This is a genomic window from Amycolatopsis dendrobii (assembly GCF_014145675.1).
GTDB classification, from domain to species: Bacteria; Actinomycetota; Actinomycetes; order Mycobacteriales; family Pseudonocardiaceae; genus Amycolatopsis; species Amycolatopsis dendrobii.
In genome coordinates, this window is sequence record NZ_JACGZW010000011.1 from 282,787 (window position 1) to 340,457 (window position 57,671).

55 protein-coding genes (2 of these 55 only partly in view) are annotated in these 57,671 nt (G+C 69.7%); 24 read left to right on the plus strand and 31 right to left on the minus strand.

The window, feature by feature from the left end; translation table 11 throughout:
• Together H4281_RS31825 and imuA' are read right to left on the minus strand one after the other, a co-directional pair.
• Positions 1-1,233, minus strand: partial view of a DNA polymerase Y family protein gene (locus H4281_RS31825; RefSeq protein ID WP_182894682.1) — the 5' portion only. Its footprint begins 354 nt before the window's first position; 1,233 of the gene's 1,587 nt are visible here — the first part of the coding sequence; its start codon is at positions 1,231-1,233; the stop codon falls past the left edge of the window.
• A 35-nt stretch (positions 1,234-1,268) separates the two neighbouring features.
• Positions 1,269-2,000 (minus strand): DnaE2-dependent mutagenesis accessory factor ImuA', encoded by a 732-nt coding sequence (gene imuA', locus H4281_RS31830; protein ID WP_512699002.1) that lies wholly within the window; start codon positions 1,998-2,000, stop codon positions 1,269-1,271.
• Positions 2,001-3,612: 1,612 nt separating this feature from the next.
• Between imuA' and H4281_RS31835 the strand changes: the two genes are divergently transcribed.
• Positions 3,613-4,125 carry a GNAT family N-acetyltransferase gene (locus tag H4281_RS31835; protein WP_182894571.1) on the plus strand — a complete coding sequence of 171 codons (513 nt, stop codon included), beginning with the start codon at positions 3,613-3,615 and terminating at the stop codon, positions 4,123-4,125.
• 43 nt (positions 4,126-4,168) lie between these two features.
• On the opposite strand, the gene purH is transcribed toward H4281_RS31835, so the two are convergent.
• The 8 genes from purH to H4281_RS31875 all read right to left on the minus strand — a co-directional run bounded on the left by purH (position 4,169) and on the right by H4281_RS31875 (position 13,152).
• Entirely contained in the window at positions 4,169-5,731 is a 1,563-nt protein-coding gene (purH, locus tag H4281_RS31840; RefSeq protein WP_182894572.1) for a bifunctional phosphoribosylaminoimidazolecarboxamide formyltransferase/IMP cyclohydrolase, read from the minus strand.
• Positions 5,728-6,345 (minus strand): phosphoribosylglycinamide formyltransferase, encoded by a 618-nt coding sequence (purN, locus tag H4281_RS31845; protein ID WP_182894573.1) that lies wholly within the window; start codon positions 6,343-6,345, stop codon positions 5,728-5,730. The genes purH and purN overlap by 4 nt, the downstream gene beginning before the upstream one ends.
• 74 nt (positions 6,346-6,419) lie before the next feature.
• On the minus strand, positions 6,420-7,973 hold the full coding sequence (locus H4281_RS31850) for a cell division protein PerM (protein WP_182894574.1): 1,554 nt from the start codon (positions 7,971-7,973) through the stop codon (positions 6,420-6,422).
• A gap of 143 nt (positions 7,974-8,116) precedes the next feature.
• Complete coding sequence (locus H4281_RS31855; RefSeq protein ID WP_182894575.1) at positions 8,117-8,833, minus strand: DUF5336 domain-containing protein; 717 nt, start codon at positions 8,831-8,833, stop codon at positions 8,117-8,119.
• A 217-nt stretch (positions 8,834-9,050) separates the two neighbouring features.
• Positions 9,051-9,941: a succinate--CoA ligase subunit alpha gene (gene sucD / locus H4281_RS31860; RefSeq protein ID WP_009072477.1), complete on the minus strand. Its 891-nt coding sequence runs from the start codon at positions 9,939-9,941 to the stop codon at positions 9,051-9,053.
• A gap of 1 nt (position 9,942) precedes the next feature.
• The gene (sucC, locus tag H4281_RS31865) at positions 9,943-11,112 is read right to left on the minus strand and encodes an ADP-forming succinate--CoA ligase subunit beta (protein WP_182894576.1); all 1,170 of its coding nucleotides are present in this window, start codon (positions 11,110-11,112) and stop codon (positions 9,943-9,945) included.
• Between the two features lie 118 nt (positions 11,113-11,230).
• Positions 11,231-11,527, minus strand: a complete 297-nt coding sequence (locus H4281_RS31870; RefSeq protein ID WP_376771973.1) for a hypothetical protein — start codon at positions 11,525-11,527, stop codon at positions 11,231-11,233.
• 20 nt (positions 11,528-11,547) lie between these two features.
• Positions 11,548-13,152 (minus strand): hypothetical protein, encoded by a 1,605-nt coding sequence (locus H4281_RS31875; protein WP_237597989.1) that lies wholly within the window; start codon positions 13,150-13,152, stop codon positions 11,548-11,550.
• Positions 13,153-13,209: 57 nt separating this feature from the next.
• On the opposite strand from H4281_RS31875, the gene H4281_RS31880 reads away from it, so the two are divergent.
• Positions 13,210-13,548, plus strand: coding sequence for a hypothetical protein (locus tag H4281_RS31880; RefSeq protein WP_182894695.1), 339 nt, complete (start codon positions 13,210-13,212; stop codon positions 13,546-13,548).
• Between the two features lie 1,859 nt (positions 13,549-15,407).
• Positions 15,408-16,094, plus strand: coding sequence for a M23 family metallopeptidase (locus H4281_RS31885; RefSeq protein WP_182894684.1), 687 nt, complete (start codon positions 15,408-15,410; stop codon positions 16,092-16,094).
• A gap of 1,400 nt (positions 16,095-17,494) precedes the next feature.
• Here H4281_RS31885 and pcrA read toward each other — a convergent pair.
• Positions 17,495-19,909, minus strand: coding sequence for a DNA helicase PcrA (pcrA, locus tag H4281_RS31890; RefSeq protein ID WP_182894578.1), 2,415 nt, complete (start codon positions 19,907-19,909; stop codon positions 17,495-17,497).
• Positions 19,910-20,043: 134 nt separating this feature from the next.
• Between pcrA and H4281_RS31895 the strand changes: the two genes are divergently transcribed.
• The 7 genes from H4281_RS31895 (at position 20,044) to H4281_RS31925 (ending at position 27,451) form a co-directional block, all read left to right on the plus strand.
• Positions 20,044-20,478, plus strand: a complete 435-nt coding sequence (locus H4281_RS31895) for a DUF1707 SHOCT-like domain-containing protein (protein ID WP_182894579.1) — start codon at positions 20,044-20,046, stop codon at positions 20,476-20,478.
• 164 nt (positions 20,479-20,642) lie between these two features.
• The gene (locus tag H4281_RS31900; RefSeq protein ID WP_009072470.1) at positions 20,643-20,939 is read left to right on the plus strand and encodes a chorismate mutase; all 297 of its coding nucleotides are present in this window, start codon (positions 20,643-20,645) and stop codon (positions 20,937-20,939) included.
• A gap of 57 nt (positions 20,940-20,996) precedes the next feature.
• Complete coding sequence (locus H4281_RS31905) at positions 20,997-21,302, plus strand: hypothetical protein (RefSeq protein WP_182894580.1); 306 nt, start codon at positions 20,997-20,999, stop codon at positions 21,300-21,302.
• A gap of 347 nt (positions 21,303-21,649) precedes the next feature.
• Positions 21,650-23,266, plus strand: coding sequence for a hypothetical protein (locus H4281_RS31910; RefSeq protein ID WP_246412439.1), 1,617 nt, complete (start codon positions 21,650-21,652; stop codon positions 23,264-23,266).
• Between the two features lie 252 nt (positions 23,267-23,518).
• Positions 23,519-24,418, plus strand: a complete 900-nt coding sequence (locus H4281_RS31915) for a hypothetical protein (RefSeq protein WP_182894582.1) — start codon at positions 23,519-23,521, stop codon at positions 24,416-24,418.
• 212 nt (positions 24,419-24,630) lie between these two features.
• Entirely contained in the window at positions 24,631-26,277 is a 1,647-nt protein-coding gene (locus H4281_RS31920) for a serine/threonine-protein kinase (RefSeq protein WP_182894583.1), read from the plus strand.
• Positions 26,278-26,293: 16 nt separating this feature from the next.
• A complete protein-coding gene (locus tag H4281_RS31925) occupies positions 26,294-27,451 on the plus strand; it encodes a serine/threonine-protein kinase (protein ID WP_182894584.1) in 1,158 nt (385 codons plus the stop codon).
• Between the two features lie 7 nt (positions 27,452-27,458).
• On the opposite strand, the gene H4281_RS31930 is transcribed toward H4281_RS31925, so the two are convergent.
• On the minus strand, positions 27,459-28,361 hold the full coding sequence (locus H4281_RS31930; RefSeq protein WP_182894585.1) for a LysR family transcriptional regulator: 903 nt from the start codon (positions 28,359-28,361) through the stop codon (positions 27,459-27,461).
• 105 nt (positions 28,362-28,466) lie between these two features.
• Between H4281_RS31930 and H4281_RS31935 the strand changes: the two genes are divergently transcribed.
• Positions 28,467-29,375, plus strand: coding sequence for a DMT family transporter (locus tag H4281_RS31935; protein ID WP_182894586.1), 909 nt, complete (start codon positions 28,467-28,469; stop codon positions 29,373-29,375).
• On the opposite strand, the gene H4281_RS31940 is transcribed toward H4281_RS31935, so the two are convergent.
• Together H4281_RS31940 and H4281_RS31945 are read right to left on the minus strand one after the other, a co-directional pair.
• Positions 29,372-30,040, minus strand: coding sequence for a response regulator (locus H4281_RS31940; RefSeq protein WP_009072456.1), 669 nt, complete (start codon positions 30,038-30,040; stop codon positions 29,372-29,374). The two genes, H4281_RS31935 and H4281_RS31940, sit on opposite strands and share 4 nt — an antisense overlap.
• A gap of 44 nt (positions 30,041-30,084) precedes the next feature.
• On the minus strand, positions 30,085-31,359 hold the full coding sequence (locus H4281_RS31945) for an ATP-binding protein (RefSeq protein WP_182894587.1): 1,275 nt from the start codon (positions 31,357-31,359) through the stop codon (positions 30,085-30,087).
• 239 nt (positions 31,360-31,598) lie between these two features.
• Between H4281_RS31945 and H4281_RS31950 the strand changes: the two genes are divergently transcribed.
• From H4281_RS31950 to H4281_RS31970, 5 genes are all read left to right on the plus strand, one after another.
• Positions 31,599-33,059 carry a hypothetical protein gene (locus tag H4281_RS31950; protein ID WP_182894588.1) on the plus strand — a complete coding sequence of 487 codons (1,461 nt, stop codon included), beginning with the start codon at positions 31,599-31,601 and terminating at the stop codon, positions 33,057-33,059.
• A 32-nt stretch (positions 33,060-33,091) separates the two neighbouring features.
• Positions 33,092-33,589 carry a hypothetical protein gene (locus tag H4281_RS31955; protein ID WP_182894589.1) on the plus strand — a complete coding sequence of 166 codons (498 nt, stop codon included), beginning with the start codon at positions 33,092-33,094 and terminating at the stop codon, positions 33,587-33,589.
• Positions 33,586-34,134, plus strand: a complete 549-nt coding sequence (locus H4281_RS31960) for a DUF3558 family protein (RefSeq protein WP_182894590.1) — start codon at positions 33,586-33,588, stop codon at positions 34,132-34,134. The genes H4281_RS31955 and H4281_RS31960 overlap by 4 nt, the downstream gene beginning before the upstream one ends.
• Positions 34,135-34,292: 158 nt before the next feature.
• Positions 34,293-35,582 carry a PspC domain-containing protein gene (locus H4281_RS31965; RefSeq protein ID WP_182894591.1) on the plus strand — a complete coding sequence of 430 codons (1,290 nt, stop codon included), beginning with the start codon at positions 34,293-34,295 and terminating at the stop codon, positions 35,580-35,582.
• Positions 35,575-35,805, plus strand: a complete 231-nt coding sequence (locus H4281_RS31970) for a hypothetical protein (RefSeq protein WP_182894592.1) — start codon at positions 35,575-35,577, stop codon at positions 35,803-35,805. The genes H4281_RS31965 and H4281_RS31970 overlap by 8 nt, the downstream gene beginning before the upstream one ends.
• 49 nt (positions 35,806-35,854) lie before the next feature.
• Here the strand turns inward: H4281_RS31970 and guaA are convergent, their stop codons facing one another.
• Positions 35,855-37,411, minus strand: coding sequence for a glutamine-hydrolyzing GMP synthase (guaA, locus tag H4281_RS31975; RefSeq protein ID WP_182894593.1), 1,557 nt, complete (start codon positions 37,409-37,411; stop codon positions 35,855-35,857).
• A gap of 117 nt (positions 37,412-37,528) precedes the next feature.
• Here guaA and H4281_RS31980 point away from each other — a divergent pair, with 117 nt between their 5' ends.
• The gene (locus H4281_RS31980) at positions 37,529-38,074 is read left to right on the plus strand and encodes a DinB family protein (RefSeq protein ID WP_182894594.1); all 546 of its coding nucleotides are present in this window, start codon (positions 37,529-37,531) and stop codon (positions 38,072-38,074) included.
• Here H4281_RS31980 and H4281_RS31985 read toward each other — a convergent pair.
• Positions 38,007-38,654 (minus strand): rhomboid family intramembrane serine protease, encoded by a 648-nt coding sequence (locus H4281_RS31985; protein WP_182894595.1) that lies wholly within the window; start codon positions 38,652-38,654, stop codon positions 38,007-38,009. The two genes, H4281_RS31980 and H4281_RS31985, sit on opposite strands and share 68 nt — an antisense overlap.
• Before the next feature lie 128 nt (positions 38,655-38,782).
• On the opposite strand from H4281_RS31985, the gene H4281_RS31990 reads away from it, so the two are divergent.
• Together H4281_RS31990 and H4281_RS31995 are read left to right on the plus strand one after the other, a co-directional pair.
• A complete protein-coding gene (locus H4281_RS31990) occupies positions 38,783-40,228 on the plus strand; it encodes an aldehyde dehydrogenase family protein (protein WP_182894596.1) in 1,446 nt (481 codons plus the stop codon).
• A 5-nt stretch (positions 40,229-40,233) separates the two neighbouring features.
• Positions 40,234-40,695: a GNAT family N-acetyltransferase gene (locus tag H4281_RS31995; RefSeq protein WP_237597979.1), complete on the plus strand. Its 462-nt coding sequence runs from the start codon at positions 40,234-40,236 to the stop codon at positions 40,693-40,695.
• Here the strand turns inward: H4281_RS31995 and H4281_RS32000 are convergent.
• Positions 40,683-42,146 (minus strand): FAD-binding oxidoreductase, encoded by a 1,464-nt coding sequence (locus tag H4281_RS32000; protein WP_182894597.1) that lies wholly within the window; start codon positions 42,144-42,146, stop codon positions 40,683-40,685. The genes H4281_RS31995 and H4281_RS32000 overlap by 13 nt on opposite strands.
• Positions 42,143-42,787 (minus strand): TetR/AcrR family transcriptional regulator C-terminal domain-containing protein, encoded by a 645-nt coding sequence (locus H4281_RS32005; RefSeq protein ID WP_182894598.1) that lies wholly within the window; start codon positions 42,785-42,787, stop codon positions 42,143-42,145. Before H4281_RS32005 ends, H4281_RS32000 begins: the two co-directional genes overlap by 4 nt.
• 74 nt (positions 42,788-42,861) lie before the next feature.
• Between H4281_RS32005 and H4281_RS32010 the strand changes: the two genes are divergently transcribed.
• Positions 42,862-43,308, plus strand: coding sequence for an ester cyclase (locus tag H4281_RS32010; RefSeq protein ID WP_182894599.1), 447 nt, complete (start codon positions 42,862-42,864; stop codon positions 43,306-43,308).
• Position 43,309: 1 nt separating this feature from the next.
• On the opposite strand, the gene H4281_RS32015 is transcribed toward H4281_RS32010, so the two are convergent.
• The 4 genes from H4281_RS32015 to H4281_RS32030 all read right to left on the minus strand — a co-directional run bounded on the left by H4281_RS32015 (position 43,310) and on the right by H4281_RS32030 (position 47,227).
• Positions 43,310-43,999, minus strand: a complete 690-nt coding sequence (locus tag H4281_RS32015; RefSeq protein ID WP_182894600.1) for a maleylpyruvate isomerase N-terminal domain-containing protein — start codon at positions 43,997-43,999, stop codon at positions 43,310-43,312.
• Between the two features lie 14 nt (positions 44,000-44,013).
• Positions 44,014-45,720 (minus strand): GMC family oxidoreductase, encoded by a 1,707-nt coding sequence (locus tag H4281_RS32020; RefSeq protein WP_182894601.1) that lies wholly within the window; start codon positions 45,718-45,720, stop codon positions 44,014-44,016.
• Between the two features lie 60 nt (positions 45,721-45,780).
• Positions 45,781-45,963 carry a hypothetical protein gene (locus H4281_RS32025; protein ID WP_182894602.1) on the minus strand — a complete coding sequence of 61 codons (183 nt, stop codon included), beginning with the start codon at positions 45,961-45,963 and terminating at the stop codon, positions 45,781-45,783.
• A gap of 124 nt (positions 45,964-46,087) precedes the next feature.
• On the minus strand, positions 46,088-47,227 hold the full coding sequence (locus H4281_RS32030) for a GuaB3 family IMP dehydrogenase-related protein (RefSeq protein ID WP_037368701.1): 1,140 nt from the start codon (positions 47,225-47,227) through the stop codon (positions 46,088-46,090).
• A gap of 171 nt (positions 47,228-47,398) precedes the next feature.
• On the opposite strand from H4281_RS32030, the gene H4281_RS32035 reads away from it, so the two are divergent.
• Positions 47,399-48,634: an MFS transporter gene (locus H4281_RS32035; RefSeq protein WP_182894603.1), complete on the plus strand. Its 1,236-nt coding sequence runs from the start codon at positions 47,399-47,401 to the stop codon at positions 48,632-48,634.
• On the opposite strand, the gene H4281_RS32040 is transcribed toward H4281_RS32035, so the two are convergent.
• Positions 48,586-49,011 (minus strand): DUF3574 domain-containing protein, encoded by a 426-nt coding sequence (locus H4281_RS32040; RefSeq protein ID WP_182894604.1) that lies wholly within the window; start codon positions 49,009-49,011, stop codon positions 48,586-48,588. The genes H4281_RS32035 and H4281_RS32040 overlap by 49 nt on opposite strands.
• A gap of 70 nt (positions 49,012-49,081) precedes the next feature.
• Positions 49,082-50,593 (minus strand): IMP dehydrogenase, encoded by a 1,512-nt coding sequence (guaB, locus tag H4281_RS32045; RefSeq protein ID WP_182894605.1) that lies wholly within the window; start codon positions 50,591-50,593, stop codon positions 49,082-49,084.
• A 139-nt stretch (positions 50,594-50,732) separates the two neighbouring features.
• Between guaB and H4281_RS32050 the strand changes: the two genes are divergently transcribed.
• Entirely contained in the window at positions 50,733-51,128 is a 396-nt protein-coding gene (locus H4281_RS32050) for a DUF5319 domain-containing protein (RefSeq protein WP_009072430.1), read from the plus strand.
• A 123-nt stretch (positions 51,129-51,251) separates the two neighbouring features.
• Here H4281_RS32050 and H4281_RS32055 read toward each other — a convergent pair whose 3' ends face one another.
• From H4281_RS32055 to H4281_RS32085, 6 genes are all read right to left on the minus strand, one after another.
• Positions 51,252-51,545 (minus strand): hypothetical protein, encoded by a 294-nt coding sequence (locus H4281_RS32055; protein WP_182894606.1) that lies wholly within the window; start codon positions 51,543-51,545, stop codon positions 51,252-51,254.
• Positions 51,546-51,607: 62 nt separating this feature from the next.
• A complete protein-coding gene (locus H4281_RS32060) occupies positions 51,608-52,546 on the minus strand; it encodes an anti-sigma-D factor RsdA (protein ID WP_182894607.1) in 939 nt (312 codons plus the stop codon).
• Complete coding sequence (locus H4281_RS32065) at positions 52,547-53,119, minus strand: sigma-70 family RNA polymerase sigma factor (RefSeq protein WP_037816212.1); 573 nt, start codon at positions 53,117-53,119, stop codon at positions 52,547-52,549. It abuts the gene before it with no gap.
• A gap of 322 nt (positions 53,120-53,441) precedes the next feature.
• Positions 53,442-54,038, minus strand: a complete 597-nt coding sequence (locus tag H4281_RS32070) for a response regulator transcription factor (protein WP_020662719.1) — start codon at positions 54,036-54,038, stop codon at positions 53,442-53,444.
• Positions 54,039-54,169: 131 nt separating this feature from the next.
• The gene (locus H4281_RS46830; protein WP_376771977.1) at positions 54,170-55,384 is read right to left on the minus strand and encodes a hypothetical protein; all 1,215 of its coding nucleotides are present in this window, start codon (positions 55,382-55,384) and stop codon (positions 54,170-54,172) included.
• Positions 55,385-55,393: 9 nt separating this feature from the next.
• Positions 55,394-56,299 (minus strand): MerR family transcriptional regulator, encoded by a 906-nt coding sequence (locus H4281_RS32085; protein WP_182894608.1) that lies wholly within the window; start codon positions 56,297-56,299, stop codon positions 55,394-55,396.
• A gap of 247 nt (positions 56,300-56,546) precedes the next feature.
• Here H4281_RS32085 and H4281_RS32090 point away from each other — a divergent pair, with 247 nt between their 5' ends.
• Positions 56,547-56,849: a WhiB family transcriptional regulator gene (locus H4281_RS32090; protein ID WP_037816439.1), complete on the plus strand. Its 303-nt coding sequence runs from the start codon at positions 56,547-56,549 to the stop codon at positions 56,847-56,849.
• A 6-nt stretch (positions 56,850-56,855) separates the two neighbouring features.
• On the opposite strand, the gene H4281_RS32095 is transcribed toward H4281_RS32090, so the two are convergent.
• The gene (locus H4281_RS32095) at positions 56,856-57,497 is read right to left on the minus strand and encodes a TetR/AcrR family transcriptional regulator (protein ID WP_182894609.1); all 642 of its coding nucleotides are present in this window, start codon (positions 57,495-57,497) and stop codon (positions 56,856-56,858) included.
• 93 nt (positions 57,498-57,590) lie between these two features.
• On the opposite strand from H4281_RS32095, the gene H4281_RS32100 reads away from it, so the two are divergent.
• A protein-coding gene (locus H4281_RS32100; RefSeq protein WP_182894610.1) for an SDR family NAD(P)-dependent oxidoreductase crosses the window boundary here: on the plus strand, positions 57,591-57,671 show its 5' portion. 660 nt of this gene lie beyond the right edge of the window; 81 of the gene's 741 nt are visible here — the first part of the coding sequence; its start codon is at positions 57,591-57,593; its stop codon lies beyond the right edge, outside the window.

Here is a 57,671-nt window from a genome sequence, read left to right on the forward strand (position 1 = left end):
TCCGGTCGGTTCCCGCGGATCGCCCCACGGGATGAGCCGGACCCGGCTGGCCGGATCACGTCCGCCGTCGAGCAGCGGCGTGACCACGCCCTCCGGGCCGAGTAAACCTTGCACCCGCACGAACGCACGGCCGGCCCGTTCGGCAGCCAATTCCTCGTCCTCGCCCGGACCGGCGCCGGGATCGCTCCCCCGCCACAGCCCCAGCTGCAATGACCTCCCTTCGACAGTCTCTTCCGGTTCGAGCCGCAACCGCGCGACCCCGGCCGTGGGCCGTTCGCCGGGCGCGGCCTTGAGCCAGCCCTCGAACTGCCACCGGACCCGGTCCGCAACCCCTTGCGGCGTAAGTGGTTCCGCACAACGCCAGACGCGACCGAGCTGCTCACCGTTCTCAGTTGTCGCGTATATACCCAATCGAGTGCATGCGAGCCCGCGATCGGCGAGCGCGGCGTGGAACCGCGCGCCGAGTTTTTTGGCCATGAACGCGGCGACGTCCACTCGGGCGAGCACCGGATCGAACGATTCGGCAAGCGACAGTTCCGGCGGCGGACTGCGACGCAACGGCGGCCGGTCGGACAATCCCCGGGCCAGCCTATGCGCGAGCACGCCGGCGCGTCCGAACCGAGCGGCCACGTCCCGCTCGCCGAGTTCGGCGAAGGCGCCGAGCGTGCGCAACCCGAGCCGGACGAGCAGGCCGACCAGATCCGCTCGCTCGGCATCCGGCTGGTCCAGCTCAGTCACCGGCAACGGGGCGAGAAATTCGGCGCTCCGCCCAGGTTCGACCAGCGCTCCCTGCCGCGCGGCGAGGGTCGCCGCGAACAGTCCTTCCGCCACCCCGACCTGGCATTCGACTCCCGCCGCCGCGGCCACCTGGTCCACCAGTTTTTCCGCAAGCCGCGGTTCGCCGCCGAAATACCCGGCCGCACCCGCGACGGGAACCGCGAGCAGCCCGGGCCGCACCACTTCCAGCCCGACGACCAGTTCCTCCACCGCCGAAGCGACGGCCTCGAAAAACCGTGCGTCCCGCGCCTCGTCTACGCCGAACACCGACAGGTCGGGGCACTGGGATTCCGCTTCGCGCCGCCGCATGCCGCGCCGGATGTTCCGCGCCCGCGCGACCGCGGTGCACGCCACGACCCGGTTGGCATGGAACACCGCCGCCGGCTGGGTAAGCACGCTCCCCGCCGCGGCGACGGCAGCGACCGCGGGCCAGTCTGGGCACCACAGGACCAGCATTCGCACGGGATGGCGACGCGGGTCTTTGCTTTGGTTCACCCGACCGCCTCTTCCCGCGCCGCGACGCGCTTCTCGCCCTGGGAAACCCGGCCGTCCTGGCCAGGCAGAAGCATTGATGCCGACCGAGGCCGGGCTGCTGCACCGCGTCCGCGGGCGTGCACCTCGACCGGACGGGAACGGAGGTGCCCGGCACCGTGTTCGAGCACCCCGGTCCAGGCGCCTGGGGTGCAGTGCAACTCGACGTCGGCGGAAGGCCAGTGCCCCAGCGAAAGCAGCACTGCTCCGCGATGCCGGGCCCGCGCCGCGAGCCGTCGCGCGACGTCCGGCCGGACTGACCTGGGTTCGGTGACGACGAGGTCGACGCCGTCGAGCAAAGCGGCCATCACCGCCTGGTATTCGGCCCCCGGCTGCGGAACCAACGCGAGCCGCGAAACGGCGACGCCGTGCTCGGCCGCCGCGACAATCCCGAGCGACGGGGCCCCGACGACCGCAGCCCACGCCCCGGCGACGGTCGCCTCCGCGAGCAACGCGAACAGCAGCGAGGTGGAGTGGTGAACCGCGACGACGCTTCCGCGGCGCAACCCGGCCCCGGGGAGAAGGTCGGCCAGGGCGGGGGCCACCGGAAGCATCCGCCCGGCAGCCTGATCCCAGTCGGTCCGGGAAGCCCGCTCGGCGGCGACGGTGCTGGCCGTGCTGACGCCGGGGAGGGCGGTCAGTTTGGCCAGCGGGTGCGCCGGGTCCGCTGGTGCGGATGGGTCGGGGTGGATCCTGGTCGGGGGCCGGAGTTTCGAGGGGTTTGCTGGGTGCAGTTGTGCTGGAGGAGCGGATGGAGACCCGGGTTGAGTTTCCTGGTCGGGCTCGGTCAGGGAGACTGGAGGAGTTTCCGGGCGCAGCTGAGACGGCGGCGTGAGCGGAGACTCCGGACTAGGGGCCGGAGGAGTTTCTGGGCGGAGACGAGTCGGTGGCCCGGGCGAAGGTTCCGGACGCGAGTCGGCTGGAGCAAGCGAGCGAAGATGAGTCGATGGCTCCGATTCAGGCTGAGGAGGCGAATCGCGCTCAGCAGACGAGCGAACCTGACCCGAATGCCGCGGGGCAGGTGAACCAGGCCGGCTCGCCGGGGTGAGCGGAGTCGGTGAATCAGGTCCGCTGGACACGCGCGAGTCAGCAGACGACGCAGTACCCGCGGGGCGAAGCTCACGGCCGGATTCGGCCGGCCGGGCCTGCGAACGAAGCGCAGCAGGCGAACGGGCTTCTGCTGCCCCGCCGGAGCTGGCCGGTGTCCATGGCTCGAACGCTGCGTCCAGGGAGTTCGGGCGGGTACGGGATTCGTTCTCCCCCAACGAGAACATCGACCTCGGGGAACCCGCGGACATCGCGGCGACTGGCGTCCGTTCCTTCGCCAATGCTTCGAGCGCCGACCACGGCACCAGTACTTCCCACGAGCGTGCCGGCCGCGCCTCCGGCACGCTCGTGGGCGCGGAAGCCTGGGTTTCCGCGGCGGGGAAGATCTCCTGAGACGACCGCTTCAGCAGGGCGGAAATCCCCGCAGTGCCAAGGAGATCGGTCGTGGCGGAGTCAGCGGGAAGAACCGGAGGGCGCAGTTTCCCGGCCGCCACCGAAGAGTCGCTCGGCGCGGCATCGGCCTCGGCCAGAGCCACCGCGCCGCCCGATCCCGACGCCGCCCCCACCAGAGACCGAGTGTCGCTCGCCCTCAACGCCTTCCCGGCTGCGGGCGAGGAACCACCCGTCGCCGAAGTTCCCACGGCCATCTCAGCCAGGGCCGCAGCGCCTCCCGATCCCGACGCCGCCCCAGCCGCTTCCGGAACTCCCCTGGCCCCGGAAGCACCCAAAGCCATCCCGGCCACGACCGAAGAAGCGTTCGCCGCCGAGGCCCCCGAAACCACCCCGGCCAAAGCCGAAGCCTCACCCGCTCCCCAAAAACCAGCCGTGACCGCACCGTCCGCGGAAGTCCCCCCAGCCTCTCCAGCCGCCCCCGCGGCCGAAGAAACCCTTGATCCTTCCGCGATCTCCGAAGCAAACCCCGAAGAAGCAGCCCCCGAAGCCGCTCCGGTCGTCACCGGTTTCTCCTTCCGCCGGGATCGGCCGACGAGTCCGTCCCGGGACAGGTCGGCACACCTGGCCCGGGACGGACGTCGACACACCGCGGGGAAGGCGGTTCCGCATCCTCATCCGTGCGGAAACCGCACGGTCACCCAACAATCGCACCCAAAAACACACCACTGCGCCGAACAGGATCGAACACCCGTTCGACACCACTCAGTCTCGCTCCACCCCGCCCCGGCTGTCAAGCGCGCACGGAGAAACAACCCGGAAGATCACCGGACACCAGGAAAACGGCTCTTTACACTGGGAACCCTGATGAAGACAGGACACATCGCCCTGCGGGGTTTCGCCGAAGCCGACCTTCCGGTGCTCGACCGGTTCTCCACGGACCCGGACGGCACCGGCACCTTTCAGTGGACGAGGTTCACCGGGCCGCAGGCACGGCGCCGGTTCGCCGAGGACGGGTTCCTCAGCCCGGCGTCAAGCGCGGTCGCGGTGACGGTCGACTCGGTGGTCGCCGGGATGGCTACCTGGGAGGCGGCCGACCGGGGCGGGCCCGCCGGCGGATGCTTCCGGGTCGGCGTCGCGTTGCTACCCGACTATCGCGGGCACGGCACCGACGCGAAGGCGTACCAACTGCTCGTCGACCAGCTCTTCCGGCACACCCGCGCGCACCGGCTCGAAGCCTTCGTCGACAGCGAGGACGTCGCCGGGCAGCACACGCTGGAGAAGACCGGCTTCCATCGCGAAGGTCTGCTCTGCCAGGTCACCTGGCGCGACGGCGGCTACCGCGACGAGGTCGTCTACGCGATCCTGCGCGAGGGATGAAAAACCGGCCGGGACCCGAAAGTCCCGGCCGGCCAGCAGAAAATCAGTGCGCGAAGTGGCGCGTTCCGGTGAGGTACAGCGTGATCCCGGCGGCCTCGGCGGCGGCGATCACCTCGGCGTCGCGGATGGACCCGCCGGGCTGGACGACGGCTCGCACGCCCGCCTCGATCAGCACCTCGAGCCCGTCCGGGAACGGGAAGAACGCGTCCGACGCGCCGACCGAGCCCTTCGCCCGGTCGCCCGCCCGCGCGACCGCCAGCCGCGACGAGTCGACGCGGTTGACCTGGCCCATGCCGACCCCGACGGTCGCCTGCTCGTGCGCCAGCAGGATCGCGTTGGACTTCACCGCGCGCAGCGCCCGCCACGCGAACTCCAGGTCCGCCAGGGTCTGCTCGTCGGCGGGCGAGCCGGTGGCCAGCTCCCAGTTCGCCGGGTCGTCGCCGGGGGCGTCGATCGCGTCGGCGGTCTGCACGAGCACACCGCCGGAGATCGGCCGGAACTCGACCGGGGCCGCGTTCTCGATCGCGGGCAGCTTCAGCAGCCGCACGTTCTTCTTGCGCTGCAAGATCTCCAGCGCTTCCGGCTCGAAGTCGGGGGCGAGCACGACCTCGGTGAACACCTCGGCGATCTGCTCCGCCGCCGCGACGCTCACCGGCCGGTTCGTGGCGATCACGCCGCCGTACGCGGACACCGGGTCGCAGGCGTGCGCCTTGCGGTGCGCTTCGGCGACGTCCGCGCCGACAGCGATCCCGCACGGGTTGGCGTGCTTGATGATCGCGACAGCCGGCTCGGAGAAGTCGAAGGCGGCCCGACGCGCGGCGTCAGTGTCGACGTAGTTGTTGTACGACATCGCCTTGCCGTGAAGCTGCTCCGCGTGCGCGAGGCCTGGCTGCGCGCCGCGGTACAGCGCCGCCTTCTGGTGCGGGTTCTCGCCGTAGCGCAGTACGTCCGCACGGTCCCACGTCGCGCCGAGGAAGTCTGGGAAGCCACTGTCGTCCGAAGGCGCGTACGCGTTGGCGAACCACGAAGCGACAGCGGTGTCGTACGCAGCCGTGTGCGCGTACGCCTGCGCAGCGAGCCGCTTGCGGTCCGAGAGTTCGAAGCCACCCGCGGAGACCTGCTCAAGCACCCACGCGTACCGCGCCGGGTCCACGACGACAGCGACGCTGCCGTGGTTCTTCGCTGCTGCGCGCACCATCGCAGGACCGCCGATGTCGATGTTCTCGACGCAGTCCTCGAAGCTCGCTCCGGACGCGACGGTCGCCTGGAACGGGTACAGGTTCACCACGAGCAGGTCGAAAGCCGCGATGTCGAGTTGCTTGAGCTGGGCGACGTGGTCGTCGTTGCCCTGGTCGGCGAGCAGCCCGGCGTGCACGCGCGGGTGCAGCGTCTTGACCCGGCCGTCGAACGACTCGGGGAACCCGGTGACCTGCTCGACCGGCGTGACCGGAACCCCGGCGTTCGCGATGACCTTCGCCGTGCCGCCGGTCGACACGATCTCCACGCCGGCCGCGTGCAGGCCGGTCGCGAGCTCGAGCAGGCCGGCCTTGTCCGAGACGCCGATCAGCGCGCGCCGGACCGGGCGCCGTCCCTGTGCTGTGCTCACGAAAACCTCACCTTTCGTCCGTCCACGGTGCACCCACCACGGCCGAGTCGCTCGATCGTTTCAACCAGCAGCCTGCGTTCCACGGCTTTGATCCGCTCGTGCAGGACGTCTTCGGTGTCGTCGGTCTCCACCGGCACCGCCTCCTGGGCGATGACCGGGCCAGTGTCCACCCCGGCGTCGACGAAATGCACCGTCGATCCGGTGACGCGCACGCCCGCGGCCAGCGCGTCGGCGACCGCGTGCATCCCGGGGAACGACGGCAGCAGCGCGGGGTGGGTGTTGATCACGCGGCCAGCGAACCGCGACAGGAACTCCGGCCCGAGGATCTTCATGAAGCCCGCGGACACCACGAGGTCGGGCTGATAGGCCGCGACCGCCTCGGCGAGCGCGCGGTCCCACGCGGCCCGGTCCGGATGGTCGGCGACGCGCACGGTGAACGACGGCACATCAGCCCGTTCCGCCCGCGCGAGCGCCTCGATTCCCTTCCGATCGGCGCCGACCGCGACGACGGAGGCCGGGAACCCGGGCTGCCCGACCGCGTCGAGCACAGCCTGCAGCAGCGTGCCGGAACCGGACGCGAGCACGACGATCTTCACCGGAGTGGGCAGTTCCAAGCGGCTGGCCAGAACGGGCTCCTTGCACGGCGGTACGCCTCGGGCGCACGGCGCTTCACCAGGTCGCCCCAACCCTAACGGTCGTCCTCGGCGGGCTTCGCGTCGCCGGAGTCCTCGGTGGACTCGGTCACAGCGTCCGGCTCTTCGGCGGGGGTTTCCGGCTTGTCCTCGGACTTGTCCTCGGTCTCGGCTGCTTCGGTTTCCGGCTCGTCCTCCGGCTGGTCGAGGCCCAGTTCCGCGTCGGCCTCGGCGTCGAAGTCCTCGTCGTCCTCAGAGTCTCCGGAATCTTCAGCGTCCTCAGCGTCTTCGGTTTCCTCGGCCTCGGCCGGGTCCGCGACGTCCTCATCGGGCTCGGGCTCCTCCGGCTCGGCATCCCCGGACTCAGCCGACTCGGCCTCGGCCTCGGCTTCGGGCTCGTCCTCCACCTCAAGCGACCCGACCGGCCGCATCGGAGCGTGCGCCCCCGCGAAGAAGGCCACGAACCCGGCCGGAATGACGATCCAGCAGAACGCGACGATCGACGCCACCCCGACCGGCACGCTGACCGGGTCGAACGGACCGTCGCCGAGCCGCCCGCCCGCGAGCGTGCCCAGCAGCACGCAGCCGAACCCGACGACCGCGCCCGCGACGACCACGACCCGCAACCGCGCCGCCGGGTCCTCGTCCACCGCGCGGACCGACCAGCCGACCAGCACGCCGACCGCCAGCGGCAGCACCAGCAGCACCGGCCACCACGACGCGGCGTGCTCGGGGATGCCGCCCAGCAGCGGCACCCCGGGGACGGAACCGCCGCGGTAGCCGATGAGGTGCACGTCCAGACTGCCGATGCTGAATCCGGGTCCGCTCACGAACGACATCGCGGCCACCACAGCGTTCGGCAGGTACAGCACGGAAAGCAGGAACAGGCCGAAGCTGCTCCCGAACGACGGCTCGAACAGACTGGACACCGTGCGCGCGGACAGCGCCGTGGCTGCGGTGAGCGTCAGCGCGCCAGCGGCCAGCAGCGCGAACAGTCCGAGCAGGCCCGCGCGCAGACCGCGAAAAGCCAGCGGGTCAAGCCGGTCGACGAGCACCTGCGGCGTCCCGAACCGGCGAAGCACCCCGCCGGTGGCCGCGAGCCCGGAGATCGCGGCAGGCACGACCGCGGCGAGCCAGAAGTTCGCCCGCACCGGTTCGCCGATCGAAAACAGCGAGATCAGCACGCCGAACAGCAGATGTGCGCCGGAAATCGTGGCGATCAACGGGACCGCGTGCCGCAGCCTGGCGCAGCGAAGCCGTCGCACGGCCTTGGCCGCGGCCCGCGCGACCAGCAGCACCACGCCGATCGTCGGCAGCAGCGGCAGCATCCCGAGCGGATGCCCGCCGATCCCGAGTTCGACCTGGTAGGCGGCCAGCCAGCCAGGCCCCGCCGACAGCAGCACGCCGCCCGCGGAAAAGATCGCGTGCTGGGCGGTCAGGGCGACGAGCGCGAGCAGCGTGGCGACCACCGCGTAGCCGGTGACGAGCGGGCCGAGCGCCGCGGCGAGCAACACCCGGAACCGGGGAACATCCTGGTCAAGGGAGTCGCCCACCGGCTCGTCGCCCGCGGGGCGTCCGGGACTGGTGAGCACCTGCATGTCCTCGACCATGACATCCGCGCTCGGCCGTCCGGGTGAGGCACGCCGCCCGGCGGACGTGGCGAATCCAACGCCCACCCGGTCGTGGCACCGGGCCAAGAAAAACACCCGCTGTGACACGGAGAGTCACAGCGGGTGGGTGATGCGAAGGGGTTTCAGCCTTGCTGTCCGAAACCGCCGGGCGGGGTGCCCGGTTTGTTCTGCTCAGCGGGCGGCTGGAAGAACTGGCCCTGCTGCGGCGCGTACGTCGTCGCCTGCCCGCCGGGCGGCGGAGTGGCGGGCGGCTGCTGCCCCGGAGCAGGCGGCTGCGGGGACTGCTGGCCGGGAGCCGGCTGGTACTGCGTCGGCTGGTACTGGCCCTGCTGACCGTAGGGCTGCTGATACGCCGGAGCGGACGGCTGCGCCGTCGGCGGCTTGAGCACGCCGTACTCGAACAGCAGCAGGGCGACCGACGCGGCCATCTGCAGGAGACCGAGGATCAGCACCACGATCACGATGGCGGACGTGCGCCCGGAGATGACGGAGTCGAGCGCGCCCAGCCCGCCGAGCACGCTGAACAGCGCGGCGAACGGCAGCGTCTTCGGTCCCTTGGGCAACAGGTTCAGCGCCGACAGCAAACCGCCGACAAGCAGGAACAGAATGGGCTGCCCGGCCGTGCCCGCCTCGGCGGCGAAGCCGAGGAAGTACTGCACCAGTCCAAGCCCGGCCACGCCGAGGGACAGCAGCAGCGGAAGGTTCGGCGGCGCTCCGGAGCCCGCGGCAGGCGGGCCCTGCTGCGGCTGGGGCTGCTGCGGGAACCCGCCCGACGGGGGCGGTCCCTGGGACGGCTGGCCCTGCTGAGGGTAGCCGGGCCCGCCACTGGGGAAGGTCATCGGAAGCTCTCCTGTCTCATCGACCGGCGGTTCGGGATCCTGTGGCGCCCGGGGTGCGCCGGCGGCGTCCCCCGCTCACGAGTGACTGCACGCTAGCGCATCCGCCGTGGGCGTCCGCGACGTTGGACGCACTGAACGCCGGATCGGTTGCGGGCGGAAACGACGAAGGCCGGGCACCGTGTCGGTGCCCGGCCTCCGCCAGTGGAGTCGTCGCTGGTCAGCCGAGGCTGTTGTACAGCTCACGGGCGAGAACAGCGGTCTCGCTCGGGGTCTTGCCGACCTTGACGCCGGCGGCCTCGAGGGCCTCCTTCTTCGCCGCGGCGGTGCCCGACGAACCGGAGACGATCGCGCCCGCGTGGCCCATCGTCTTGCCCTCGGGGGCGGTGAAGCCCGCGACGTAGCCGACGACCGGCTTGGTCACGTTCTCCTTGATGTAGGCCGCGGCGCGCTCCTCGGCGTCGCCGCCGATCTCGCCGATCATCACGATGACCTTGGTGTCGGCGTCCTTCTCGAACGCCTCGAGGGCGTCGATGTGGGTGGTGCCGATGACCGGGTCGCCGCCGATGCCGACCGCGGTCGAGAAACCGATGTCGCGCAGCTCGTACATCATCTGGTAGGTCAGCGTGCCCGACTTCGACACGAGGCCGATCGGGCCCGCGCCGGTGATGTCGGCCGGGATGATGCCCGCGTTCGACTTGCCGGGGCTGATCACGCCGGGGCAGTTCGGCCCGATGATCCGGGTCTTGTTGCCGGTCGCGACCGCGTGCGCCCAGAAGTAGGCCGAGTCGTGCACCGGGATGCCCTCGGTGATGACGACGGCCAGCGGGATCTCGGCGTCAATGGCCTCGATGACCGCGTCCTTGGCGAACTTCGGCGGCACGAAGATGACCGACACGTCGGCGCCGGTCTCCTTGATGGCCTCCTCGACCGTGCCGAACACGGTGAGGTCCTTGCCCTCGATGGTGACCGTCTGGCCGGCCTTGCGGGCGTTGACGCCGCCCACGATGTTGGTGCCGGACTTCAGCATCTTGGTCGCGTGCTTCATGCCCTCGGAGCCGGTGAGCCCCTGGACGATGACCTTGCTGTTCTCGTTGAGGAAGATCGACATCTCACGCACCTGCCGCGGCGAGCTCGGCAGCCTTGTCGGCCGCGTTGTCCATTGTGTCCACCACGGTGACCAGCGGGTGGTTCGCGTCGGCCAGGATCTGGCGACCCTCGACGACGTTGTTGCCGTCCAGGCGGACGACCAGCGGCTTGGTGGCCTCGTCGCCCAGGATCTTCAGCGCCTCGACGATGCCGTTCGCGACCGCGTCGCACGCGGTGATGCCGCCGAAGACGTTCACGAACACGCTCTTCACGTCGGTGTCGTTGAGGATGACGTCCAGACCGGCCGCCATGACCTCGGCCGACGCGCCGCCGCCGATGTCGAGGAAGTTGGCGGGCTTGACGCCGCCGTGCTTCTCGCCCGCGTACGCCACGACGTCCAAAGTGGACATCACGAGGCCCGCGCCGTTGCCGATGATCCCGACTTCGCCCTCGAGCTTGACGTAGTTGAGGTTCTTGGCCTTGGCCTTCGCCTCGAGCGGGTTCTCGGCCTGCTTGTCGACGAGCTCCTCGTGCGCCGGGTGGCGGAAGGAGGCGTTCTCGTCGAGGGTGACCTTGCCGTCGAGGGCGATGATCTTGTCCTGCGGGTCGCGGACCAGCGGGTTGACCTCGACCAGGGTGGCGTCCTCGGAGACGAAGGTCTCCCACAGCTTCACCACGACGTCGGCGGCCTCGTCGATGATCTCGGCCGGGAAGTTGCCCGCCTTGAGGATCTCGAGCGCGGTGGCCTTGTCGACGCCCTTGATCGCGTCGACCGGGATCTTGGCGAGCGCGTCCGGGCGCTCGACCGCGAGCTGCTCGATCTCCATGCCGCCCTCGGACGACGCCATCGCGAGGAAGGTGCGGTTGGCGCGGTCGAGCAGGAAGGAGAAGTAGTACTCGGACGCGATGTCCGAGGCTTCCGCCACCAGCACGCGGTGCGTGATGTGGCCCTTGATGTCGAGGCCGAGGATGGCTTCCGCCTTCTCCTTCGCCTCGTCGGGCGTCTGGGCCAGCTTGACGCCGCCCGCCTTGCCCCGGCCGCCGACCTTCACCTGCGCCTTGACGACGACCTGGGTGCCGATCTGCTCCGCGGCGGCCTTGGCTTCTTCCGGGGTGCTTGCCACGGCGCCCGGCAGAACCGGTACTCCGTGGGCGGCGAAGAGATCCCTCGCCTGGTACTCGTAGAGGTCCACTACTCCAGTCTCCTGACGACACGCCACTGTGGTGGTCCGTTTTCCGGACCGCGCTGTCGGACCAGTCGAGGTTAGCGACCAGCGCAGACGCAGGGGACGCCGCACCTGGTGAAGTCGGTCACCGTACGCGGTCAGAGGGTGTGCCGAGGGTGTGAGACCGCCCACCGACAAGCATTTCGGCGGCCTTTTCGGGGCTTTCCCCGCCTAATTCGATCACCGTGGTGCCGGAGAGCGCTTCCGCGAGACCTTCGGGGACAGGACCGCCGAGGAGGCCCAGAATGTCTGGATCCTCCTGTTCGGCGGTGCACGCGATCTTTTCCGCCGTGTCGAGGTGTCCTACGTGGACGACTTCGAGACCGGCGTCGCGCAGCATTCGCGCCAACGGAATCGCCGCGGTTTCTTCGGCGAGCTCCACGAGGACGACGCGGCGCGGACTCACTTCTTCGCACCCGCAGCCGCGATGACCGCGGTGATGACTGCCGCCACGACCGCAGCCAGTCCGAGCCAGAATCCCGCACCTGGCTTCGCGGCATAGAACAGCCAACTGACCAGCGGAATCTCGGCGACGTGCAAGGCAAGGAGCACCGCCGCTCCGGCCAGTCCAGCCGCCGCGGCGCCGGGCCGCGAACGAACGCTCAACCCGAGCGTCCCGAGAACGACGAGCAGCGCGGCGAGCAATCCCCACGACGGAGTGTCGAAATCGGACCAGAGACCGGGCGGCGCGTAATCCTGCGCGGTGAACACGGGTGTGCCGAACGTCGCGATCGCCAGCACCGCGGTGATTACGGCCGGAATCGCTGAGGCGGATCGCGGCCCTTCGGTACCGGTGTCGTCGCGTTCCACGACACCGGTGAGCACCGCGGCCAATCCGGTAAGCCCGGCGAGACCGAGCGCGATCGCGGTGAAAACGGCTCCCGCGCCGAGGTGGTAACTGATCGCGCCGCCCAGCCCGCCGAGCCCAGTCGCTTCGGAAGCGGTGATGGCCGTGCTGAGGACCGCAGTTCCCGCGAGCACGACGCCAGCCCACAACACCGCGAGAATTCCGCGCGCGCCCGGCGCGGTGCGTCGGGCGAGAAGGAAAGGCGTTGGCAGCACGACAAGAATGGCCGCGATCAGCAGTTGCAGACGAGCCGGACTGTCCGTGCTGTTGCCGAGTTGAGGAGCGTACGCGCCGATCGCCGCCGCGATTCCGGTCAGCACCGCGAGCAGCCCGGTGAGCGCGCGCCAGATGGTGAGCCCCGGCACGCGGGCCTCGCCGGCCAGGTCGGTGCGCTCGGTTTGCGACTGCTGCGGTGTCGCAAGTGGAGTGAGGACGAGAACCAGCACCATCGGCACGACAGCGAGATACGCGCCGGTGGAAACTTCCAGCCCCGACACGGCGAGGCCCGCGACGAACGTCGGCACCGCGACGGCCAGCACCGCCGCGACGATTCCGCCGAGCGTCCCGCGAGCGACGCCGTCGGATCCGGCGAAAACCCCGAGCACCGCGGCGACCGGCAGCGCACCGGCGAGGAGAAGGTAACCGGCGAGCGCTAGCCCGGGACCTTCAAATGCCGACCGGGCAAGGAGAAACGGGTCGTCCGAGAGGACGGGAGTCATCAACAGTCCGACCGCGGCGACGACGGCGAGCAGCGGAATGATCAGCCGCCAGCGGCGTTTGTCATCGCCGCCAGCGATCTCATTGCGCTCCCGCACGACGCGCGCGGCCACTATTCCGGCGGCGAGCGTCAGCAGATGCCCGGCTATCAGCAGCCAGAACCCGATGCCCACGCCGCTGCGGTCGAGCAGCCGGTCGGGGAGATACAGCTCGGGGCGGATGGTTTTGGAGCCGTTGACGAGGAACTGGAGATCGAGGACCAGCCGCCCCGGCGCGAGGGCGGCGAGTCCGGTGACGAGACCGGCGGCCAGCCCGTACCGCCCGCTGCGAGCCGCCGCGACGGCGATCCCGGCCGGGACGACGGCGAGGATGACGAGAAGCGGCCAGGAGAGGTAGCCCGGCCCAGCGTCGGGCGAGACCGGGGCGATGGCGCCGGCGGCCAAGGCCAGGGCGCCGATGGCGAGGAGAGCGGTGGCGGCTCGGAGCCTTGGGGAGGGGGTTTGGTCGGTGAGATCCAGGAGGGCCTCGCCTTGGCGGCTCGCGTCCTGACGGTTTGCGCCTCGGTGACCTGGGTCCTGACGGCTCGCGCCCCGGCGGTCTGCGTCCCGGCGGCCTGCGTCCTGACGGCTCGCGCCCCGGCGGTCTGCGTCCCGGCGATCTGCGTCCTGACGGTTTGCGTCCTGGCGGCTGGGGATGCTCCGCGGCGCGGGTTTCGGCTCGGCCGGGATGGCGGCGGACTTCCGGCTGGTCAGGCCTGGCTCGTCACGCTGTCGCCTGGCGGGTTCCCCGTTGGCCGGGCTTTCCGCTGCGGACCGGTCGCGGGCAACCGGGTCGGCTGAGCTTTCCGCAGAAGCCTCTCCGGCAGAGCCTTCCACCGACTGCGGCTCGGCACGGCCGGGCGAGCTTCCCGCGGATGTCTCTCCGCCGCGGCGAGACGAGCCGGCGGGGCTTGCCGACCTCGGCTCAGCACCGGACGAGTCAGCCGAACGTCCAGCAGGATCTTTCCCTCGGCGACGGGATGAATCGGCTGGATCCGATTTCGCGCGATCGGCGTCGCGGCGGGCTCGGGCTCGGGCGGCGGCCTTGCGTTCGGCGAGGCTGGGACGCCGGGGTCCGGCGGGACGGCCCGGGGTGTCCGGGGCGGAATCGCCGTCGGAAGGCTCTGGGGTCGGCGGAGTCATCGCTCGCGACGCTAGCAAGGACCGGCCCCGGCCCGGGGACAGCAGGGCCGCCTCGACCAGGCCGGAACGCACTTCCAGGTGAATTCCCCGCCGGATGAACCTTTGGCCGTTCCCGCGCGTCTGACGGGTGCGAAGAAAAATTCCGCCGATCCGCGTAAGAGGGGCGCGGGCCGGAGGTCTCGACGGCAGAAGGACGGGAGTGCCGGAGGGAGCGTCGGGAAAAAACTTCGGGGAAGTCGCGTAAGGGAGTGCCGTTCGGGGCGTCACTCCGGCGCGGGACAAAGCACGGGGACACATCGCGGGGGCGATGGACGAGGTCGGATGCCTGTTCGTGGCAGGTGCCCGACCCGGTCGCGGCGGGGAGGCGCGGCGGGTGCCGGAAGGTCGTGGGGACGACTTGCCGGGACCGACGTGGAGAGGGCCGAGACCTGCCGGGGAGGGCAGGTGAACGGCCGCATCGCGGAGGGGAGCCGCGATCTCCGTTCCTGGCAGGCCGGGGAGGACCTGCCAGGAACGGAGGCGGCCAGCGCCTGCCGGGACAGGCGATCCGGCCGGGTCGCGGGGAGCACGACAGGCTCGGGCAGATCGTGGGGACGGTCCGCCTGGGACCGGGGACAGGGACGGCCGGCGCCTGCCGGGGAGGGCAGGCAACCGGCCGCACCGCCGTGAACAGCGGCGACGGACGCTGAGCTTGCCCAGGGCAAGGCAGCCAACTGCGTCACCGAGGTCCTCCACGACGGATGCCGGACGGACTGGACAAGCGGGTCGCGTGGCCGGGTCAGCGCAGGTGAACCGCATCGTCACGGGTGCCGCGGTGCTGACAGGGCGTGCGGACCGAGCCAGAGATGCCGGGCAATGAGGGGCACCAGAGGCTGACCAGGCGAAGCCACCTGACGTGACCGGGCAGCAAACAAGTCGGGTCTCACGCTTGCAGTCCAGGCAGGTCCAGACGGGATTTGTCGCCGGACAGTGGAGGCTCCGCGAGGGCCCACTAGCGCTGCCGCCAGTGAGCGACATCACAAGACTCGGCGTGAAACTGCTTCAACGCGCGGGGGCGACCGGTTATTTCGTCCGCGAGGCCGCCGAGAAGCCCCTCGAGAGCACTGGGCCATCCGAAGGTATGTGACTCAAGCCACAACCAGTGAAGTAGTCCCCGATTAACTTTGGGTAGTTTCCACAGCTAGACGCACGATGCGCGCCACTCGTTCGGCCGAAAGCCCGGTCGCGTCTTGCTCATTGAGGCGCCGCTTCGTTACTGTCCTCCGGTCCCCATTACAGTCAGGTCACGAAGCAGGACGCTGAGCGAATCACCCCCGAGGTTCGTTCACGGGATCCCCCGCCCGAGTTCGCTTCCGCCCGACTCCCCGACGATGGAAGGCCCTGTCTTGGCTTCACACCGCTCCCCCGGCGGCCAAGCCCCTTCCCCGGCGCTGAAAGACGCACTGGACGGTGCAGTCATCCGCGTCCGGGGACAGCACCGCATCTCCCCGCCCTCCTCCGCCCTTCGCGGGCGGGTCGTGGTCGCCGCCGTCGCGGCCGGCGCGTTCGCCGCAGCCGCCGCGGGCCAGACCCTCAAGTCGACCACCGGCGGCGATTCCGACGCCTCGGTCACCCCGCTCGCCAACGCACAGAACGCGAGCGCCTCGTTCACCCTCGGCAGCGCGGGCTCCGGGGGAGCTCCCGAACTGCTGCCGACCGGCCACGCCGTCGACGCCTCCGCCGAAGCCGCGAAGATGGCCGACAGCGCCAAGGTCACCAAGGCCCGCGTGCAGGCGGAGACCGAAGCCGCGCGCCAGGCCGCCGAAGAGGCCGCCCGCCCGAAGACCTGCATGCCCGCTCACGGCACGTTCACCTCCGGCTTCGGCGCCCGCTGGGGCACGAGCCACCTCGGCATCGACATCGCCAACTCCATCGGCACCCCGATCTACGCCGCCTCCGACGGCACCGTCATCCAGGCAGGCCCCGCCAGCGGTTTCGGCCTCTGGGTACGCGTCCAGCTCGACGACGGCACCATCCAGGTCTACGGCCACATGAACAGCTTCTCCGTCCGCGAGGGCCAGAAGGTCAAGTGCGGCCAGCAGATCGCCGAGATCGGCAACCGCGGCGAGAGCACCGGCCCGCACCTGCACTTCGAGGTGTGGCAGGACGGCACCAAGAAGATCGACCCGCGTCCGTGGCTTGCGGCCCGCGGCGTGAACGTCTGATCCACACCTCATTTCCTGTGTGCCGGGCGACCGGCGCGGCGGCGTCTGGTGCCGCATGGACACTGTCGACTGAGCTTGATCCGCACGGATCCGCTCCAGGCTGCTAGCGGCTGAAACGCCTTCGGGCGCGAGGAATCCTGGCGGCACGTCGCATCGCGATGGATCGACAAGCTTGCCGGTGAAATGCATCGCCGCTCTCGACGCGGGTGATATTCAAGGCTGCCTCGTCACCCGTGATGCAGAGCTGGCCGAACGAAACCGCCGGTCAGTCGCGCCGTGTGGACGTCGCTTCGGCGACGAATCCCGGCAATCCCTGCCCGAGCGAGGCTTCGGCTGTCAGGCGACAACGTCACGGATCGCTGCCAGGTAGGCGACGGACGAAATAGGCGACTGCCACCTGCCACACCGTGCACAGGTCAGCGCGTCTTCGCCATGGCATCCATCGCGCGATTCCCTCGTCAGCGCGCGATGTTCCTCCGCAGACGACGCATCTGCCGTCCGGACCTAATGCGTGCTGCCTCAGCAGCGCTCGCCATGCTGCGGCCAGCCGCGCCACATCCCCTGGCACGTCCCGAGCTGGCCGGGCTGCCGTCCCCACAGCAACCGTCCCCGCGACTCTCCTCAAGTACTCCTGTACCCCAGCGGCGAATACCCCAAACAGCACCGCGTCCATCCCCTGCACCCCTTCCACAGCCTACCGCATTTCATCGAACTTGTGTTCGATGAAGTTCAGTATGCCGGAGGGGACCGACAAGATCGGAGGGTTGGCGGTGAGTTCACTCGGTCCGGCGAAAAATGTCCGCGACGGCTGGACGGGCTGGTGTCGCGCGCCGCGCAGGTGTTGGGCTGGGAAGCCACGGCCGCTGTGCGCTGGGGCAGATCAGTTTCGAGGAGACCTGCGCTGGAGAACGGCTGGGAAGGCTTCACGGCACTGACAGGGGCGACTTGCTACGGGCCGGAAAGCAACACCGGAGGTTCGGGGCTGGTGCCTGGAGACGCAACGGCAGCGTCGTGCGGAAGGCGGTGTGGAGCTCGGAGCGGTAATGCGGCATCGGCGCGGCTAGTGCTCGCCTGGGCAAGCAGGCTCGGGCAATCCCGATTTGGCAGGCGGGATGGAGGAGAATTGGGCTCTGGGCACGGCTCTCGTCGGCACGGCTCTCGTCGGCACGGCACGGCACGGCACGGCACGGCACGGCACGGCACGGCACGGCACGGCACGGCACGGCACGGCACGGCACGGCACGGCACGGCACGGCACGGCACGGCACGGAGGAACACACCACAAAAGCCGCGCCAGCCGCAACAACCACAGCAGCCGTAGCTACAGCCGAGCCGCAGCAGCAGCCGCGGTCATAGACACGGCGAAATTGCAGCAACCACAGCCGAAACCGCAGCAGAAGTCAGAGCTTCACCATCGGCACACTGCCGATCAACATCAGCCGCACCTTGCCCGAAGCTCCGAAGTCGATCGTCGCGGTCGCGCGTGGGCCGATGCCGTCGCAGGAGATGACGGTGCCCAGGCCGTACTTGTCGTGGCTCACGCGGTCTCCGACGTCCAGCTTCAGAGCCACCGTGTCCTTCCACGCCTTGCCGAACGGCGAACTCGAAGACGTCGACGACGAGGAAGACCGGCGGCCCCACGTGGTCGCGGCTCGCGGGCCGGACGAGGAACCGGAGGAGGAGCCGAAGTTGCCGAAGCCTGGGGAGGACGGTTCCAGGCGACGCCAGTCGACGAGGTCCGGCGGCAGTTCGTCCAGGAAGCGGGAAGCGGGGTTCATCTGCGGCTGTCCCCACGCCGACCGGGTGAGGGCGCGCGACACGTAAAGCCGTTGCCGCGCACGGGTAATCGCCACGTAGGCCAAACGGCGTTCTTCGGCCAATTCAGCGGGATCGCCCAGGGCGCGCATATGCGGGAAGACGCCGTCTTCCCAGCCGGTGCAGAAGACGACCGGGTACTCCAAGCCCTTGGCGGTGTGCACGGTCATCAGGGTGACCACGCCCGCACCGCCGTCGCCTTCTTCGCCGCCGTCTGAAGCGGGGATCGAGTCGGCGTCCGCGACCAGGGAAACCCGTTCCAGGAAAGCGGGCAGGGAGCCGGGGGCGGGAACGCCGTCGTCGAGGACCAGTTCCGCGTTTTCGTCGTTGGTGACCTCGGCGGTGAACTCGGCGAATTCGCGCGCGACCGTCACCAATTCGGTGAGGTTTTCGACGCGCGAAGCGTCCTGCGGGTCGTCCGATTCCTCAAGCTCCGCGCGGTAGCCGGTGCGCTCCAGGACCGCTTCGAGCAGGTCGTGGACCTCGGTGCCGGACGACGCCATCTCCTGCAGTTCGTCCAGCAGCGTCACGAAGCCGGTGATCGCCTTGGCCGAGCGTGGGTTCAGCAGCGCCACCTTGTCTTCGACCGCGTCACGCAGTGCGGCCCAGAAAGAGATCCGCTCCCGTTCCGCGTGCGTCGCCACGACGGCCTCGGCCCGGTCGCCGATGCCGCGCTTGGGGACGTTGAGAATCCGCCGCAGGCTGACCGTGTCGTCCGGGTTCGCGAGGACGCGCAGGTACGCGATCATGTCCCGCACTTCGCGCCGTTCGTAGAATCGCACGCCGCCGACGACCTTGTACGGCAGGCCGAGCCGGATGAAGATTTCCTCGAACACTCGCGACTGGTTGTTGGTGCGGTAGAACACCGCGACGTCCGAGTAGTCCGCCTCGCCCTTTTCCGCCAGCGAGTCGATCTCCCCCGCGACGAACGCGGCCTCGTCGTGGTCGTTGTCCGACACGTAGCCGACGATCTTCTCGCCGTCGCCTGAATCGGTCCACAGCCGCTTGGCGCGCCGGTTGGGGTTGCGTGCGATGACCGCGTTGGCCGCGGACAGGATCGTTTGCGTGGAGCGGTAGTTCTGCTCCAGCAGAATCGTGTGCGCGTTCGGGAAGTCGCGTTCGAATTCCTCGATGTTGCGGATGGTCGCGCCGCGGAAGGCGTAGATGGACTGGTCCGCGTCGCCGACCACGCACAACTCGGCAGGCTCGATCCCGGTGTCCGTGGCTTCGGTGCCGGCGAGCGCGCGCACCAGGGTGTACTGCGCGTGGTTGGTGTCCTGGTACTCGTCGACCAGGACGTGCCGGAAGCGCCGCCGGTAGTACTCCGCGACGTCCGGGAACGCTTGCAGCAACGACACTGTCTGCATGATCAGGTCGTCGAAGTCGAACGCGTTCGCGCTCGACAGCCTGCGCTGGTACTCGGCGTAGACCTCGGCGACCCGCCGCTCCAGGTCGTTCGCCGCCTTCGAGGCCGCCTCTTCCGGATCGACCAGCTCGTTCTTCAGGTTCGAGATGTGCACCGCGAGCGTGCGCGCGGCGTACTTCTTCGGGTCGATGTCGAGATCGCGCGCCACGAGCGTGATGAGGCGCTTCGAGTCGTCCGAGTCGTAGATGGAGAAACTCGACGACATGCCGAGCGTTTTCGCCTCGCGGCGGAGGATTCGCACGCACATCGAGTGGAACGTGGACACCCACATCGCGTTCGCGCGCTTGCCGACGAGCGCCGCGACGCGTTCGCGCATCTCGGCGGCGGCCTTGTTGGTGAACGTGATCGCCATGATCTCGCCCGGATGCACGCCGCGCTGGCCGAGCAGGTAGGCGATCCGGCGTGTGAGCACGCGCGTCTTGCCCGATCCGGCTCCCGCGACGACCAGCAGCGGACCTCCGGCGTGCGTCACCGCCTCGCGCTGGGCGGGGTTGAGGTCCTCGAGCAGGTCTGCGGTTCCCGGCCGGGCAGCGCGGGCGGGCGGGTCTGCGGGGAGATCGAAGAGGGTGTCCATCGTCTGTCAACGCTACCCCGGGGGTACGACAGTCCCGGAACAGCCACGGGGTCGGCCTGCGCTTGCCGACGTACGCCGCAGTGTCGCCTCGCGTCCGACGCGCGACGCCGCCGCGGCGCGGAGCATCGGTGGGCATGGACGACAAGATTCCCGCCCGGCTGAGGGCTTCCGACGGCGACCGCGAGCGCGTCGCCGAGACCATCCAGTCCGCCGGTTCCGACGGACGGCTCACTCTCGAAGAGGTGGAAGAGCGGCTGCGCACGGTCTACGCCGCCCGCTACACCGACGAACTCGGCGAACTCACCGCCGATCTCCCCCGCCCGGCGCCTGCCCGGCCGCGCGGCGGCGGCTGGCCGCTGACCCGGGCCGCGCTGCGCGAACATCCGGCGCTGCGCGTGCACCTCGGCATCGTCGCCGTGCTCGCGACCTTGCTGATCGTGCGCTGGGCGATCGGCGGGGCGTTCTTCTTCTGGCCGGCGATGCCGTTGTTCTGGCTGTTCATCAGCTTGGTACTGCACGCGCGGGTGCGGGCGTTCCGGCAGCGGCCGGGCGCGCCTGTGCCATACTGAATCCGTGCGGCACAGCAGCGAGCGATTTTTTTACGGGACCCGGACTCCGGCTCCCGTGATCGCGTAGTGCCCCACCCGCCATCACCCGCAGCCCCGGAGTCCACTGGACCCGGGGCTTTCGCCGTCCCTGGGCCACGGGGAGTCCGGACTTCAGAGAGGTCCCGATGAACGCGCAGACGCAGAACGCCGACGGACAGCCCGCCGAGCACACCCCGGCGGGCGAGGACATCTCGTCGCTTCGCGAGGAGATCGACTGGCTCGACTCCGAAATCCTCCGGCTCGTGAAGCGCCGGGTCGAGGTGTCGAAGACCATCGGCGCGGCCCGGATGGCCGCGGGCGGCACGAAAATCGTCTACAACCGCGAGATGGACGTGCTGGCGCGCTACCGCGAACTGGGCCCGGAGGGCAGGCAGCTGGCGATGCTGCTGCTGAACCTCGGCCGCGGCAGGCTGGGCCGCTGACCCGGCATCCGGGGCATCCCCGATTCGCGCCGCGCGGAAACCGGGCAGACTGGACACATGATTAACCTCATCGCCGTCATCATCGCGATCGCGAGCGTGCTGGCTGCCCTCGGCCACGTCGGCTACCTGGCGCTGCTGAACAACGCGGCGGGCAAGCGGGCGGGCGGGGCCCCGGTGGCGCAGTACGTGCGCAGCCGCTGGGCACTTGCCGGCGGCGCCACGGCGGCCTCGCTGTTCGCGTGGCTGCTCACTTCCGGCAACGTCGTGCTGGACGTCATCTCCATCGTCATCGCGGTCGGTAGCGGTGCGACGTCGATGAAGGCCCTCCAGTCGACGCAGGCGAAGTACCGCAGCGGCGGCTGAGGAGCCCCCGAACTGGGCAAACACCGGGCAGCACGCTGCGCTGCGTGACGTGCCGCCCGTTCGGGCGCGCCCGGTCGAGTGAAACCGGTGCAAGTTGCAGGATGGGTGAAGACATTCGCCTTCCGGTTTCCTACTGTGAAGTCCGTGAGGACCCTGGCGTCTGCGCCGGGCTATGCCCGGAGGACGCGCGGGAGCTGCGGCTCCGCGCGCCGTTCTCCGCGTGCGCGTGCATTTGCGCGGGAGTTCGCAAGTGTGGACGCAAGCGTCGTTCTCCGCTCGCCTGCTCCGTTCGGGTTGACGACCGCCCCGGCGCCGTCACGCCCCTCGCGCGGAGGGGTCGGACCGGCATGACGGGAAACACGATGGGCGGTCGGCGGCACGCGGATCGCCCCGGCGCGGTGTCGGACGCCGAGGTCACCGTTCCCGGACGGCACCGCGTCCGCGCCGACGGCACCTGGACCCCGATGGTGCCGCCGCGCACCGCCGGACATCACCGGCACCGCACCGGCTCCGCGCCCGCCGTCGACGGCGCTCCGGTGCAGCGGGGCAGCGAGAACCCGCAACTGCGCGGCGCACCGGCTCCGCGCGCGAACCGCGTGCCCGACGACGGCAACCGCCCGGCCCCTAACCAGCCGGTTTTCCCCACCGCCAGCGGCACGTTGCCGATCGGCGAACCGCCGTTGCCGCAGCCGCAGCGCCGCCGGGCGACGAGCGATCCGCGCGGCGGCCGAGCCCCCGTCGAACCCCCGCGCCGCCAGGCCTCCGCACCGGACCGGCTGGCCGAACCCCGGCAGAACGTCGTTTCCCCTCGGCAGGAAGCCGAGAGCCGCCACACCGCCCGGCGGACCGAATCCCGCGCCGCCTTCGCTCCTCCGCAGAACCGGATCCCTGAGGAGCACCGCGCCTTCGCCCCGCCGGAAAGCGCACTCCCCCAGCCGACCCGGCGCACCCGGCAGGAACGCGTCGCCACTACTTCCGCCGCGCTGGCCAACCGGCCGGAAAGCCCCCGCGAACGCGTCGAGCTGAACTCGGTCGCGGAGGAACCGCCCCGGCGCCAGCGCGTCACGCTCGGCGAACCGGCCGTCTCGCCGCTGGAGAAACAAGAACAGCAGGACGACGAGGTGCGCGTGTATTCCGCACCGCTGCTGGACGGCCTCGGCACGTTCGACCTCGGTTCGGTGCCCGCGTCGGTCACCCCGCCGAAGACCTGGCGCAAGGCCGCGTGGTTCGCCACCGGCGCGTCCGGTGCGGTGGTCGTCGGGCTGCTGTTCGCCGGGACGTTCCTGGTCGGCGGGCCCGCCACCACGACGACCGACGCGGTCGGTGGCGGCGGCTGGCCCGGCAGGCAGAACGGCGGCAACCCGAACCTCAGCGCGCTCATCCCGAACGGGCAGCACAGCGGGATCGGCGGCAACGTCCCGCGCAGCGGCTCCAGCACCAGTCCCGACGGCGTCACCTCGGACAACGGCACGCATCCGCAGCAGGGCTCCGGTCCGAGCAGTTCCGCGAGCAGCAGTTCGGCCGGCGTGACCACGTCCGCGGGCCCCGGCACCGGCAGCAGGACGTCCGCGCCGACGACGACGGACTCGCCCTCGTCGAGCGAACCGCCGGAGAAGCCGCCGGTCACTCCCGCTCAACGGGAAACGAAAGAGCCTCCGTACTTCACCGCCAACGACCCGAACACGATGGGGAACAACTCGGAGAAGTTCTTCAACAACGTCACCACCGACCCGTCCGAGGCCTCGTCGGTCACGTCCGGCGACCTCAAGCAGCAGGGTCCGCAGGGGCTGCGCAAGCGCTACGCCGACGTCGCGTATTTCGAGGTCAAGAAGGTCACCATCGACCCGCAGCACGGCACCACGGTGAACACGGTCGAGGTCACGCACCAGGACGGCAGCAAGAGCACCGAACAGCAGACGCTCACGTTCGACGACAACGGCAAGATCACCGACGACGGGCGCTGACCAGCACACTGTCTGCAAATGCCGATGCACGTGCGGTGCGGTGAGCGGTTGTTCCCTCGTCCGGTTGGGTGACATAAGCTGCCGTTCGTCGTACGACGGCGGCATTCCGGCGACGGAGTCTGGCGGCCGCCCGTCGGCACAGGGTTACCTGGCGACTACGAGGTCCGGGCCGACCACGAATCGCGCCCGACCGCCCCGGGGACACCGCCACCGTGTCGTGTCCCGCCCCGAACCCCCAGAGCGAGGACTTTCGTGCTTGAACGGCAGCGAACCCGGCGAGAGCCCGACGCCGTGCGCGTCGAGGACGTGATCCCGCCGGAACTGCTCGAGGACGTGGCCGAGGCCGACCGCGAATATCTCGAGCAGGTGTTCCGCGAACCGCAGAAGTATCTGCCGCCGCGCACCCGCCGCCCGGTCGTCCGGGCCGAGGAACCCGTCGAAGAGCCCGAAAGCAAGCTCGCCCGCCGCGCGAAGCTGGCCGGGCTCGTCGGAGCGGGCGCGCTCGTCGCCGGTGCCGTCGTCACCGCCTCGCTGCTCAGCGGCGGCCCGCGGCCCACCGTGCCGGTCGCGGGCGGAGCCGCGGTGCCCGCCGGGTTCAGCGGCGCGGCCGCGCTCGGCGGCCAGGCCGTGCCGCAGCAGCGCAAGGTCCACTCGTCCGGCGGCACGACGTCAGGGCAGAGCGAAAGCACGACGCAGTCGAAGCACACCGACTCCGCGGCCACGACGCCGTCGAACTCGGGAACCACGACGCCGGAAACCACTTCCGGCACCTCGTCGTCCGCCTCCTCGAGCACCCCGGCGTCGGCGGAATCGCACAAGAAGTCCGCCACCTCGTCGGCGGCCGCGCCGGATCCGGTGAAGCTCGAAGCGGTGCGCAAGTTCTACGCCTCGATCGACCACCAGCCGGAGAACGCGCTTTCGCTGCTCGCGCCGAACGTCGCGCGCGGCGAAACGGGCGATCTGGTCCGCGCGTGGAGCGGGGCCGACTCGATCGACGTCCAGGAATTGCACGTCCAGGACGACGGTTCGGTCTTCGCCGTCGCGCTGGTCCACCAGGCGGACGGAACCCTCTTGCGCGTGACCCAATTGTTCGACGTCGTCGAGCAGGATGTGATCTCCCAGGCCCGCGTCCTGTCCGCGGTCTACTCCTGACCTGCGCGAACGTGGTTATGCCGGGTCAGGGCAAGTGTGCCGCGTGCGTGTGCGCAGAGTGAGCGCCTAGCCTTGTCACGGGTCGGTCTCGGCAAAACCGGCACACGGTCCACAGCAGGTGCCTACGCTCCGGTGCTGCGGCGGGTTCGAACTCACCCCTTCGGGGTAGAACAGTCCCGCCCCGGGAAGTCGGAGCCCCAAAGGGAGGTCGCGTGAGCGACGAGGGTCGTCTGGTCGCCGGCCGGTACCGGATCGTCGGGAAGATCGGTTCCGGCGCGATGGGGGCCGTCTGGCGCGCCCACGACGAGGTGCTGGGCCGTACGGTCGCCATCAAGCAGCTGCTTCTCCAGCCCGGGCTGGAGAACCACGAGGCGGAGGACGCCCGGCAGCGCACCATGCGCGAGGGCCGGATCGCCGCCCGGTTGCACCACCCGAACGCGATCACCGTGTTCGACGTCGTCACCGACGACAACGGCCAGCCCTGCCTGATCATGGAATACCTGGATTCCACCAGCCTGGCGCAGGTGCTGCAGGAGAAAGGCACCCTGCCGCCGCTGGAGGTCGCCCGGATCGGCGCGCAGATCGCCGCCGCCCTGCGCGAGGCGCACGCGGTCGGCATCGTGCACCGCGACATCAAGCCGGGCAACATCCTGCTCGCGGGCAACGGCACGGTGAAGATCACCGACTTCGGCATCTCGCGGGCCAAGGACGACGTCACGGTCACCAAGACCGGGATGATCGCGGGCACCCCCGCCTACCTGGCCCCCGAGGTCGCGATCGGCGGCGACCCCGGCCCCGAGTCGGACGTCTTCTCCCTCGGCTCCACGCTGTACGCCGCCTGCGAGGGACAGCCGCCGTTCGGCTTGTCCGAGAACACGCTGAGCCTGCTGCACGCGGTCGCCGCGGGGCAGATCAACCCGCCGCGGCAGTCCGGTCCGCTGGCGAGCGTCCTCGCGGTGCTGCTGCACCCGGAGACCCAGCACCGTCCCACCGCCGACGAATGCGAGGAACTGCTGGCCGCGGTCGCGCGCGGCGAGACCCCGCTCGGCGGTCCGGACGGCGACACGATGATGGCCTCGTCCTCGGGCACCCTCGGCGCGGCCGCGCTCGGTGCTGCGGGCGGCGCGGCTGCCGCGGGTCTGCTGCATCCCGACGACGAACAGGCCAGCCACTCCGGCACGCTGCTCGACGACCCGGGCGTGACCCAGCAGTACGACCCGAGCGCGCAGCAGTACTACGACGAGGACCCGTACCCGCCCGGCTCCGGCTACCCGGAAGACGACTACGACGACCACGGTTACCAGCAGGACGGCTACCACCAGGAGCCGCCGCTGTACGGCGACCCGAGCCGCAACGGCCTCGCCGCCACGCGCGCGGTCCCGGTGCCGGACCACTACGAGGACGATCCGTACGACGAGGACCCCGCGCCGCGGACCCGCGTGGTGCAGACCGCGCCCGAGGACGACGAGGACGAGAAGCCCGGCGCGTGGAAGAAGCCCGCGATCATCGGCGGCGTCGTGGTCGTCGGCCTGGTCGCGCTCGGCGTGTGGCTGCTGACTCCGGGCAATCCGCCGGACGCTTCGCAGCCGGCGCCGCCTGTTTCGTCGTCCGCGGTCGCGCCGACGTCCGTCACACAGCCGCCTTCGGAAGCAACCACTACGTCCCCGCCTACGTCTTCCCGGGAAAGCGCGACCCGCGAGACCCAGTCGACGCGGCACTCGCGGCGGACCACTACGGCGGAGGACACTCCGACGCAGGATCAGCCGTCGCAAACGCGGGTGTCTCAGACTAAGCAGTCGCCGACCAAGCCGCCGCAGTCGGAAACCTCGGCGACAGCGCCGCCGACTGCGACCAGCTAGCGATCCAGGGACAGCATTGAGTTCAGAAGGCAGCATCGTCGGCGAGCGGTACCGGCTCGACCAGCCGATCGGCCGCGGGCGCGCGGGCATCGTGTGGCTCGCGTTCGACACGCGGCTGTTCCGGACCGTCGCCGTCAAACGCATGTACCTGCCCGTCGGCCTGCCGCCGGACCGTGCCGAACAGGCGCGCGCGATGGCGATGGAAGAGGGCAAGGCCGCGGCCCGGATCGATCATCCGTGCGCGATCACGGTGTACGACGTGCTGCCCGACGGCCAGGACGTGTGGCTGGTGATGGAGTACATCCCGTCGCGCGGGATGTCGGTGTTCCTCGCCGAGCACGGCCGGCTCACTCCGGAGCAGGCCGCGTTCCTCGGCATCCAGCTCGGCGATGCGATGGCGTCGATTCACTCCGCGGGCATCGTCCACCGCACGCTCGAACCGAACACTGTGCTGCTCGCGGACGACGGCAGCGTCAAGCTGACCGACATCGGCATCACCGGCGGCGGCCCGCACGCCGCTTACCGGGCGCCTGAGGTCACCCGTGGCGCGCCTCCGTCTGCAGCTGCAGACGTGTTCTCGCTGGGCGCGACGCTGTACACGGCGGTCGAGGGTGTGCCGCCGTTCGGCGACGACGGCCAGTCCCCGGAACGGCCGCCGGAGAACGCTGGCCCGCTCGCCGGGGCGCTGCAGAAGATGCTGCGCGCCGACCCCGCGGCTCGGCCCACCATGGACGACACTGTGCACGCGTTGAAGGCGATCACCGTCGGACGCGAGCAGACCGCGTTCATCCCGCCGACCGCGCCCGCGTTGCCGACCCTTCCGGCGTCACGGCCGCTGCCCGCGCAGCAGCCCAACGTCCCGGAACCCACGCAGCAGATCCAGCCGGATGCCACGCAGCAAATTCTGCCGCAGCAACAGCCGCAGCAGCCTGCTCCGCTGATGCAGCTTCCGGTCCAGCAGGTGCCACAAGCTCCCGCTCCGGCGCAGCCGATGCAGCAGCAAGTAATGCAGCAGCCGACTGCCCGGTACACGCCCACTCCGGCGCAGCAGGCCGCGTCCGCGCAGGCCGTTCGGGAGAAGGCGGCGGCGCGACGGCGGATCATCCTCACCGTCGCGGCGATCCTGTGCGCGATCCTCATCGGGATCGGCGTTTCGCAGCTGCTGTTCGTCTGAGCCAGCGTCAGGCGACGTTTTCGGTCGCCTCTTGCATGGCTTCGAGGAATGTCTGCACAGCCGGACTGCCCGCGACTCGTGCGGCCACCGCGGCGTGAATGTGCCTGCTCGGCTGCGGATTGCGGACCCGGCGCACCACCACGCCCGGATGCGGAGTGCCCAGCCCCAGCTCCGGCACCAGCCCGACGCCGAGCCCGGCGGCGATGAATCCTTGCGCCGACGGATAGTCCTCGGACTCGACCACGACGTTCGGATGGAACCCGGCCGACGCGCACGCGCCTTCCAGGATCGCGCGGCAGGCCCCCGGGATCGGGTCGACGCCGACCCACGGCTCCTCGGCGAGGTCGGCCAGGTCGAGGACGCGTTTGCGGGCCAGCCGGTGCGCCCGCGGCAGCACCGCGCGATACGGGTCGTCGAGCAACGGCACCAGCTCGATGCCCCGGCCCGGCTCCGACGGCCGCGGGTACACGATGATCGCCAGGTCAGCGCGGCCTTCCTCGACCTCGGTGAGCGGGTCGCCCGGGTCGATGAGCTTGAGATCGAGCCACACGCCAGGGTGTTCGCGACGCAGCGCGGCCACCGCGTACGGCACCATCGTCGCGCCTGCCGTGGCGAAGTAACGAATGGCGAGCTTGCCGGTGCGGCCTTCTTTCAGCTCGGTGAGCGCGGCTTCGGCTCGGGCCAGCTCCGCGCTGAGCGTCTCGGCGTGTTCGGACAACAACGTCCCGGCCGGGGTCGGCTGGACGCCACGGCCGACACGTTCCAGCAACGGCGTGCCCGCTTCGCGTTCGAGCACCGCCAGCTGCTGGCTGATCGCCGACGGCGTGTAGCCGAGATTCCTCGCCGCGGCAGTGATCGAACCGCTCGTGATCACCGCGCGCAGCACCTGCATGCGCCGTACATCGAGCATGGTTTCAATCCTACAGCTTTGCTTAATTGTCCCTGCAGTTATTTTCGCTTGTCCTTACACCTTGCCGCGGCGAAGCTGGCTAGCGAGGCGAAGGAGGAACCTGGGGTGGGCGAGACGAAGACGCTGCTGAGGATCGCGGCGCTCGCGTTGATGTGGGGATCGAGTTTTTTCTGGATCAAACTCGGGCTCGAAGCACTTTCTCCCGTGCAACTGGTGCTGGCGCGGCTCGTGCTGGGCGCCGTGGTGCTGCTGGCGCTGTGCCTGATCGGGCGGCGAAGCCTGCCGTCGCAACGGAGTACCTGGGGCCACCTGCTCGTCGCGGCGTTCTTCCACAATGCGTTGCCATTCCTGCTTTTCGCGGTCGGCGAGACCACTGTGGACTCCGGCATCACCGGGGTGCTGAACTCGACCACCCCGCTCTGGGTGCTCGTGGCGGCCCCGTTCCTCGGGGTGTCGAACCGGATGAACGCGACGCGGATCGCCGGCCTGGTGATCGGGCTCGGCGGGATCCTGCTGATCTTCGCGCCGTGGCAGGCGTCCGGATTGCTCAGCTGGGGTGCGCTGGCCTGCCTCGCCGCGGCGGCGAGCTACGGGTTCGCGTTCGTCTACGAAGGACGGTACCTGTCGAACACCGGCTCCTCGCCGTACGCGATCGCAGCCGGGCAAATGCTGCTGGCCACGGGTTTTCTGGTGCTGGCCATGCCGTTCGGCGGGCTGACCCCGGTGCATCTGAGCCCGGTCGCGGTGATCGCGGTGGTGGTCCTCGGCCTCGGTTCGACCGGGATCGCGTTCGCGCTCAACTACCAGTTGCTGGCGAGCGAGGGCGCGGTGGCCGCGTCGGTGGTCGGCTATCTGCTGCCGGTGGTGTCGGTGTTGCTGGGCGCGGTTTTCTTGCACGAGCAGCTGAACCTGCGCGTGATCGCGGGCATGGTCGTGGTGCTGCTCGGCGTCGCGCTGACGCGGTTGCAGCGCAAACCGGCGGTGGCCCCGGAAGAAGAACTGACTCCGGCCTAGACGAGACGGCGGTCCGAGGCCCAGCGGGAGAGCTCGTAGCGGTTCGACAGCTGGGTCTTGCGCAGGACGCTCGACACGTGCGTCTCGACCGTCTTCACCGAGATGAACAGCTCGGACGCGATTTCCTTGTACGCGTAGCCGCGGGCGAGCAGGCGCAGGACGTCGCGCTCGCGCGGGGTGAGCAAGTCCAGCTCGGGGTCGTTGATCGGCGCGGAGCCGGGACGGTCGGCGAAGGCGTCGAGGACGAAACCGGCAAGGCGCGGGGAAAACACCGCGTCGCCGTCGGCCACCCGGACCACCGCGCGGACGAGTTCCTTCGACGAGATCGTCTTGGTGACGTACCCGCGCGCGCCGGCGCGGATCACCGCGATGACATCTTCGGCGGCGTCGGAAACCGACAGCGCGAGGAACACGACGTCCGGCAGCTCCGGGCGCACGCGGCGGAGCACCTCGGCGCCGCCGCCGTCGGGCATGTGGACGTCGAGCAGCACGACCTGCGGACGCGTGCGCGCGATGCCGGCGACCGCTTCCGCGACCGACCCGGCCTCGCCGACCACCTGCACCTCGTCGGTGATCGAATCGAGCTCCGTGCGCACTCCCGCGCGGAACAACGCGTGGTCGTCCACGAGGAAGACCTTGACCGGTTCCCGCTGGCTTTCCGTCACGACTGCCCACTCCCTCGCTTCGCCTGCCCCCGAGCATAGCGAGGTCACACCACCCCTTTGCCCGCCTTCACCGGCATGGCGAGCTGGACTTCGGTGCCTTCGCCGGGCGCGGTGCGCAGCTTGCAGGTGCCGCCGTGGCGCTCCATCCGGCCGCGGATCGAGTCGGCGAGGCCGTGCCGGTCGGCGGGTACGACGTCCGGGTCGAAGCCCTTGCCCCGGTCGCGCACGAACACGGTGACCTCGGTGGGTTCGACCTCGGCGAACACGCTGACCTCGTCGACGCCGGCGTGCTTCGCCGCGTTGACGATCGCCTCGCGGGCCGCCTGCACCAAAGCGGTGAGCGGCGGGTTCAGCTCGGCGTCGCCGACCACGACCTGGCCGACCGAGATCGCGAACTGGTCCTCGACCTCGCCGCACGCCGCGGCGAGCGCCTCGGACAACTGCTGACGGGTGCCCTCTTCCTCTTCCTTGGTCCGCTTGTCGCTGGGTTTGCCGTAGCCGCCGGGGCCGTACAGCCAGCCGCGCAGCTCGCGTTCCTGGCCGCGGGCGAGGCGCGCGACCTCGGCGGGCTGGTCGGCTTGGCGCTGGATCAGCGCGAGGGTCTGCAGGACGGAGTCGTGCAGGTGCGCGGCGATTTCGGCGCGTTCGTCGGTGCGGATGCGGGCCTGGCGTTCCTCGCCGAGGTCGCGGACCAGCCGCAGCCAGAACGGGACGGTGAGCACGGCGACGCCGATCAGCGTCGCGATCACCGCGATCAGAGCGAATTTGACCTGGTCGAAGTCGCCGCTGGCGAACACGACGAAGCCGATGCCGGTGGCCACCAGCGCGACCCCGGCGAGGATCCGGACGAACGCCGCGAGCCTGCCGCCCTCGCCGACCAGTCCGTCGCGAGCCCCGACGCGCCAGCGCCGCCGCTGCGATTCGTCCGCCTCCCGCCAGACGACCGCCGCACCGAGCGCGGCGAGCGCGAGCGGCACCGCCACCCAGCCGCGGATGGCGCCGGTGAGCGTGCTGCTGGCGATCGCGAGCCCGATGCCGAGCGCGATCAGCCCATACGCCTGCTGCCGGTCGCGGGCCTTCGGCGCGGTCTCGCTTTCCTCGGAACTCTGCGGAACGAACACCCAGAGCAGGCCGTAGGCGAGCAGGCCCGCGCCGTTGAGCGCGGCCAGCAACGCGAACACGACACGGACCCAGACGACCGGAACCCCGAGGTGATCGGCGAGCCCGCTCGCGACGCCCGCGACGGCCCGCCCGGAGCGCCGCCGGTACATCTTGGGCCGCGCCTCAGGTTCGGCGACCTCCATCGCCTGGGCGGACATGAGTGCCGAGGGCTCCTCATCGGTCGAGGAAACCCGCCCTGGGGCACGGATGTCGAGAAAGTCCTGCACGAGTCCCATCGTCACACGCGGAAGCGGCCCGGACATCGGGGAAGGCCCTGATCCATTCCCCCAGACGGCCGCCGGCGGGGAAATTCCGCGAACCTCCCTGCCGCCCGCGAGGACTCGGTACGATGCAGGGGGCGAGCGATCACAGTGCGTACACGGGGCGGGGAGGCCGGATGACCGAGCAGCATCGCGCGGAGCACGTCGAGTCCGCAGGCGATTACTACGCCCGGACGCAGAACGTGCACCAGATCTTCGCGGCCGGCGAGGACTCACCGGAGACGCGCAGCGCGACTGAGCGGGACGCCTCGCAGTACTCGGTCCAGCAAGGCCAGCAGCTGCTCCAGGGTCAGCAGACGCGGGGCGACGCTCCGGCGCCGGACGCGAACTACGCGTCGTACAGCCACGAAGACCTGCACAAAATGGTCAACGAGGGCTTGAACTTCGAAGACATCAACGAACGCAGCCGCGTGACGAACATCTACGGCAACTGGCTCGCGGACGCGTCCAATCGGTTCCGCGACGCGGCCAACACCGCGGGTGCGGAGTGGCAAGGAACCGCCGCTGCGCAGGCGCATTCGTTCTTCCAGAGCACGGCGGACCACACGGAAAAAACCGGCAGCGCGATGCAACTGGTGTCGAACCGCTACTCCCAGCAGTCCGCGGCGGCCGATTACGCGCACAAGAACATGCCGGAGCCGACCGGGTTCGACCAGAAGGCCGAAATGGCCAAGGCGACCGAGCAGTTCCAGAACGGCAACCCGCTGCAGGGCGTGATCGCGATGGGCGACGTGGCGGCCAAGCAACAGCAGGCCGACGCGGCGCATCAGCAGGCAGTCCAGGTGATGCACGGGTTGGACTCGACGTATCACGAGACGTCGACTACGCAGCCGGTTTATTCGCCGCCGCCGCAGATGAACAACGACAGCACGCACGCGAGCAGTGCCGCGCCGGTGACTGTGCCTGGCGGGTCTTCGAGCGGGCCTTATGTCGGTCCTGGCGGGCCCGGTCCGGTGACTGGTGGTCCGGCGAATGGGTTCACGGGAACGAATCCGCCGCTTGGCGGTCCTGCTATGAACTCCTTCCCGCCTGGGGGAGGCGGCAATCCTCCGGGCGTTCCTTACAGCCCTGGGCCGGGGATCAACACCGGCACTGGGCCGCTCGGCAACCCTGCGGTGCCAGGGGGCGGGAACAACCTCCGGACCACTCCGGGCATCGGCGGGCGGCTTTCTCCGGAAGGGCTCGCTTTGGGCGGAGGAGGAGGCGGTGTCGGGAACTCCGGCGAGGACACGCCGCGCAGCCGATCGGGTGGCGGTGCTGGCCGGGGCGGTGCCGGTGGCCGAGTGACTGGCGGGGCTGGGTCTGGTGGCTCCGGGAAGCCCGGTGAATCCGGTAGCAAGGGTGCCGCTGAACGGCTTGAGCGCGGCGCTACCGCTGCCGCGAACGCCGGGAAGGGCGGAAAGGCCGGGGCCGCGGGTGCCGGCGCTGGTGCGGCGGGTGCTGGGAAGAAGAAGGAAGAGGACAAGGAACACAAGAACAAGATCCCGACGCAGATCGATCCGGACGAGGTCTTCGAGGTCAAGCCGGAGCGGGGACCGGACGGGGAGAAGATCACGCCTCCGGTTCTCGGCGGCTGACCCCTTCTTTCGAACAGACCTAGGAGCAACCGATGGCAGACATCGTTTGGGACCAGAAGCCGGTGGCCGGAAGCTCTCCCGCCGCGGGCACGGCGGGCAACGACTTCCTGGCCGGGCTGACCGAAGGCCCCGGAAGTCATGAGGCCGCGCAGAAGATGAAGACGGCCGGCAACACGTTGAAGACCTTGGCGCAGAACGGGTCGTTCGCGGTGAACGAAGAGGGGTTCCATGCCTACATGGAGGCGTGTGACTTCTTCCTCAGCGGATACAACCAGATGATCGATCAGGTGAGCCTGCTCACCAAAGCCGCACAAATGGGAAATTTCGACTACGGGAGATCCGTCGCGAAATTTAATGTCCAAGTAGCAAACGACGGCCACGAGGCGATGGTCCCCAATCTCATCCTCATGAGGGATGCCGTTTACGCCGCCCAAGAAGCTCTCTCCATCGCGCGAAAAAACTATCGCGAAACCGAAAGCGCGCATTCGACGTCTTTTGCTGAACTCAACAAGAAAATTGACAACCAGTGAAATTTCGGACCCCGAAAGTCACCCTTCTGCTCGGCTCAGCAGCGTTGGCACTGACCGCATGCAGCAGCACCGTCGACGGTGCTGCCCAGTCCAGCGGGACCCCCTCGGTCGCATCTCCTCCCTCCACCCCGTCCGGAAATCCCTTTTCCGACAGAAATCAGTGCGCACTCCTGGACCAGATCCTCAGCGGTGCCGGATTCCCTAAAGCAGCCCCGTCGATAGCACAAGGCCGAAAAGCCTGCACTACCCAAAAAACCAGCGGCGGAATAAATGCCACCGATGTCGCGCTTCTCCTGCAAGAAGGACAACGTTACACGGACAACATCAGCAGTCCCGACAAGGCTCGCAGCGGAAAAATTAACGGTCGGCCGTTCATCGAAGAACCCGAACCGCTGGGGTCGAGCGGCGCATGTTCGATTTCCATGTCAGTTGAGTCCAGTTCGCGTGCAATCATCATCGTGTCCGGCGGTGTCGACACCGCCGCGTCCTGCGGCACGACAGAAGACCTGGCCAAGAAACTGGACCCCCTTCTCCCCAAGGGGTGAAGGCACTCCGCTCGCCACGACCCGGGCACCGGCCCCATGAGGTCTCTGCCTGAGAACCGTCGCGACCGCCCCTGCCCCAGGCAAGGGACCGATCTCGGGGATAACCTCAGGGACCTTCCCCGATGTGCCGCCCCGCCCTGTCGACCATGCTGTAAGGCATGAGTGGTGCGAACGACGTGCGGCCTCCCCGTACGAACCCCCTGAACGGGTTCGAGGAGACCGTCAAGGACTTCTGGGCCAGCCGGCCTCGGCGGCCGCACTCGGGGCGGAAGGTCGCGGGGGTCGCGGCTGGGCTGGGGGATCGCTACGGGATCGATCCGGTGGTGATTCGGGTCGCGTTGGCGGCGGCGACCGTTTTCGGGGGGTTCGGGCTGGTGCTTTACCTGCTCGGATGGTTGTTCTTCCCCTCCGAGGGCGACGAGGTTTCCGGCTTCGAGGCGTTGATCGGGCGCGGGCAGTCGAGCATGACGAAGGCCTTCGCGGCTGTCTTGACTGTCGCGGTGATTCCGGTTGTCGGGTGGACTTTCGGCGGCGGCTGGTTCGACGGCGGCGGCCTCATCGGGTTCGCGTTGCTCGCCACGTGCCTTTATCTCCTGCATCGCACCCGCGGGCAGGACAACCGACCGGCGCCGGTCGTCGCGTTCGCGGCGGACGGAACCGCTTCCGGAACCGGAGCTTTCACGATGAACAGCGACACCCCGACTCCCGCGGCGGCGGCTCCGGGCTGGGATCCGCTGGCCGCCGACCCGGCGGGCTGGGATCTGCCTGACCCGGCGGCACCGGTGACCCCGCCGCCTCCGAGCGGTGACTACAACGACTCTCCTAAGCCCTGCCTGCGACGCTCCAAGATCGGGGCCGCCACGTTCGGTGTCGCGGTGATCGTGGCCGGCATCGGGGTCGCGCTCTCGCTGAACGGGTTCGACTGGTTCTCGCTGCGGCACATCATCGGCATGACGCTCGCCGTGCTGGGGGTCGGGCTCGTGGCGGGAGCGTTCGCTCGCGGAGCGCGTGGGCTGATCGGGCTCGCGATTCCGCTGTCGGTCGCCGGGATGGTGCTCACGACCAGCACGTTCGACAACCTCGACGTGCGCGGCGGCGTCGGCGATCTGTCCGCCACCCCGCGTACGGTGGCCGAGCTGCAGCCGGTGTACCGGCACACCGCGGGCAACATGAAGATCGACCTGACCCAGCTGGCCGCGAGCGAGCCGATCACCACGACGGTCTCCAACGGCGCCGGGAACACCGAGGTCATCGTGCCGCGCACCGCGGACGTGACGTTCACCTGCGAGAACAGCGCCGGTGAGGTCGACTGCCTGAACCGCACGTCCAACGGGGTCGGCCAGCCCGCCGTCACCGGGACGGACAACGGCGACGACAACGTCGGCGGACAGAAGATCACGCTCCACGTCACCAACGGCGTGGGCCAGGTGGAGGTGCGCCGTGGCTGAGAACCCTTACCCCTACGACGAGCCCGAAGCCCCGGCTCGCCGCCGCGGGATCGACTGGATCACGCTGATCGTCGGGGTCGTGACACTGCTGGTGTCCGGCTACGTCCTCACCGACGGCTCGAGCTGGCTGCCGACCTTCGACTTCCGCTGGATCATCGCGGGCGGCGCGGTGTTCTGCGGGATCCTGATGCTCGGCGCGTCGTTCCGCAAGCGGCGGCCGTAACAGCGCGAAAAAGCGGGGCCCGGACATTTCCGGGCCCCGCTTTTTCACGTCATTCCCACTCGATGGTGCCCGGCGGCTTGCTCGTCACGTCCAGCACCACGCGGTTGACCTCGGACACCTCGTTCGTGATCCGGGTCGAGATCCGCTCCAGCACCTCGTACGGCAACCGCGTCCAGTCGGCGGTCATCGCGTCCTCCGACGACACCGGGCGCAGCACGATCGGGTGGCCGTAGGTCCGGCCGTCGCCCTGGACGCCGACACTGCGGACGTCCGCGAGCAGCACCACCGGGCACTGCCAGATCTCCTGGTCCAGCCCGGCCGCGGTGAGTTCCTCGCGGGCGATCGCGTCCGCCTCGCGCAGGGTCTCCAGCCGGTCCGCGGTCACCTCGCCGATGATCCGGATGCCCAGGCCCGGCCCGGGGAACGGCTGCCGCTGCACGATCGTCTCCGGCAGCCCCAGTTCGAGCCCGACCCGGCGGACCTCGTCCTTGAACAGCAGCCGCAGCGGTTCGACCAGCTCGAACTGCAGGTCGTCGGGCAGTCCGCCGACGTTGTGGTGGCTCTTGATGTTCGCGGTGCCCTCGCCGCCGCCGGACTCGACGACGTCCGGGTACAGCGTGCCCTGCACGAGGAACCGGTAGTCGCCCTGCGCCTTGAGGTCGCGCTCGGCCTGCTCGAACACGCGGATGAACTCGCGGCCGATGATCTTGCGCTTCTGCTCCGGGTCGGTGACGCCGGCCAGCGCGTTCAGGAACCGCTCGCGCGCGTCGACGGTGACCAGGTTGACCCCGGTCGCGGCCACGAAATCGCGCTCGACCTGGGTGCGCTCCCCCGCCCGCAGCAGGCCGTGGTCGACGAACACGCAGGTCAGCCGGTCGCCGATGGCGCGCTGCACGAGCGCGGCCGCGACCGCGGAGTCAACGCCGCCGGACAGGCCGCAGATCGCCCGTCCGTCGCCGATCTGCGCGGCGACCGCAGCCACCTGATCGTCCACAATGGACGACGTGGTCCAGCTGGGCTTGACGCCCGCGATCTCGTACAGGAACCGGCGCAGCACCTCCTGCCCGTGCGGCGAGTGCGCCACCTCCGGGTGGTACTGCACGCCCGCGAAGCGCCGCTCGACGTCCTCGAAACCGGCGACCTCGGCTCCGTCGGAGCTGGCCGTGACGACCGAGCCCTCGGGGGCCTTGGTGACGCTGTCGTTGTGGCTCATCCAAGCGGTCTGGTGGCCGGGCAGCCCGGTGTGCAGGACACCGCCCTCGCCGACGATCCGCACGTCGGTGCGGCCGAACTCGCGCACGCCGGTCGGTTCGACGACGCCGCCGAGCGCGCGGGCGAGCAACTGGTGGCCGTAGCAGATGCCGAGGATCGGCACGCCGGCCTCGACCAGCTTCGGGTCCATCGCGGGAGCGCCCTCGGCGTACACGCTCGACGGGCCGCCGGACAGGATGATCGCGGACGGGTTCTTGGCGAGCAGCTCCTCGACGGTCGCGCTCGACGGCACGACCTCGGAGAAGATCTGCGCCTCGCGCACGCGACGGGCGATCAGCTGCGCGTACTGCGCCCCGAAGTCCATGACGAGTACCGGACCGGTGGGAGTGGCCACCCAAGACCTCCAGGTATCAGCGCTTTTGCCACCATCGTCCCAGGTGGGCCCCGTCACGTCGGCAATGCCCCCGGAATGAGGACAGCCGCTGTCCGCGAACCGGCTTACCGTGCCCGCATGACCAACGACTGGACCAACGAACTGACCGAGCAGCTCGACTGGCACTGGCAGCACCACGTGCGCCCGAAGCTGGAGGGGCTGACCGACGACGAGTACTTCTGGCAGCCGGTCGCGGACTGCTGGACGGTGCGTCCCCGCACGAGCGAGAACGACCCGGGCACCGGCGACTTCACCATCGACTTCTCGTTCCCGGAGCCGACTCCCCCGCCGGTGACCACCATCGCGTGGCGACTGGGCCACATCATCCCCGGTGTGCTGGGCATGCGCTCCGCGTCGCACTTCGGCGGGCCGCCGGTGTCCTATCAGGACTTCCCGTATGCGGGCACTGCCGACGAAGCGCTGAAGCAGCTCGACGACGCGTACGCGACCTGGATCGCCGGCGTACGCAGCCTCGACGCCGAAGCGTTGGCGCGTCCGTGCGGTCCGGCTGAAGGTCCGTACGCGGAGCTGTCGATGGCCGCGCTCGTCCTGCACATCAACCGAGAGATGATCCATCACTGCGCGGAGATCCTGCTGCTGCGCGACCTTTACCGAAACCAGTGAGCAGCAGCCCCAGCACGATGCCGAGCAGCGCGGGCATGCCGTGGTTGTCGTGCAGCACCGTGTCGAGTACGGCCAGCGGCGCGATCAGCAGCGCGGCGCGGTAGAGCGCTTGCGGCGGCTCGGCGCCGCGCGCCCGCCACACCACGACCGCGAGCGCGCCGAGCAGCCCGGCGACGCACATCGAGTTGCCCGCTCCCACCGGGTTCAGCCAGACGTAGCTGAGGAACTGGCCGAACAGTCCGCAGCCGAAGTACAGGACGAACCAGGACATCCGGCCGAGGCACCACTCCGCGAAGGTGCCCGCTACGGCGAGGGCGACCAGGTTGAAAATCCCGCCGAAAACCTTGCCGTCTTGGAAGAACATGCCGGTCAGCAGCCGCCACCACTCTCCGGCGTCGATCGCGGCGGCGTCGCGCTTGAAGCGGTCGAAGAGCGACGGATCCGCCAACTGGGCAACGAGCACGACTGCGGTCACGAGGAACACCGCGCCGGTCAGCACCGGACGGCGCGGTGTTCCGACGCGAGCGAAGAAGGCCCGAGCCGGGCTTTCGGACCAGCGGGAGGCCACCGAGTTGGTCATGGGCTGACGATATGCCGGACGCGCGCCGGGAACCCCCGACAAATGTCATCCCGTCACCAGGACAGGTGCCACAAAAGAAGGACCGAGTCCGGCGTGCCGGGCCTGGTGCTCCCTAATACCTTGAGCCCATGGACACGATCACCCCACAGCCGCGGGCCGCGTGGATCGCCGGTCAGGCTGAGCAGGGCGCGAGCACCCTCGTGGTGCACCACCCGTTCGACGGCAGCGAAGTGGCGACGGTTGCGGTGCCCGGCGCTGACCAGGTCGAACGGGCGGTGGCCGCGGCGGCTGCGGTCGCGAAGGAGTTCCGGCGCACTCCCGCGCATCAGCGCGCGGCCGCGCTGGAGCACGTTTCGCGCGGGATCGCGATGCGGGCCGAGGAACTCGCCGAGGTGATCACGGCCGAGAACGGCAAGCCGCTCAAGTGGGCCGAGGCCGAGGTGAAGCGCGCGGTGTCGGTGTTCCGGATCGCGGCCGAGGAGGCCCGCCGGTTCACCGGCGACGTGCAGCGGCTCGATGCCGACCCGTCCGGCGACGCCCGGCTCGCGCTGACCCGCCGGGTGCCGCGCGGGCCGGTGCTCGGGATCGCGCCGTTCAACTTCCCGCTGAACCTGGTGGCGCACAAGGTCGCGCCCGCACTCGCGGTCGGCGCGCCGATCATCATCAAGCCCGCGCCGCGCACGCCGTTGTCTTCGCTGGTGCTTGGCGAGCTGCTCGCCGAGACCGACCTGCCGGAAGGCGCGTTTTCCGTGCTGCCGCTGGGAAACGAGGAGACCCAGGCACTCGTCGCCGACCCGCGGCTGCCGGTGGTGTCGTTCACCGGTTCGGGCCCGGTCGGCTGGTCGATCGCGGACGCGGCGGCGCGCAAGCACGTGGTCCTCGAACTTGGCGGCAATGCCGCGGCGGTCGTGCTGCGCGACTGGCCGGACGTCGAGGGCGCCGCACAGCGGATCGCGACGTTCGGGAACTACCAAGCGGGTCAGTCGTGCATCGCGGTGCAGCGGGTGATCGTGGACGCGGCGATCGCGGAGGAGTTCGTGCCCGCGTTGACCGAGGCCGTCGAGGCGCAGCACACCGGCGATCCATACGACCGCAACACCGACGTCGGCCCGGTCGTCGACGAGGCGGCCGCGGAACGGATCATCGAATGGGTCGATGAAGCGGTGGCCGGCGGTGCACGGGTGCTGACCGGCGGAACCCGTTCGGGCGCAACGGTTGCGCCGACGCTGCTGACCGACGTACCCGCGGATGCCAAGGCTTGGTCGGAAGAAATCTTCGGACCGGTGCTCGCAGTATCCATTGTGGATGGCGTGGACGAGGCTTTCGCTTCGGTGAACGCATCCGCGTACGGACTGCAGGCTGGGGTGTTCACCAGTGACGTGCAGTTGGCCTTCCACGCGTCGGCGGAACTGGAGGTCGGCGGCGTGATCATCGGTGACGTGCCGTCGTATCGCGCGGACCAGATGCCGTACGGCGGTGTGAAGGGTTCAGGCGTCGGCAGGGAAGGCGTGCTGTCTGCGATGAACGACCTGACCGAGGAACGCGTCACGGTCTTCACCGGAGTCGACCTCTGACCACAGTGGAATTGCGGCGGGCAACGGCCGCTGACGCACGCGATATCGCCGACGTGTGGCTGCGGTCGTTCTCCGCCGCGCTGCCGGCAGTCCGCCGTGCCCACGATGACGACGCGGTGCGCTGGTGGTTCGCGAATATCGTGGTGCCACAACAGGAAACCTGGGTCGCGGTCGTCGAGTCCACTGTGGCCGGACTGCTCGTGCTCGACGGCGCGGAGCTGGCACAGCTTTATCTCGACCTTCCGTGGCGCGGGCGCGGAATCGGCGACCAGTTGGTGGACTTGGCCAAACAACTGCGCCCCGGCGGGCTGACCCTGTGGACGTTTCAGATCAACGAGCCAGCCCAACGTTTTTACCGCCGCCACGGTTTCGTCGCGGTCGAATACACCGACGGACAGCGAAATGAAGAGGGTGAGCCAGACGTGCGTTACGTCTGGCCCCCGCCTCAAGCCTCTCACGCCGACTGAGCGAACTTGAAAACCCCGTTGGGGTCGTACTTCTTCGCCACCTGGCCCAGCCGGGCCGCGTTGTCGCCGTAGTAGGCCGACTTCCAGTCCGGCAGGTCCGGGTCGATGTAGTTCACGTAGCCGCCGCGCGCGCCGGCGTCCGCCAGTCCAGCGACCACAGTGGACACAGACTTGCGCGCGGTGTCCTGGCTGCTCGCCGTGGCTGGGGCGTAAACCTGAATGCTGGCCAGCGCTTTCCGATGCGGGAACGCCGTGGCCGTCGGCGCGATTTCGCTCACCGTGCCGCCGAGGCCGTCGATGAGCAGGTCCATTCCCTTGTGCCCGGAAGCGAGATCGGCGATCTTCCCGCCGTCGACCGGATCGGTGATGATGCGCGACGACGCCACGAAGGTCTGCCGTTCGGAGCTGCCGGAGAAGTAGTTCATCGCCGCGCCGTAGCCGAGGGTTTTCATCGTGCGGCTGGACGGCGTCACCGAAAAGCCGTTGAGTGCCGACGTCAGGCCCGCCGAACTGCCCACGAACGCGCCGCCGACCCGGCAAGCCCCGCTCGGACCGCCGGAAACCACGCAGTTCGACCACAGTTCGGGCGGAGCGCTCGGCAGCCAGCGCTGCCACGCGTCGACCACGTCGCTCGCCGAACCGGACGGGAACTTCAGCGAAAACACCGTGATAGTCGGCGCTTCCACAGTGGTGAAGGTGAACGACGTGACCACGCCGAAGTTTCCACCCCCGCCGCCGCGCAACGCCCAGAACAGGTCGTCGTCCGCCTGCGCGCTCACCGTGCGCAGTTTGCCGTCCGGCGTCACGATCTGCGCGGACTGCAACCGATCGCAGGTCAGGCCGTACTTACGGGTCAGCACGCCGATTCCGCCGCCGAGCGCGAGCCCGGCAATGCCGACAGTCGGGCACGAACCCGCAGGCAGACAACGCCCTGCCTTCGCCAGCTCCGAATAGACGTCGCCGAGTTTCGCGCCCGCGCCGATGACCACCTGATCGCCCTGGACGTCCACGCCCGCCATCCCGCCGACGTCGATCACCAGCCCGCCGTCCGGCGCGGAATACCCGGCATAACTGTGCCCGCCGCTGCGCGCGGCCAGCGGAACCCGTCCGCCGGCCGCTTCGACACAGGCCTGCACATCCTCCGGTTTCGCACATTTCGCTACCGCAGCGGGATTGTGTCCGTCGAATAGCGGATTGAACGCACGCTTCGCGGTAGCGAATCCGCCGTCGGAGGGAAGCACGAGGTCGCCGGAGAGTTTGCCGCGCAACGCGTTCCAGTCCGGCGGCCCGGACGGCTTAGAGCTGGTGCTAGGCGGTACGGACGCTCTCGTCGTCGGGCTGGTCTGCGGCACCGAAGGGCCCGGTTTCGCCGTGCAGGCCGCTGCCACCGCGCCGACCGCCGTCAACCCGGCGGCGCGCAGGAACGTCCTTCTCCCCAGTGTCATGTTCATTCAGACGCCTCAGACCGTGCATGGGTTGCGAAAAGTCCGGCCAGTAATGCCCGCAGGGCGAATTCGAACCGCTCGCCGTGCCGGGCCCCGTCTCGCAGGGCTTGCGCGAGCAGCGGAAACCGCTCCTCGTCAAGGTGCGCCAGACTGTCCACATCGGACTGCGAGCCAGGCGCGCGGCCCGCCTCGGCGAGCGTGTGGCCGAGGACGAAGGTCAGCACGGCGTTCACCATGTCGAGTCCGCGCGCCGGCGGCGACTCCAGCAGCCGCAACGCGGTTTCGACCACCTGCAACGACTCCGGACTGACCGCCGGGCGGGTCGCGGCGAGCGGCAGCACGCCCGGATGCGCGAGCAACTGCTCCCGGTACGCCCTGGCCACCCGGCCCAGCCACCGCTGCCCGGACTCTCCCGGCTCCGGCTCGATTCCGGCCAGCGCCGAGACGAGCCGGTCGATCAGGGCGTCGAGCAGCGCTTCTTTGTTCGGCACGTAGTGGTAGAGCGTCATCGCCTCGACGCCAAGTTCCGCACCGAGCTTGCGCATCGACAGCGCGGCGATGCCGTGCTCGTCCACGAACGCGAGCGCGGCGTCCACGACCCGCTCCCTGGTCAGCCCGGCACGCGGCCGGGCTCTCCGATCGGACACTGGCCCCCCTTGACGTTTCTTACGACGTAAGATACCACTGTCCTCGCCACTTACAGCGTAAGAATCGAGGAGCCATGACCGACCCCAAAGCCGTCCTGCGCCGTTTTCTCGCCATCGTCAACAGCCACGACCTCGCCGAACTGGACACCGTGGTGGCCGAGGACGTCACCGAATCCGGCCCGGTCGTGGTCGACGCGCCGACCGGCGGGCTCGCCGCCTTCCGCACCGGCTGGACACAGATGCTGACGGCGTTCCCCGACGTAGGCGTGGACATCGACGCACTGCTCGCCGAAGACGATCGCGCCGCGGCCACGGTGACGCTCACCGCGACCAATACCGGCTACTACCGCAGAGGTTTCGCGACCGGCAAAAGCGGAACGTGGCGCGGTTTCGTCCTGGCGCGGGTGACCGACGGGCGGATCGCCGAACTCGACATTCAGACCGACCGGCTCGCGATCCTGCAGCAACTGGGCATCGTCGGCGACGACGACGAACTCGCCGCCGACCGGCAGCCCAGCTGAATCAGATCAGCGGTGCCATCTCCGGCACCGGCCCGGAAAGCGCGGAACTGCCGCCGCGACCGGTCAGCCAAGCCAGGACCGTGCCCGGCGTGCCGGTGACGAGATCGCCGCCTTCGCCGAGGGGCCAAGTGCGGACGCCGTCGCTGATGCGGAACGAAGGCAACGGACGCGGGCACATCCGGATCAGCGTTCCTACCACCGCTTCGAGATGGCCCCCGAGCAATGCGGTGGCGCTGTCGAGATCGTGGCCGGCGTCGAGGTCGGCGAGGTGGATCGTGGTCTCGGACAGCCGCAGGGTGAGCACGTCCGCGCCGGTCAACTGGCCGCCGTGCCGGTGCCGGACGGGCGCGGACCAAGCGTCGTCCGACAGCCGTGCGGCGTGGTCGGTCAGCCGCTTCCCGGACGCCACCAGATCGGCCACGATTTCCGCCGGAGCACGGCCAGCGCCAGCCTCGATGTCGTCGTCCCGCGCGTTGCCCGGGCCGTACATCGACCGCTCGACCCCGGTTTCCGCCCAGGTCAGCAGGTTGCCGAGGGCGTCGGCGTTACGCGCGAGATGGGTGAGCAGATGCGCGCGCGTCCAGCCGGGCAGCGCGCTCGGCTCGCCGAACGCCGAAGCCGGCATGGCCTCGGCGACTCGAGCCCATTCGTCGTGCAGTTCCCGGATCCGGTCCAGCGCCGCAGTCGTCACCGCACGAGCTTAGGTCAGCGGCGCAGTGCCGCGGGCGCGTTCGCCGGAACCGCCGGGTTCTTCGGTGCGACCGGCTCCATCCGGGCATATCCGCTGCTCTGCTCCGGGCGCTCGTCGGCCTCGCCCTTGTTGGGCCAGAACGAGAACGCCCGCTCGGCCTGCGCGGCGATGGTGAGCGACGGGTTCACGCCGAGGTTCGCGGTGATCGCCGAACCGTCCACAACGGACAGTCCGGGATAGCCGTAAACCCGGTGGTAGGGGTCGATGACGCCGGTGTCGGCGCTGTCGCCGATCGGCACGCCGCCGATGAAGTGCGCGGTGAGCGGGATGTCGAAGACCTCGCCCCAGGTGCCGCCCGGCATGCCGCCGATCCGTTCCGCGGTAAGGACGTTCGCCTCGTGCCCGGCCGGGATGAAGCTCGGGTTCGGCTCGCCGTGGCCCTGTTTCGACGTGTACTTCCGCCGCCCGAACAGGCCGCGCCGGGTGTAGGTGGTGATGGAATTGTCGAGGCTCTGCATCACCAGCAGAATCACCGTGCGCTCGCTCCACCGGTACGCGTTCAGCAGTTTCGCCGACTGCACCGGGTGTTTGACCAGGAACGTGAGCGCCTGCCGCCAGCGCGGAACGCTCGAAGACCCGTCGGTGGCCACGGTTTGCAGCAGGCTCATCGCGTTGCTGCCCTTGCCGTACCGCACCGGTTCGATGTGCGTGTTCTCGTCCGGATGGATCGACGAGGTGATCGCGACCCCGCGGCTGAAGTCCTGTTCGGGGTCCACCGCGGTCCGCGCCGCGCCGATGATCGCCTCGGAGTTCGTCCGGGTCAGCTCGCCGAGCTTGCCGGACAGCTTCGGCAGCGCGGCGGTGTCCTTCATGCGGTGCAACAGGTTCTGCGTTCCCCAGGTGCCCGCGGCGAACACCACCTGAGCTGCCGTGACCGTGGTCCGGAACCGCCGCGAACGCGTGCCGGTCTTCTGCAGCGTGATCTCGTAACCGTCGCCGAGCGGGTTCACCGACGTCACCGTGGTCAGCGGAATCACCTGTGCGCCGTCTTTTTCCGCGAGGTACAGGTAGTTCTTCACCAGCGTGTTCTTCGCGCCGACGCGACAGCCGGTCATGCACGAACCGCATTCGGTGCACCCGACCCGGTCCGGCCCGGCTCCGCCGAAGAACGGATCCTTCACCGTCTCGCCCGGTTTGCCGAAGTACACCCCGACTGGCGTGGCGTGGAACGAATCCTCGACGCCCATCTTCTTCGCGACGTCCCGCATCACCACGTCGGACGGCGTGATCGTCGGGTTCGTGACGACGCCGAGCATGCGGCTGGCCTGGTCGTAGTGCGGCGCGAGTTCGCTTTCCCAGTCGGTGATGTGCGCCCACTGCCGGTCTTGGTAGAACGGCTTGAGCGGGCGGTACAGCGTGTTCGCGTAGACCAGCGAACCGCCGCCGACGCCGGCGCCCGCCAGCACCATCACGTCGTTGAGCATGTGGATGCGCTGGATGCCGTAACAGCCGAGCTGCGGGGCCCAGAGGTAGCGCTTGAGATCCCAGGACGTCTTGGCGAACTCGTCGTCGGCGAAGCGCCTGCCCGCCTCGACCACCGCGACGCGGTAGCCCTTCTCGGTCAGCCGCAACGCCGCGACGCTGCCGCCGAACCCGGAACCGACCACGAGGACGTCGTAGTCGGGTTCTTGCCGCGCGGTGGTGGTGTTACTGGCAGTCACAGGAAAGAGGGTAACCCTCGGGGAGCCGCCAGGCCAGAGTTAAGTTACTGACGAGTTACCTCAACGCGTCTTGCGCCGCGGCGCGAACCGGAACAGCTCGCCGAGCGCCCGGATGATGGCGGGCCGCTCCGCCGGCACCGTCCCGCGCAACGCCACGACCAGCGCGAGCAGCCGGATCAGCAGGCTGCCCACCACGATGCCGCCGAGCCACCAGGTCGACGCGGACTCCCCCAGCAGTGCCATCCGCTCACCCTTCAGGTGCGACACCGGAACTCCAAAGATAACGAAAGTATAACGGAGAATGACGCATCGGGTACCTGCGGGCACAAAAAAGGCCCCCGTGAAGGGGGCCTTCTTCGCGAGTACCTCAGCCGCGGACGGTCAGCCCGACGCGCTGGAACTCCTTCAGGTCCGAGTACCCCGTCTTCGCCATCGCGCGACGCAGCGCGCCGAACAGGTTCACCACGCCCTCCGCGTCCGAGGACGGGCCGAACAGCAGCGTCTTCAGGTCCACCGCGTAGTCCGAGTCCGGGCCGGCCACCACGCGCGAGCGCGGCAGCGACGGGTGAGCCGCCGCAGCGGTCCAGTACAGGCCCTGGCCCGGGGCGTCCGACGCGGTCGCCAGCGGGGCGCCGAGCATGACCGCGTCCGCGCCGCAGGCGATCGCCTTCGCGATGTCGCCGGACGTCGTGATGCCGCCGTCGGCGAGGACGTGCACGTAGCGGCCGCCGGTCTCGTCGAGGTAGTCGCGGCGCGCGGCGGCCGCGTCCACGATCGCCGTCGCCATGGGGGTGCCGATGCCGAGCACGCGGTCGGTGCTGGTGACGCCCTCGGTGTAGCCGTGGCCGACGATGACGCCCGCCGCGCCGGTGCGCATCAGGTGCATGGCCGTGCGGTAGTCGCTCACGCCGCCCGCGATCACCGGCACGTCGAGGCGGCCGATGAACTCCTTGAGGTTGAGCGGTTCCGCGTCGCGCTGCACGTGCTCGGCGGAGATGATCGTGCCCTGCACGACCAGGATCTCGACGCCCGCGGCGATCAGGTCCGGCGTTAGCTCCGCGGCGTGCTGCGGGCTGACCCGCGCGGCGACCGTCACGCCGGATTCGCGGACGGTCTTGATCGCCTCGGTCAGCAGGTCGAGGCGGATCGGCGCGGAGTGCAGCTCCTGCAGCTCACGCACGACCGCCGCCGGGTCGTCGCTGTCCTCGGCCGCGCGCACGAGGCGGAAGATCGCCTCCTCGACGTTCGCGTGCCGGGCCCACAGCCCTTCGGCGTTGAGCACGCCGAGGCCGCCCAGTTCGCCGATCGCCACCGCGGTCCCCGGCGACACGATCGCGTCCGTCGGGTGGGTGACCAGCGGCAGGTCGAACCGGTACGCGTCGATCTGCCAAGCAGTGGACACCACCGACGAGGACCGCGTCCGCCGCGACGGCACGATCTCCACGTCATCGAGGTCATACGCCCGCCGCGCCGTGCGGCCCATGCCGATCTCGACCAGATCCCGCACGTGATGTCCCTTCTCGCGCCTACCGCCTTCGCGATCCATTGTCGCGAGTCGGCGCGGGTGACCTGCGCGCGGGGGACCGTTGCGGTGGCGACAACCACCGGTTGTGCGCGCGGTTGTTTGCCACCGGCGTGGGCGGGTGGTTGGCTGCCCGGCTGAGCGAGGGGGACGAATTTGGCGCTGGGCAAGGACTTTCACCGGCTGTGGCTGGCGTACGCGGTCAGTGTCGCGGGCACCTACTTCGCCCTCGACGCCTTCTCGATCATCGCGGTGCGGGTGCTGCACAGCAGTGCCGCGCAGGTGTCGCTGCTGGCCGGAGCCGGTCTGGCGGCGGGCTCGCTGGCCGCGCTCCCGCTCGGTCCGTGGGTCGAATTCCGGCGGAAACGACCGGTGCTGATCGCGATGGACCTCGTCCGGTTCGCCGCCCTGCTCACGCTGCTGCCCGCGTATCTGCTGGACCTGCTGACGTTCGCCCAGCTCGTGGCGGTCTCGGTGCTCGTGGCGGCGGCGAACATCGCGTTCACCTCGGCGAGCGGCGCGTATCTGAAATCACTGGCGGCTGGTCCAGACCTGCTCACCGCGAACGGCCGGTTCGAGACGACACTGTGGACCGCGACCGCGCTCGGCCCGCCGACTGGCGGCGTGGCGATCGGGTTCTTCGGCCCGCTGGCCACTGTTCTTCTCGACGCGCTCAGCTACCTGTTGTCCGCGTTCTCGCTCTCGACGATCCGCACCCGCGAGCCCCAACCGGCCCGCCCCGCCGCCTTCCGCGCCGCAGACCTCGTCGAAGGCTGGCGCTACGTGTTCCGGCACGCCCGGCTGCGGAAGCTGTTCCTCAACTCCTGCCTGGTCAACGGCCTGATCATGGCCACCTCACCAGTGCTGGCGGTGCTGCTGCTCGGCGAACTCGGCCTGCCGACGTGGCAGTACGGGCTCGCGTTCGGCGTCCCGTGCCTCGGCGGTCTCGTCGGCTCTCGGCTCGCCCGCAGGCTGGTGCCGCGCTACGGCCGGGTGCGGCTGCTGCCGATCATCGGCACGATCCGGACATGCTGGGTCGTGCTGCTGGCATTCGTGCCGCCCGGGATCGGCGGGCTGTTCTGGGTGATGGCGGTGGAGTTCGGCCTGATCGTCTGCGCGGCGGCGTACAACACGGTCCTCGCGACGTACCGGCTCGAGGAAACCGAAGACGGGTACGTGAGCCGGATGCTGTCCGCGTGGCGGATCAGCAGCAGCGCCAGCACTGCCGGGCTGACGCTGCTGTGGGGCTTGGTGGCGACGTGGCTGGGCACGCGCGGCGCACTCGGGCTGGCAGGCGCGTTGATGCTGGCGACGCCGTTGCTGCTGCTTGGATGGAACCGCGTTCAGAACGAGACACGCGCGGTGGAATCGGTCCGCAGCACGGATTCCTGATCGAACAGGTGCTTGTAGTCGGTGCGGATCTGTTCGAGGTCTTCGTTCGCGTGCTGGTTCGTCGGCGGGTACAGCACGACGAGCACGATCGAATGTTCCCGGACGACCTCGCCGCCGCCGGACCGCCACTGACCGGTGCCCTCGAGCTGGGTGAAACCGTCCGGGAAACGCGGCGTGATGTCCTTCGCCGAGAAGTCCGCGAACTCCTTCTCGGTCACCTCGCCGCCGTTCGGTTTGGCGGTGCCGAAGTACAGCTCGGTGCGTTTCCACAGTGAGCTGTCCGGCGAAGCCGTCGTCGCCGCGGAAGCAGCCGTGACCCCTCCCCCGAGCACCATTGCCGCTGCCGTCGTCAGCACGAACCTCCGGGAAAACCGCATTCGCCCGCTCCCCTCGCCGTCACCTGGAGATCCAGTGTGGCGGGAAGGCGGAGCGGGCGAACAGGGTCGATCAGCGGGTCGTGTAGTTCGGGGCCTCGACCGTCATCGTGATGTCGTGCGGGTGGCTTTCCTTCAGCCCGGCCGCGGTGATCCGGACCAGCTGCGCCGCCTGCATCGCCGCGATGGTCTCCGCGCCCGCGTAACCCATGCCCGCGCGCAAACCGCCGACGAGCTGGTGGACGACGTTCGACAGCGGGCCGCGGAACGGGATCCGGCCCTCGATGCCCTCCGGCACCAGCTTGTCCTCGTTGAGCACGTCGTCCTGCGCGTAGCGGTCCTTGGAGTAGGACTTCGCCTCGCCGCGCGACTGCATGGCACCCAGCGAACCCATGCCGCGGTAGACCTTGAACTGCTTGCCGTTGACCAGAATCAGGTCGCCCGGCGATTCCGCGGTGCCCGCGAGCAGGCTGCCCAGCATGACCGTGGACGCGCCCGCCGCGATGGCCTTCGCGATGTCGCCGGAGTACTGGATGCCGCCGTCGCCGATCACCGGGACGCCCGCCGGACGACAGGCCTGGTCCGCCTCGTAGATCGCCGAGATCTGCGGCACGCCCACGCCCGCGACGATCCGCGTGGTGCAGATCGAGCCCGGGCCGACGCCAACCTTCACGCCGTCCACGCCCGCGTCCACCAGCGCCTGCGCACCCGCCCGCGTCGCGACGTTTCCGCCGACGACGTCGACAGTGTCGCCCAGTTCCTTCTTCAGCAGCCGCACGGTCTCCACGACCGCCCGGGAGTGGCCGTGCGCGGTGTCGACCATCAGCACGTCCACCCCGGCCTCGGCCAGCGCCATCGCGCGCTTGTGCCCGTCCGGGCCGACGCCGACCGCGGCGCCGACGATGAGGCGGCCGTCCGGGTCCTTCGAGGCCTTCGGGTACTGGTCGGTCTTCACGAAGTCCTTGACCGTGATCAGGCCGCGCAGCTTGCCCGCGCCGTCGACGATCGGCAGCTTTTCGATCTTGTGCCTGCGCAGCAGCCCCAGCGCGGCCTCCGCGGTGACGCCGACCTGCGCGGTCACCAGGGGCGTCCGGGTCATGACCTCGCTCACCAGGCGGGTGTGGTCGACCTCGAACCGCATGTCGCGGTTGGTGATGATGCCCACGAGCGCGCCGGAGGCGTCGGTGACCGGGACGCCGGAGATGCGGAACCGCGCGCACAGCGCGTCGACCTCGGCGAGGGTGTCGTCCGGGGAGCAGGTGACCGGGTCGGTGACCATGCCCGCCTCGGACCGCTTCACGACCTCGACCGCCGCCGCCTGCTCCTCGATCGGCAGGTTGCGCTGCAGCACGCCGATGCCGCCCTGGCGGGCCATGGCGATCGCCATCCGCGCCTCGGTGACCGTGTCCATCGCGGCGGAGACCAGCGGAACGTTGAGCTTGATGTTGCGGGTGAGCTGCGTGCTCGTGTCCACCGCGCTGGGCACCACGTCCGATTCCGCGGGCAGCAGCAGCACGTCGTCGAAGGTCAAGCCGAGCATCGCGAACTTGCTGGGCACTGCGGGGGTGATGCTTTCGCTGGTCATGAGGGGCGAAGGGCCTTCCTGGCGGGAGTGGGCTGGAGTCGCGGGCAGCGGTGCCTGGCGTGGGCCGAGGGGCCTCGGGCCTTCCCCTCATGATATCCGGGCCGGGGCCCTGGCCCGGTCGGGTGGCCCGGCGGGTAGCGTGCAGGCCGTGCCGCACGATGTGTTGCCCCCCGATCCGTTCGCGGACGACCCGGACGATCCGGCCCGGGCCATCCCCGACCCCGACGACCACCTGGAAGAGCCGATCAGCGCGGACGAGCGCACCGAGCTGCTGGCCGACCTGTCCGATCTCGCCGTGTACCAGGCTCTGCTGGAGCCTCGCGGGGTTCGCGGCATCGTGGTCGACTGCGGCGAGTGCGACGAACCCCACTATCACGACTGGACGTTGCTGCGCGCGAGCTTGGAGCAGTTGCTGTCCGACGGCCGGATGCGCCCGCACGAGCCGGCGTTCGATCCGAATCCGACCGATTACGTGAGCTGGGACTACTGCCGCGGTTTCGCGGACGGCGTCACCGCGAACGAAAGCGCGTACTGAGCCTTACGCACAGCGTCGAAAAGAAGGTCCTGGTGAGTTCGGCCACCAGGGCCTTCTTCGTGTGTGCGGACAAGTTGTCCACAGCGGTTGTCCACAGGCATGTCGACTTGTGGACAACCTCGGTCAGCGCCGGCGTTTCGCGCTCTCGGCCTGGGCGATCATCGCCCGTTCGGTCAGGTTCGGCCACGGCGGCCGACGCACCATGGCCAGCGTCGAAAACGCCGCCGCCACGAGCCCGGTGCACACGGCGACCAGCGAAATCCGCCCTTGATCGACCGCGGGCGTCCACGTCACGCCGTCCGCGTTGATCGTGTACAGCCCGACCGCTCGTCCTGGCCCGCCTCGACGGCCTTGTCGCGTGACGGTGACCAGCACCGTTCCGCTCGCGGTCTCGTAGGGCTCCCCGAAAACCAGCATCCCGTTCTCCCCGTAGATACGAAGAAGGTCCCGGCACTGTTCGTGCCGGGACCTTCGGAAAGCTAAGAGCCGCTGGTGCCGTTCGGGGCCTGCACCCCTTGCGACGACTCGTTGCGCGGGCTGCTGCCCGTGCCCGGATCGTTCGGGGTGGCGCTCGGCGACGGCGGCGGCGAACTCGGCGTGGACGTGACCGGCGGCAGCGGCGTCACCGAGGTGACCGGCGGCGGGTTGTTGGTGTGGCCGGTGCCCGGCAGCGACGTCGACTGGCCGGGCGGCTGCGCCGCGCTGCTGACCGGGTCGTGCGCGGGCGGAACAGCGGGCGGCGACGAAGGCTTCTGGTCCGCGGGCGGGGCCGTCGGCTGACCGAGCTGCGCGGCCAGTTCGCGGTGCTGCTGCATCAGCTGGTTGCGGTTGTCCGCGTCGGTGACCTGGGTGAGCGCGGCCTGCGCGTCGGCGAGCGCGCGCCGGGCGTCCGCGAGCCGGTTGTCGGCCAGCGCCAGGTTCGCCTTCTCCAGGTCGAGCTTCGCCGCGGCGGCGGCCTCGACGGAGCGGGCGTGGTCGGCGTAGAGCACCTTCGTGAGGCCCCAGAGCGTGTCGCCGGGCTGGGCGTCCCGGGCGGCGAGCCCGGTGCCGGTGAAGGCGATCGCGGCGGCGGCGCACGCGGCGGCCACCGGCACGAGATAGCGGCGGCGACGGCCGCGGCTTTGGTATTTGCGCGCCAGCGTGGCGGTCTTCACCGTGGTGACCGCGGTGTCGACGTCGACCAGCTCGGCGAGCGGCTCGCTGTCGATGTCGCGGCGCCACGCGAGCAGCAGCGCGTTCAGTTCCTGGTCTCCGAGCCCGTCGGCGACAGCCGGATCGGTCCCGCCGAGCGCGTCGAGGAGCGCGTCGTCGGCCTGGATGGCCGTGAGGTCGCCGTCGGCTTCCGCTTCGTACCCGGTCAGGCCGCTGGCCTGCGCGGAAGGTGACAGGTCTCTGTCCCGGTCTTCGCGATCGGTCACTCAGATCACCTCCTCGGCGGCAAGCACCTTGCGCAGCCGGGCGAGCGCCCGGTGCTGAGCGACGCGGACGGCGCCCGGCGTGGAACCGACGGCGTCCGCCGTCTCCTCCGCCGACAGCCCGACCACGACCCGCAGAACGACGATTTCCCGTTGTTTGTCCGGCAGCACCTGCAGCAACTGCGCCATCCGCTCGTTCAGCTCACCCTGGAGAGCACGTTGCTCCGGGCCGACGCCGACCTCGATCTCGTCAGGGATCTCGGCGACCGGCTCCGCCCGGTTGCGCGCCGCGGCGCGGTGCGCGTCGGCGACCTTGTGCTGGGCGATGCCGTAGACGAACGCCAGAAAGGGGCGGCCCTGGTCACGGTACGAAGGCAAGGCCGTAAGCACCGCGAGACACACCTCCTGCGCAACGTCGTCTGCCGAAGCGAACGAACGCTCCTGCCTGCCAACCCTGGCGCGGCAATACCGCACCACAAGGGGACGAATGGCGGCCAGCAACCGCTCGACTGCCTGAGGGTCTCCCTCGACAGCGGCGGCGACCGGCTCGTCCAGTCCATCCCCCACAGTGGCCATCGCAGACAACAGTCCCAGCGTTACGTGTAGGCGTGCAAAGAATCCGGCGCGTGGTCGTCCCCGTCCTGCGCCGGTCACAGCTACCGTACCGTCGGAGTCCTACCAGACAACCGCCAGAGGTGGTGACCGGCGCGCCGGACGCGGCCGGGCGGCGATTGTCGCAGGCAGACGGGGTGGGGCAGTGCCGTCACGCGGTGGGGACGCGGGCGAGGCACGAGGGCGGGAGCCGGACAACAGGTACGGGCCAGGGCTTGCTCGCCCTGGCCCGTTCGTCACCGCGGGAATCGGATCGGAAGTCCCGTTATTGGCTTGCCCGCCTCGGTCAGGACACCAGACCGCGGCGGAAGCCGTGTGCCACGGCCTGCGCGCGGTCGCGGACGCCGAGCTTGCGGAACAGCCGCCGCGCGTGCGTCTTGACCGTGTCCTCGGAGAGGTACAGCTCACGGCCGATCTGGCCGTTGCTCTTGCCCTGGCTCATGCCGCGCAGCACCTGCAGCTCGCGCTCGGTGAGCTGCACGCCCGGGTCGGACGGCTGCCGCGGCGCGGGCACCGAGGTGCTGGCCAGGGTGTGCGCCAGCGCGGCGACCAGTTCGGGCCGCGAAGCGTCCCAGCGCAGGTAGCCGCGCGCTCCGCCGGCGATGGCGGCCGCGATGCTGCCCGCGTCGTCCGGGGCTCCGAAGACGATGACGTTCGCCTGGGGGTTCGCGGAGACGAGCCGACGGGTGGCCTCGACGCCTGTCGGGACCGCGCGTTGCGTTCCGACCAGCACGACGTCGACCGGCTGACGGGTGTACCGGGCCAGCAGCTCGTCACCGTGCGCTACGCAGTCGATGCGACTGACCCCAGGCACCGCGGACATCACACGGGTGAGCCCTTCGCGGACACTGCGTCGGTCGTCGCAGATCAAGACCGTCGTCACGGGGTTTCCTTCCTGCAGCCGGGTGACATTCCACTTCCCCTATCGGACGCTTTAGCCCGAACCTTGACACGATCCGGTGGCTTTTTTTGAAGTTTCTTAGCCCGGATGCCGGAACGCCCGTTCCCGCAGGCCTACCCGGGTCCGACGGGCACCCACGGCGATTCAAGTGCGATACGCATCATGCAAGGATCCGCGTGCCGTAACACTGCGTGCAACACCTGGCGACTCCTGAATCGATACTCCTCGGCCCGGTCGGGGTCCAGGTCAGCGGCGACGCGGGCGGCCACCCAATTAAGTGAATCTAGTTCATATTTCTCGGCGTCCGCGGCGGCTGCGAGAACGAGCTCCCTGGCACCGCTTTCCCGGGCGGCGAGCAGGGCGACGCCGAGGACGATGCCGGACTTCACGATGTGTCGCCGAGCGTGACGAGCGACGGCGGTCTCATAGGCGAGACGGGCCGGGGCGACGGCCGCTTCGGGCTGCCCGTCGGCGAGCTCGATCTCGGCGCCCACCCAGCCGCCGCGAACGGTCGCCCGCCAGCGCCGGTCGGCCTGAGCCGCTCGGATGGCCAGGCGCCGGGCGGCGGAGATGCGGCCGATGGCGAGGTTGTCGGCGGCCAGGCCCAGGAGGGCGTCGGCTCGGGCGCCTTGGAGGTCCAGTCCGTGGGGGTCTCCGGTTGGTGTGACGAGGCTGCCCGGACTGGCGGATGCGCTGAGGCTCGCGGTGGCAGGCGGGGATGGCGGGGAATCGGCGGCGGCCGGGGTTGATTTCGGAGCAGGCGAATCCGTTCCCGTGCCAGCTCGGCTCGAGCCGCCGCCACGCGAGCCAACGCCCGCGCGCGTCGACGCTGCTCCGGCACCAGCTCGACCCGAGCCGACGCCACCCGAGCCGACACCACCCGAGCCAACGCCACGGGAGCCCACGGCCGCACCCGCCGCCGCTGCTCCGTCGCCAGCCGAACCAGAGCCAACGCCGCGCGAGCCCGCACGAGCCGCAGCCAAGCCGCCACCCGCCGTTCCCGAGCCGCCAGCTGTCGCAGCCCGACGGTCCCCCTCTCCGCGCAGCCCGACCGCCAGCAGCGCCTCCCCATCGAGCTTCCGCGCCACCACGTGAGCGCCCAACTGCCGCCGATGGGACGCGAGCGTGCTCGCCGCCAGCGAAGCCGTCAGCGGGTCCCGGCCGCGCCGGAGCGGGTCGAGCAAATCCGCGGCCGCCGCGTATCGACCGCGGGCGCCCAGCACGATGGCCGCCAGGAGGCGTTGCCTTGGCGAGCCGTCGCGAGGTATCGGGTCCGCCGACCCGGCGTCCGGGCCGAACGCGAGGGCCGTCAGCGCTTCTTCGTCCACCCGACCTTTCTAGCGTGGAGCACCGACAAGAACGTGCTCCACGCGGTCAGCCGCCGCGGAAAGATCCGCCAGCAGCTCGACTTTCGGCGGCAACAGCGCCGGATCCCAGCCGGGGCCGCAGGCGAACAGCCGAGTCCGCTGCCGTCCGCGCGACACGCGCGCGAAGAGCCGAGGGTCCGCGTCAGCCCGATTCGCCCACAGCACTACCGCAGCGGGCGCGCTTCGCCGCACCGCGACCGCCAGCACCTCTTGCGGCAGCGCAATGCCGAAGAGCTGCGCGCCGATCCTTCGCCCCGCGAGAGCGGCCGCGAGCGCGTACACCGGCATGTTGTCTCGTTCATCGGGCACGCACGCGAGAAGGACCGGCCGTTGATTGCGAGGCTCGTCGAGGACCGGCGTCGCGCGCACTAATGCCGCGTACACGCACTCAGCAAGCAGGTACTCCACTTCCGCGCCCGCGTGCACGCCTCGCCACCGCGCGCCGAGTGCAGTGAGGACCGGATCAATGACGCCCGACCACGCCTGAAGCACACCTAGCTCGCGAATGGCGTCGACGAGCATCCGCTGTACCGCGCCGACGTCCATGGCCAACGCAGCGGTACTCAGACGACGCGCGAGCCGCGAAGGGACTTCGACGTCGTCAGCCGCCGCCTTGGTCTCCGTCGCTTCCGCAGGCTCGGCGGGCGCTGGCACGAAGTCCGCACGCGGCATCTGCTCTAACGCGTACTGCGCGGCCTCCGCCGTTGAAGCGCCGCGAAGGAGCGCGCGCTGCATAAGTTCGAGACGGCCGATGTCCGAGCTGCCGTAGCGGCGATGTCTGCCGTCGGTGTGGCGACTGGGACCGAGACCGTAGCGGCGGTCCCAAGTACGCAGGGTGGACGGCGCGACACCGAGCCGGCGGGCGACCGAGGCCACCGGCAGGGTGGGTTCTCCATCGCCTGATCCGGATCCCACCCGGTCAATATCCAGCCCGTCCGCGGTCCCGGCAACCCGAGCCAAAAGCCCTGCTCACACATCTGGGGGATGCCTAACGGCTGAATCGCCGCCGATCTATTGAACAACTATTGGCGCGCTTCTAACGTTACCGCCGTTGCACCGAATGGAGTATCGGCACCACAGCAGAGCAGCTAATGGCATCGACCGGATGACGGAGGCGGTCAGGATGGCAGACACGCGCAGGCTCCCCGGCCCCAACGCAGACATGTGGGACTGGCAGCTGGAGGGGTCGTGCCGGGGGATGGACAGCGGATCCTTCTTCCACCCGGACGGAGAGCGGGGACCGGCGAGGGCACGGCGCGAGGCCAGGGCCAAGGCGATCTGCCTGTCGTGCCCAGTGCTGGAGATGTGCCGCAAGCACGCGCTCGCCGTGCACGAGCCCTACGGCATCTGGGGCGGGCTGTCCGAATCGGAACGGGACCACATCATCAAACAGGACAAACGCGCGTTGACCATGGCGCACATCTGACTTTCATCACGGCGCGGAAGGGGCGGTGTCCACAGTGGACGCCGCCCCTCCGCCGTTTCCGGGCCACATCGAGAGTGCTAGGTCGATGACGGTCATCAGCGAGTCGAGGCTGACGCCGTCGCGCGCTTGCATGGTCAGTCCATAAAAGACAGTCGCGTACAAGGCACTGAGCGCGTCAATGTCCACTGTGGCCGCGAGGTCGCCTTCTTCCACTCCACGGCGAAGGCGCTCTCGAAGCTGGCGTCGCACTTCGTCGCGCGAAGCAGCGAGAAACTTCCACACGGACGCATTGGCTGGCGTGCAGTTGGTAGCCGCCAGAACGACCATGCAACCCTTCGGATGCCCCGGCTCCACGTACGCGCAAGCGTTGTCGCGAAGCATCGCTTCTACCGCCGCGCGCGCCGTCGGCTCTTCGGTCAGCGCGCGCATCGTGTGCCGCCCGTACGCGGATTGGTAGTGCTCGATCGCTTCGCGGAACAGTGCTTCCTTGTCCCCGAAGGCCGCGTACAGACTTGGCGGCTTGATGCCCATCGCCTCGGTCAGCTCCGCCAGCGACGCACCGTCGTAGCCGCGCTCCCAGAACACCAGCATGGCCTGGTTGAGCGCATGCTCGCGGTCGAACGCGCGCGGGCGGCCGCGGGGTGACATGGACCACCTTCTTTAGTGAGCGATACAGAAGTCTTGACCTGGCCCATCGTACGCGGCTATTTATTTAGTTATCACTACAGAAAGAGGTGGGGCATGGGCACCCTGGACGGCAAGGTCGCACTGGTCACCGGCGGAAGCCGCGGCATCGGCGCGGCGATCGCGCTCCGGCTGGCC

Coding starts and splice junctions, on each gene's coding strand:
- H4281_RS32025 (WP_182894602.1), bottom strand. CDS start 45,963: ATGGCACTGCTGGGGGAGTCCGCGTCGACCTGGTGGCTCGGCGGCATC.
- H4281_RS31945 (WP_182894587.1), bottom strand. CDS start 31,359: ATGTCCGCCCAGGCGATGGAGGTCGCCGAACCTGAGGCGCGGCCCAAG.
- H4281_RS31985 (WP_182894595.1), bottom strand. CDS start 38,654: ATGACCAACTCGGTGGCCTCCCGCTGGTCCGAAAGCCCGGCTCGGGCC.
- H4281_RS32010 (WP_182894599.1), top strand. CDS start 42,862: ATGACCGACCCCAAAGCCGTCCTGCGCCGTTTTCTCGCCATCGTCAAC.
- H4281_RS31980 (WP_182894594.1), top strand. CDS start 37,529: ATGACCAACGACTGGACCAACGAACTGACCGAGCAGCTCGACTGGCAC.
- H4281_RS32095 (WP_182894609.1), bottom strand. CDS start 57,497: ATGTCACCCCGCGGCCGCCCGCGCGCGTTCGACCGCGAGCATGCGCTC.
- pcrA (WP_182894578.1), bottom strand. CDS start 19,909: ATGGACACCCTCTTCGATCTCCCCGCAGACCCGCCCGCCCGCGCTGCC.
- H4281_RS31835 (WP_182894571.1), top strand. CDS start 3,613: ATGAAGACAGGACACATCGCCCTGCGGGGTTTCGCCGAAGCCGACCTT.
- H4281_RS31900 (WP_009072470.1), top strand. CDS start 20,643: ATGAACGCGCAGACGCAGAACGCCGACGGACAGCCCGCCGAGCACACC.
- H4281_RS32055 (WP_182894606.1), bottom strand. CDS start 51,545: ATGCTGGTTTTCGGGGAGCCCTACGAGACCGCGAGCGGAACGGTGCTG.
- H4281_RS31950 (WP_182894588.1), top strand. CDS start 31,599: ATGACCGAGCAGCATCGCGCGGAGCACGTCGAGTCCGCAGGCGATTAC.
- H4281_RS31895 (WP_182894579.1), top strand. CDS start 20,044: ATGGACGACAAGATTCCCGCCCGGCTGAGGGCTTCCGACGGCGACCGC.
- H4281_RS32000 (WP_182894597.1), bottom strand. CDS start 42,146: ATGAACATGACACTGGGGAGAAGGACGTTCCTGCGCGCCGCCGGGTTG.
- H4281_RS31855 (WP_182894575.1), bottom strand. CDS start 8,833: ATGACCTTCCCCAGTGGCGGGCCCGGCTACCCTCAGCAGGGCCAGCCG.
- H4281_RS32040 (WP_182894604.1), bottom strand. CDS start 49,011: ATGCGGTTTTCCCGGAGGTTCGTGCTGACGACGGCAGCGGCAATGGTG.
- sucD (WP_009072477.1), bottom strand. CDS start 9,941: ATGTCGATCTTCCTCAACGAGAACAGCAAGGTCATCGTCCAGGGGCTC.
- H4281_RS32065 (WP_037816212.1), bottom strand. CDS start 53,119: ATGGCCACTGTGGGGGATGGACTGGACGAGCCGGTCGCCGCCGCTGTC.
- H4281_RS31930 (WP_182894585.1), bottom strand. CDS start 28,361: ATGCTCGATGTACGGCGCATGCAGGTGCTGCGCGCGGTGATCACGAGC.
- H4281_RS31955 (WP_182894589.1), top strand. CDS start 33,092: ATGGCAGACATCGTTTGGGACCAGAAGCCGGTGGCCGGAAGCTCTCCC.
- H4281_RS32090 (WP_037816439.1), top strand. CDS start 56,547: ATGGCAGACACGCGCAGGCTCCCCGGCCCCAACGCAGACATGTGGGAC.
- H4281_RS31990 (WP_182894596.1), top strand. CDS start 38,783: ATGGACACGATCACCCCACAGCCGCGGGCCGCGTGGATCGCCGGTCAG.
- H4281_RS31910 (WP_246412439.1), top strand. CDS start 21,650: ATGACGGGAAACACGATGGGCGGTCGGCGGCACGCGGATCGCCCCGGC.
- guaB (WP_182894605.1), bottom strand. CDS start 50,593: ATGACCAGCGAAAGCATCACCCCCGCAGTGCCCAGCAAGTTCGCGATG.
- H4281_RS31905 (WP_182894580.1), top strand. CDS start 20,997: ATGATTAACCTCATCGCCGTCATCATCGCGATCGCGAGCGTGCTGGCT.
- H4281_RS31850 (WP_182894574.1), bottom strand. CDS start 7,973: ATGGTCGAGGACATGCAGGTGCTCACCAGTCCCGGACGCCCCGCGGGC.
- H4281_RS31965 (WP_182894591.1), top strand. CDS start 34,293: ATGAGTGGTGCGAACGACGTGCGGCCTCCCCGTACGAACCCCCTGAAC.